We start from the raw sequence: 44,245 nt of genomic DNA on the forward strand, positions 1-44,245 counted from the left end.
GCGCAGCGCCGGCTCGAGCGCGCGCGGCTTGCGCCAGCCCTGGTCGAGCGCCCGCTGCGCCAGAGCCGCGACCGCCTCGCCGCGCTCGCCCGCGTGATGAGCCAGCTTCACCCGGAAAAGCCGCTGGAGCGCGGCTATGCGATCATCCGCGATGCCTCCGGCAAGGCGCTGACCACCCGCGCCGAAGCCGCAGGCGAGGCGCGCCTCGCGCTCCAGTTCCGCGACGGCACGTTGGATGCCGTCCCGGCGGGGAGCGCGCCGCCCACCGCTCCGGCGCCGCGCAAGCGGGCGGCCCCGACGCCGCCTGCGCAAGATGATTTGTTCGGTTAAGCGGGCTCTGCTATCGAGCGTCCCATGCTGATGACCCCGTCCGACAAGGCCGCCAAGCTCTACTACGGCCCCTCCAGCTTCCGCGTCCTGCGCCCCGGCAGCCACGTGCTGTGCGCCGTCACGGGCGAGGCGATCCCCTTGCAGGAATTGCGCTACTGGAGCGCCGAGCGGCAGGAGGCCTATGCCTCGGCCGAGATCGCGACCCGCCGGCTGCTCGGCCAGGTCTGATCTGGCGCAGCTTCCCGGTTGACCGGGACCGGCCGGTGCCCGATGGGCGCGGCCGGATGTGGCGCCTCCTGTTCTTGGCCGTGGTCGTCGTGGGGCTCGCCCCCGGGACCTTCCTGCGCACCCCCATCGGAACCCGCGCCGATGTGGCGGTGGTGACCGTGACCCCGCGTGCCGACCGGACGGGTGTCTCAGGCGATTTGCGCCTGTCGGGTGTGTGGGAGCTGACCTCCCCGCACGGCTGGTTCGGCGGCTTCTCCGCACTGGTGCAGGGCGACGGCGCGGCGTTGATCGCGGGGACCGACCGAGGCTTCCTGCTCGATCTCGACCTCGCCGGCGATGCGCCCCGCGCGGTCCCCGGCAGCTTCCGCTTCGTCGGGATCACAGGGCGCGGCCGGACGGAGTTCGTCGACCTCGAATCCCTCACGCGCGATCCGGCGACCGGCACGCTGTGGGGCGGGTTCGAATACGAGAACCTGATCGTGCGCTGGCGGCAGGACGGCACGCGCACCATCACCGCGCCTCCGGAGATCGCGGACTGGGATCTCAACAGCGGGCCCGAGGCGATGACGCGGCTCGCGGACGGTCGGTTTCTGCTGATCGAGGAAGGCAGCCATGAAGGCGTCCGGCGGGAGCACCAGACATTCCTCTATCCCGGCGATCCGGCCCGGGGCGGCGCGCCGCGCCCCGCGCATTTCGCGGCGCCCGACTGGTACAGCCCGGTCGATGCGACCGGCCTGCCCGATGGCCGGCTGCTGATCCTGCTGCGGCGCGTGCGCTACGCCATTCCGGCGCGCTTCGACACCGCCATCGTGATCGCCGACCCCGCGACGATCCGTCCGGGCGCGGTCTGGCAGGGGAGAATCATCCAGCGGCTCGCTGGCGGGATCTTCGCCGACAACTTCGAGGGCATCGCCTATGTTCCCTCTGCCGCCGATCCGGCCATGGGGGATATCTGGCTGATTTCGGACAACAACTTTTCGGTGTTTCAGCGCAGCCTGCTGGTGCGCTTCGCCTGGCCCGGCGCGCAGGCGGCCCGGACAGACGAAAAAGCGCCCGGAGGCCCGGACGCTTGATCGCGATGCCTGTCCCGAAGGACGGCGCGGCTCAGGCGGCGGCCTGAGCCTTCACCAGCTCGCGCTTCACCTTCAGCGCGGCGGCCGAAAGCTTGTCGTCGCTGGTCTTGAGCAGCCAGTTGTCGAGCCCGCCATTGTGCTCCACCGAGCGCAGGCCGTGGGTCGAGACCCGGAACTTGAAGCTGCGCTCGAGCTTTTCGCTCATCAGCGTGACGTTCTGCAGGTTGGGCAGGAACACACGCTTGGTCTTGTTGTTGGCGTGGCTCACGTTGTGGCCGATCTGGCGGCCCTTGCCGGTCAGTTCGCAGATGCGCGACATGATGTGTCTCTTCTCGATAAAAACGGGCCCCGGGCTCGGGCCCAGGCAAGGAAAGCGGCGCGCATAACGGGGCAGACCCGAATCGTCAAGCGCGTTGCCGGGGCCGGGCGGGATCGCCGCCAACGGTTCGTCGCACGTGCGGCACCGCAGCGGGACCGACTAATCCATGTAATGGCCACAAGCCCGTCCGTTGGGCGCATCTGCGGGCAACCTGGCGGGGGCCACGCCCGCGTGCCAGGCCATAAAGGAGAACAGACCATGAAGCGATTCCTCGTCACCGCCCTTCTCGCCCCCTTGGCAATCGGCCTTGCGGCGTGCGATGTCGACCAGACCAAGGAAGCCGAACTGCCCGAAGTCGAGGTCAAGGGCGGCCAGATGCCCGAATACGACGTCCAGCCGGCGGAGGTGGATGTCACCACCAAGAAGACCACCATCGAGGTTCCCGATGTCAACATCACGCAGCCCGATGCCAAGGGGACCCCGGCCACGGGTAGCGAATAACCTATTGAAAAGGCGTGGGGCGTGACGGCGGCGGGGTTCCGCAGCTTCATGCCCCGCGCATTGGCCCTCGCCCGCGCGGCGGCACAGGCGGGCGAGGTGCCGATCGGCGCGGTGGTGGTGAAGGACAATGCCGTCATCGCCGAGGCCCACAACGCTCCCCGGGACCGCCACGATCCCACCGCCCATGCCGAGATCCTCGCCATTCGCCGCGCGGCGGAAATCCTGAAAGATGAACGCCTTGCCGGCTGCGAGCTGTGGGTCACGCTCGAGCCTTGCGCGATGTGCGCGGGTGCCATCGCCCATGCCCGGATCGCCCGCCTCTATTACGCCGCCGCCGATCCCAAGGGCGGCGCGGTCGAGCACGGGGCGCGGGTCTTCGACCAGCCCCAGTGCCTCCACCGGCCCGAAGTCTACACCGGCATCGGCGAGGCCGAGGCGGCGCAATTGCTGAAGGATTTCTTCCGCGAACGGCGATGACGGGCCGCTAGTCGACCGGCGGCACGCCCGGCGGATAGTAGGACACCTCCACCCGCAATCCATCGGGATCGGGCACGAACAACGCGGTGATCCCGGGCGGGAAGGTCTGGAGCCGGGCTTCGATCCCTTCCCTTTCCAACGCCTCGGCCAGCGCCTCGACCGCTTCCCGGGTCGGGGCGGCAAAGCCGAAATGGTTGAGCCCGGGCGCGTGGCGGCCATAGTCGCCCGTGCCTTCCTTCGCCTTCAGGAACTGGATGTGGAGGCCCCGATGGTTGGCCCAGATCCGGGGCTTCTTCTGCACGAATCCGAGGTGCGGCAGCAGGATTGCGTAGAACCGGGCGGCGGCCTCGGGATCGCGCGAGAGGATGGTGAGGTGATCGAGCGGGTAGGTCATCGGCAGGCTCCCTGGACCTCCATTTCGGTTGCTCGGAAGCTGCGGTTACGCCGATGTTTCACGTGAAACATCGCCGCTGGCAGGGGTTTACGTGGGGTCTGGCGGGGGTCTAGCAAGGGTCTGGCAAGGGTCTGGCAGGGGTCTGGCGCAGACCACGGAGGGGCAAGCGGGGTGCAGGGCGAGTTGACCGGCGGGTGCCTGTGCGGCGCGGTGCGCTACACCTTGCGCGAGGGGATGCGCTTCCGGCCCTATGCCTGCCACTGCACCGATTGCCAGGCCCGCACCGGCAGCGCCTTCAGCGAGCATATGCTGTTCGCGCTGGCCGATCTCGCCATCACCGGCCCGCTCGACACCGGCACCGTCACCCAGCCGAGCGGCGCAGTCTCCACCATCACCGGCTGCGCGGTCTGCAAGGCGCGCATCCATGCCGAGAACGCCGCCCGCCCCGGCTTCGCGAGCCTGAGGTGCGGGACGCTCGACCGCAGCGCCGAGGTGGTCCCGGCCGCGCACCTGTGGGTCCGCAGCAAGCAGCCGTGGATCGTCCCGCCCGAAGGCGTCCCCGCGCTCGCCGAACAACCGGGGAGCCAGGCCGAGTGGATCGCGCTGGTGGGGCCGGAGCGCCGCTGAACCGCCGGCGCCGTCATTCGAAGACCGCAGGCCCGTCCTCCTCCGCGTCCGGCTCGCCCCGCAACCAGCGTGCGGCCTCGGGGGTGAGCAGGCTTGCCATCGCCACCGCGGTCAGCACCGGGCCGGTCAGCGCGCTCCAGTCGAGCATCGCCAGCCGCACTGCGCCCATGCCGAGCACCAGCCACCTCGCGAAAGGCGCGGCGAAGAGGTAGATCCACACCAAGGGGATCAGCGCGATGGTGAACTCCGCCGACAGGGCGACGATCGTCCAGTCGCGGTTCCAGGGCAGCCACGGGGCGTGCGCGGCATAGGCAAGCGCGGCCAGCGGCAGGTCGGAAAGGCCCCGCACCAGCCGCAGCACCGCCGCAGCGAGGAACGCGGCGGCGAAGACACGGATCGCCAGCGGCCGGGCCCCGCGCCGCAGCTTCATAGCGGCGTGAAGTCCAGCCCGATATCGGCGGCGGGCGCGCTTTGCGTCAGGCGGCCGACCGAGATGTAATCGACCCCGCTCGCGGCCTTGGCCGCAATGGTCTCGAGGTTGACCCCGCCGCTCGCCTCGGTCGCCGCGCGCCCCGCGACGATCCGCACCGCTTGCGCGAGGGTGGCGGCGTCCATGTTGTCGAGCAGCAGGTGGTGCGCGCCCGCCGCGAGCGCCGGTTCGATCTGGTCGAGCCGGTCGACCTCGCAGATGATCCGCGTGACCCCCGCCTCGCGCGCGCGGCGCACCGCCTCGAAGACGGAGCCGGCGACCGCGACGTGGTTGTCCTTGATCATCGCCGCATCCCACAGCCCCATGCGGTGGTTCTGCGCCCCGCCCATCCGGGTGGCGTATTTCTCGAGGAAGCGCAGGCCCGGAATGGTCTTGCGCGTGTCGAGCAGCGTGCAGGTCGCGCTGCCTTCCCGCATCGCCTCGACATAGGCGCGGGTCAGCGTGGCGATGCCGGAGAGATGCTGGACGATGTTGAGCGCGCTGCGCTCGGCGGTGAGCAGCGCCCGGGCGCGCCCTTCGAGGCGCATCAGATCGGTGCCGGGGGCGACCTGCGCCCCTTCGGCCACCAGCGTCTCGATCCGGCAAGCGGGATCGAGGTGGCGGAAGAAGGCCTCGGCGAGTGGCAGCCCGGCGACGGTGATCGCGTCGCGGCTGTCCATCACGCCGGAAAAGCGCGCGTCCGCCGGGATCACGCTGTCCGAGGTGACGTCCCGCCCGCCGCCGGGCAGCCCCTCGCCCAGGTCCTCGGCCAGGGTTTCGCGGACGAATTTGCCAAGATCGAGGCCGGGGAGAGTGAACGCCGTCATGGGTCGCCTTGAAGAGAGTGCATCGCCGCCGCACGGGTGGGGGCCGATGCCGCTTGCCATAGCCAGGCCGGGGGCCGAAAGGCAAATCGCCGCGCAGGGGCCCGCGCGGGGCGCAAGGCCGGGCCCTGCCCGCGGGCGGCGTGATCCGCGCCCCATCCTCGCCCCATTCCCCGCCAGCGCCCATCCTGCGCAATACTGACCGAAATCAAGTCCTTGTCGCACAGAGCCGACGTCCGACTGCTTGCCGCGAGGCGGGCTTGTCCTTAAGGTTCACCATGCCGCCATCTCCACAAGGGGATCGAGCCACCCGGACAGGATGATGGAACCACAGGACCCCGGGCGCGAGAGGATGCCGATCAGCTATCGGCAGAAGATGCTGATCGACTTCAGCGCACGCAGCGAAGCGCCCGACATGGCGCTCGCCTATGCGCTGTGCATCGGGCTCGGCGTGTTCGGTGCACACCGCTTCTATCTCGGCGAGCGGCGGACCGGGATCGCGATGCTGGTGCTGGGGCTGACCGTGGCGGGGCTCGCCGTCACCCTGCCCTGGGCGGTCATCGACCTGGTCCTGATCCCGGGCATGATCGGCCGCCGCGTCGAGGAGGCACGCGGGCGGCTGACCGCGGAACTGCGCGCGCGGGTGGAGGCGGGGGAGGAGGTCTGACCGGCCCGCCGATCAGACCTGCCCTGATCCCGGATCAGTGGACGAAGCGCGCCACCACGTCGCGGTAGGAGCGGCTGACCTTCACCTCGGCGCCGCTGTCGAGCACCAGAAAGCATTCGCCGTTGGTGTGCGGCTTCACCTGCCGGACGAGATCGAGGTTGACGATCGTCGAGCGGTGGACGCGCTGGAACTTCCTCGGGTCGAGGCGGCGTTCCAAGTCCTTCATGGTCTCGCGCAGCACCAGCGAATTGTCGCCGGTGGAGATGATCATGTAATCGCCCGCGGCCTCGATATGCTCGATGGTGTCGACCTCGACGCGGAAGATCTGGCCGCGGTCCTTGACGTTGATGAGCTTCTCGAAGCGGTCGGCGCTCTCGGTCGGGCTCGCTGTGGTCTCGGCGAAATCGGCCGCGCGCTCGGGCGCGATCTCGGAAAGCACCTCGAGCAATTGCCCGGCATCCTCGGAGGATTTCTTCTCGGCAAGACGCTGGCGCACCCGCTCGATGGTGTCGGCGAGCTTCTGTTCGTCGACCGGCTTCATGAGGTAGTTGACGGCGTTCGCCTCGAAGGCGCGGATCGCGTGTTCTTCGTAAGCCGTGACGAAGACGAACAGCGGGGGTTCGATCTCCATCACGCCCTTGACGACGCTGAAGCCGTCGAAGCCGGGCATCTGGATGTCGAGGAAGACCAGATCGGGCTTCTCGGTCTTGATCTTGCGAATCGCCTCGCGGCCGTTGGCGCAGGTGTCGATGATCTCGACGTCCTCGTAGGGCTGGAGCCGCAGCTGGAGGCCCTGGATCGCGAGCTTCTCGTCGTCGACAAGGATGGTTCTGATAGTCATGCGGGGGTTCCGATGGTTCTTTGGGGGTTGAGCGGAATGATGTTGTCGCCCCCGCCCGAAGCAGTCCCGACGCCTGCCGAGGCGGATGCGACCCCCTCCTGGGCGCTTGCGGCCCGAGTGAGGGGGATTTCGATCAGTACGGTGAAGCCGCCCCCAGCTTCCGATCGTGTCTCGAAGAGGTGGTTTTCTCCATAGGCCTGCGCAAGGCGATTACGTATGTTAGCAAGTCCCACGCCCGTGGAAACGGGGCGCGCGGACATGGTGCCCACCGTCGCGACCGCGGGCGGGCGCGGGGTGTCGTCGATGCCGGGGCCGGTGTCCTCGACGGTGAGCCGCAGCCGCTCGCCGATCACCCGCGCGGTGATGGCGATGCGCGCGCCTTCTTCCTGCGGGCTGACGGCATACTTGATCGCGTTCTCCACCAGCGGCTGGAGCAGCATCGCGGGGAGCTGCGCGGGCAGCGCGGCATCCTCGATCTCGAAGCAGGTGCGCAGCCGCTCCTCGAAGCGCATCCGCTCGATGTCGAGGTAGAGCTGGAGCGTCTCGACCTCCTGCGCGAGGGTGACCTGGCTGCCGGGCTCGGCGACGAGGGTGTGCCGCAGGAAGCCCGACAGGCGGGTGAGCATCGCGTTGGCGGGCTCGGTCTGCTTCAGCAGCACCAGGGTGCTGATCGAATTCAGCGTGTTGAACAGGAAGTGCGGATTGAGCTGGTAGCGCAGCATGGCGAGCTGCGCGGCGGTCGCCTGCGCCTCGAGCCGCTCAAGCCGGTCGGCCTGTTCCTCCACCGTCAGGAAGAAGTTGATTGCATAATAGAGCGCGCTCCACCCGCCGAGCAGGGTCAGCGGCAGGTAGAGCAGGCCGACGACGCGCTGCGCGAAGGTCGTGTCGCGCGCGCCGGCGTAATAGACCCCCTGCACCCAGGCATCGATCGAGGCGTGGAGCAGCACCGCGACAAACAGCACCACCGCCGTCGCGCCCCAGGTGACGAGCGGGCGCTGGCGGATCAGGAAGCGGTAGATCACCGACAGCACGCAGCTGATCGAAAAGCCGGTGATCTTGTTGATGAGGATCAGCGCGAGGATGCCGAAGGGCTGCCCGTTGGCGAGCGCGGAGACCGCGTGCAGCACGAAGGCCGCGCCCCAGCCCGCCAGCTGGAGGTTCCAGAACGCCCGGTTCTTGCTCGCGAAGAACGGCGCCGCCTGGATCGGGAGCACTGCCATGGCCTTTCGGTCTACCGCATTTCGTCGCAGACGGCACCGCAAAAAGGCGCAGGCGCCGCGCGTCCGCAACGCTCTGGCGCAAGCTTCACCGGTCGCGGCGGGGGGCGAGGCCCCCGGCGGGGTCAATTTCGCGGCGGAACTGCGTGCGCCAGTCGGCCGCGCCGCCGGCGGCGAGCAGCGCGCGGACCTGCGGCACTTCGGCCGCGATCGCCTCTGCGCGCTCGTCCCAGCCATCGTGGCCGCGGCGCAGGCGCAGACCGGCATCGTGGCTCTTCCCCCAGCGGCGCATGAAGGTCACCCCGGCTTCCGGATCGTAGCCCGCATTGCCGAGCAGCCAGGGGATCAGCCGGTCCGCCTCGCGCTCGATCGCGCGCACGTTGCGGTCGCGCCGCCCGTTGCGGTCGAGCCAGGCATCATGGCCGAGCACGTTGTGCGCGAATTCGTGGGCGACCACGGCGGCAAAGACCGGCTCCTCGGGATAGCGGAAGGCGGGAAAGCCGATGCCGAGCACCACCCGCGCCCCGTCGGCGACGGCGGTGCTGCCTTCGCCCATCAGCTCGAAGCGGGTGGCGCAGACCTCCACCGGCTCGGCGCGCGCCGTCCCGCCGTCGGCAAAGCGCACCGCAATGCCGCCGTGCTCGGTCAGCATCGCCTCGACATGGTCGTGGGCGCGCACCAGCCGCGTCCAGTCCATCGGCGCGCGGGCAGGCCACTGGTTGGGATCGAAGCCCTCCAGCCCCACCACCTCGCGGTTGCGGGTGAAGGCGCCGCTCGCCGCCGCCGGGGAGCCGCGCGCGGCGGTCTGCACCGCGAAATCGCCCGCAAGGCCCAGCGCCCTCTTCGCCACCGCAGGCGCGCCGTAGCTCGCCATGTCCTGCAATTGCAGGCCGATCGAAGGCACCACGTTGGGGCAGAAGCGCGCATTGCCCCGGGCGAGTGTCCAGCCCACGTCCTGCAAGCGCTGGTCGGCGTCCTGGTAGCGGCCGATCGCCGCGCGCTCGGCGGCATAGTCGATCCGCGCAGGCGGCGGCGGCGCTCCGGCCGCGCGCGGCCCCGCGCCGAGCGCCAGCCCCAGCGCCATCACCGCTCCCGCAATGCGCATCAGGCGGTCTTGTCCGCCTGCGCGATCGCGGCCTTCAGCCTCTCGTAACCGACCGCCCCGCCGAACGGGGTCTTGCCCGCGATCCACGCCGGGGTGCCGGTGAAGCCCAGCGCGCGGGCGTGATCGAGGTTGCGCGCGATCTCGTTCGAGACCGGCTCGGAGGCCGCATCGGCGCGGGCGCGGTCCATGTCGAGCCCGGCGGCGCGCGCGGCGGTCTCGACGTCCTTGGTCGCGAACATCGCATCGTGGAAGGCGCGATACTTGCCCTGCAGGCCCGCCGCGAGCGCCATGCGCGAGGCGACCTCGGAGCCCTCGAAGATCGGCCATTCGCGGATCACCACCTTCAGGTCCGGGTCCTCGGCGATGAGGCGGTTCACGTCCTTGAGGCTCGCCTCGCAATAGGGGCAGTTGTAATCGGTGAATTCGACCAGCACCTTCGAGCCCTGCGGATTGCCGAGCACCACGCCGGGGAAGGGCTCCATCACCTGCCCGCCCATCTGCGCGAGGCGCTTGGCCGCCTCCTGTTCCTCATAGGCCTGCGCCATCTGCGGCAGGATGTCGGGATTGCCGATCAGGAAGGCGCGGGTGCGCGCCTCGCCGAGGCCCGAATAGGACCATCCCGCCGCACCCAGGAAGCCGAAGGCCAGCGCAAGGACAGCGGTCAGCAGGGTCTGGCGCAGCGGCGAAGGCGGCGGGGTCTCGTTGAAGGGCGGCTGCGAGGACATGGGCGCTTTCGTTGCGGGTGGGCGGCGGGTTCGCCGGGCCTAGCGCTTCTTCTTGATGCGTTCCAGTTCCGCGCGCGCCTCGAGCGCGACATCCTGGGCGCGGATCCAGTCCGCCGAACCGTAAGGCAGCCCCGCCTCGGCCGCCTGGGCGCTACGCAGCGCCTCGGGGTAGCGGCGGTTCATCACCTGCTGTTCGGCGCTGGCAAGCTGCGCGCGCGGCAGGTCGCCGCGCGCCTCGTAGACCACGCCGAGCTGATACCAGGCGAAGGGATTATAGCGGTCCTTCTGCACCGAGGCGCGCAGCACGCTTTCCGCTTCGGCATAGTTCTTCGGATCTTCCGTGGCGATCAGCGCGTGGCCGAGCATCCCGGCGATCAGCGGGTGGGCGAGGGTCAGCTCGGTCGCGCGGCGCAGCGGCACCAGCGCGTCCTGAGGCCGGCCGGATTCGAGCAGCACCTGCCCCTTCAGCTCGAGAAACCACGGATTGTCCGGCTCGCGGGCGAGCAGCGCATCGGTCTCGGCGAGCGCCAGATCGACCCGCGCATCCTTGTGATAGGCATAGGCGCGGGCGTAATGCGCGGGGATCGAGGTGTCGCTCGGCGGGAAGGTGCGCAGCGTGTTCTGGGGCGCGGCGAGATAGCCGTAGAGCTTGGCCCGGGCGCGCACGAAGCGCTCCTGCAGCGCGGGATCGGGCGGGGTGTCCCACGCCGCATCGTCATCGAGCAGCCCGCGCAGCACCTGGATGCGGTCGCCGGTCAGCGGGTGGGTGCGCGAATAGGCAGCCTCGTCGGCCTGGCTGTAGCCGGCGCGGATCTCGTTGCCGCGCAGCTTCTCGAAGAAGGTGACCATGCCCTTGCCGCTGATCCCCGCGCCCGAAAGGTAGCGCGCGCCGGCAAGGTCGGTGGCGGCTTCCTGGTCGCGGTTGAAGGAGAGGAAGCTCCCCATCGCCGCCTGCTGGCCCGCCGCGAGAATGCCCATCCCCGCATCGCCCGCCCCGGCCAGCACCGCGCCCACGCCGAGGATCAGCGAGAGCAGCGAGATGTTGTTGGCGACCTTGGTGCGCTCGTCGAAGCGCACCGCGTGCCCGGCGGTGATGTGGCCGAGTTCGTGGGCGAGCACGCCCTGCACCTCGTTGGCGGTCTCGGCGGTGTTGATCAGCCCGGTGTGGACGTAGATCGCCTGCCCGCCCGCGACGAAGGCGTTGATCGAGCTGTCGTTGATGAGCACGACCTCGACATTGCCGGGGCTGAGCTCGCTCGCCTCGACGAGCGGGGCGAGCATATCCTTGAGGAGCTGTTCGGTCTCGGCATCGCGCAGCAGCGATTGCGCGGCGGCAGGATGGGCTGCGACGATCAGGCTCGCGAACAGCGCGAGGACATAGGCGAGGGAAAAGGTGCGACCGCGCATTGCGCGCGATCCTACCGCGATCAGGGCTGAACGCAATGTGAAGGTGGGCGGGATCAGCCTCACCTCGTCGCCCCGGACTTGATCCGGGGCTTGGCTTTCCTCTCTTCGGGCCGAGCCAAAAGAAGCCGAGCCCCGTGCCGAACACGGGGCCACGAGACGCGTTTACCCGACGATCTTGCGCGCGGCCTTCTCGATCCAGGCGACGTCCTCGGGCAGCTCGGCGAGGATCTCCGCGCAGCCGATCTCGTCGCGGCGCACCAGCACCAGCGCAAACTCCGGCCCGGCGCCGTCGAGATGTTCGAGCGTGATCGCCTCGAGCGCGCGCAGCGCCTGCGCGAGCGCCTCGCGCACCGCGCCCGGCTCCTCGACCGGCTTGCCCTGCGCCTCGCGGCGCAACCGGCGCTCGGCCTTGACGATCGCCTTCACGCCGCCCTCGGTTTCGGCGAGGTAGGTGGCTAGGCTCCCGCGGTTGAGCTTCAGCCGGTGCGCGTGGGTCAGGACCGCAGCATATTCGGTGAGGCGGGTCTTGTCGTAATCCGGGCCGAAGACGAGCTTCACCACCGGGGTCATCGGCGCGCGTTCCTGCACGGCGAGGCCGGCATCGGCGATCAGTTCGGCATAATCCTCCGGCGCCTCGGCAGCGGCGAGCGAGAAGTCGTAGGCACGGCTCACCGCCGCATAGAGCGCGCTGCGGCTGCGGTCCTCGGTGCTGTCGGCGGCGCGGGCGAGCTCGCGCGCCTCGGCGAGGCAATCGTAGAGCCCGGCATCGGCGTCGAGTTCGGGCAGGAGCAGCGGTTCGTCGGCCAGCACCGGCGCCTCGGGTTCAGGTTCGGCTTCAGGTGCTTCCGCTTCGAAGGCGAAGTCGTCCGCCACGAAGACTGGCGCCGCGATGGGCTCCTCGGGGCCAGGTTCCTCCACCTCGGGAGCATAGTCGTATGTGGGGGCGTATGCGGGCGGGAATACGGCCTCCGCCTCGGGCTCGTCGAAGGGCACGGGGGCGAGCGCGGTCAGGTCGATCGCCTTCTTGGCGGGCGCCTCGATATAGTCCGCGAGGCTGGCGAAGCTGTAGTGCGCGCTCTCCTCCTCGCCCTCGTCCTCGTCGTATTCCTCGTCGTCGTCGCCCAGCGCATACTGGCTGAAATCGGGCAGGCCGTCTTCGGCGTCGAGCACCGCGTCGAGCCGATCGAAGGGGTTTTCGCAGGAGGCGGCGATCGCGTCCTCCTCCTCGCTCTCGTGCGCGGGGGAATCCGCCCAGTCGGTGACCGGTTCGGCAAGGCGCGGAGCAGGCTCGTCCGCGACCTCGATCGCGCCGTCGAGCTCCAGCGCCTGATCGATCTCGAGCAGCAGTTCGTCGGCGGTCAATTGGTCGGCCATCTCCTTCCAGTTGATGACCCCGTAGATGTAGTCGATCGCGCTATCGTCGCTCGAGAAAGGCAGCAGGATCCCGCGATAGAGGATCGCGACCCCGGCGTTGTTCACGAATTCCGCCTCGAAGCCGATCGGCGCCTGGTTGGCGAGGATCTGCATATAGTGGTCGGTGATCCGCGACAGGAGCGAACGCGGCGGCACGTCGGCCAGCCGGGTGATCGGCGGGGCGCCGACACATTCGCGCTCCAGCTTCGCACCGAGATAGCGCACCGCGGGGTTCTCGATCCCGTCGGTGAAATCGAGCAGCACCGAATGCGGGCCGAAGTCGGGCAGGTCATCGGGCTGGAGGTCGGCGATGTTGGGGAACATCCGCTCCCCCAGCAGGCTCGCCCAGTGATTGTAGGCGCGCACCTGCATCCGTCGCTCGTCGCGGCCGATGGCGACGGGCGGCAGGTCGCGGTGCTCGTCGGGCTCGGCGCCCTGTGCCCCGGATGCGTCCCAGCCCCGATCCGACTGTGCTTCGGGATCGAAAGCGCCGCGCAGAGTGTCCATGGCTGTGAATCCGCCCCTCGGTGAACCTGTGTCTGAGGGGTTCTGGCGCGGCGTGGTAAAGATCGCGTTAAGCGGGGGAGATGATTTGGCAGGCCACCTGCGGTGGTGCAGACCCCCCGCCCCGCCTCCCCACCCGGCCACCAATAGTACCACTATGTTGTGGTGGCCGGGTGGGGAGGCGGGGCGGGGGGTCTGCATCGCGCGCCAGCGCGACTTAAAGAAAATACCTCATCTTGATCGTGACCCGGGCGGCCGCCTCGCCGATCGCGAACACGGCGTCCGCGAACTTGGGCGGCGCCATCCTCACCGGCGCATCACGCGAGAAGCCGTAGCCTTCCTTGGGCATCATCCCCATCGCCCGGTCGGCCTTGCCGTTGTCGTTCTCGTCATGGAGCAGCGCGATGGCGTAGTTGCCGGGCTTCACCCCGGTGAAGCGGATCTCGAGCTTGCCGCTCGCCGGCACGACGGTGCGGTAAGCCGTCGGGTCCTTGATGCACTTGGGGAAGATGTCCGCACGCGTCGTCATGCAGGCGCGCACCACGCCCTTCGACGAGCGCAGGTCGGTGACGGTGATGACCACCTCGCCCGCCTGCGCCGGGGCGGCTGCGGCAAGGCTCCCCGCCAGTCCCGCGAAGCCGAAGGCGAGCGCCCGCTTGCGCAAGGCCCTCATTCCGCCGGCACCGCTGCCGCCGGGGCGTGCCCCGCCTCGGCGACGATCCGCCGCGACAGGCCCCGGTCCGTGCCGCATAGCCGGTCCCAGACCCGGAAATAGAGCCCGTAATTGCATCGGTATTCCTCGTGATGGCGCTCGTGATGGCTGGCGGTTATCAGCCAGTCGCCCAATCGCGAATGAACGAGCCAGCGGGGAAACATCTCCCAGCCCATGTGGTTGGTCACCCCCATCACCGTGGCGATGGTCAGCACGAGGCCGAGCATGGCGACATGGATCGGCACGATGAACACCAGCACGGGGATCACCACCGCGCCCGTCACCGCCTCGACCGGATGGAAGCTCATCGCGGTCCACGCGGTCGGCGGGCGACTTTCGTGGTGGACGGCATGGGCGATCCGGAACCACTTCGGCCGGTGCATCCAGCGGTGGCTCCAATAGAAGCAGGTGTCCTGCACGAAGAGGTAGATGAGCACCGAAAGCGGGTGCCACCACAGCGGCAGCGCGCTCCAGTCGGCGGTGAGCTCGGTCCAGCCGAACTGCCGCCACCCCCACAGCACGATCCCGGCGGGCGTGCCGTAGATCGCCGCCGACAGCAGCGACCAGCGCACCTCGCGGGCGATCTGCCGGCCCCGCCCCGCGTAGAGCCCCGGGCGCACCCGCCCCGTGACCCAGGCGAACAGCCCGCTGGTCAGCGCATAGCGCAGCGCGACGATCGCGGTGACGGCGAGGCTGACGATCAGCATCGCCAGCGGAACGGGAGTGTCGGCGGGAAGCATTGCTGCAAGGCTATGCCGGATTTTTCCGGGGCTTCACAGGCCCAAATCAGGTCAGCGCGTCAGGGGCCGCGCACAGCGGGTCGAGCAGCGCGGTGTGCCGCCGCATCGCCACGCGGGCGAGGTGTTCGATCTGCGTCTTGCGGCGCGCGGCGGCGAGCGGGTCCAATGCGGCGGGGCGCAGGATCTCGGCATCGTAACCGTCGGCGACGATCACGCCGCAGGTGGCCGGGCGATAGGCCTCGCTTTCCAGCGCCGAACGGTCGAGCCCCGGGGGCAGGCCCCAGTAGAAGCGGTCGCAGAAATCGAGGTAGTCCGGCCACTTCGTGTCGCCGAGCAGATCGGCGCGCGCGACCTTGATCTCGACGATCACGATCAACCCCTTGGGATCGACCCCCATCAGATCGGCGCGGCGGCCGTTCTTCAAGGGCACCTCGGCGAGGCACCAGATATCGTTGCGCGCGAACAGCCGCCCGATCCCGCGCGCGACGTCGGCGGCGGCGAGTGCGGGCGAATCGGACAGGGGCGAGGCGGCACCGGACATGGCGCCGTCGTTGGAACGGATGGGGAACGCAGTCAAGCCCGACAGGGCTCCGCGCGGTCAGGCGGGCTCGCTCTCGAGCACCGCGATCATGCTCGCGCGCGCGGCGTGGAATTCGCGCCACAGCACCAGCGCCGGAGCGGCGGCGTCCTGTCCGCGCCGCTGGAGGGTCGCCAGCGCGGCGATCCCGGTGTCGAGCATCGCGTTGCAATCGCCGATCGTCCGGGCGACCAGCGCGCGCTGCCACGGTTGTGCGCGGGCGATCACCGCGCCCAGCTCGCCGCCGATCTCGGTGCGCTCGGGCGCGAGCCGGGCGAGCAGCGCGACCGTCGCGGCCTTGCCGTGGAGCGCGACCAAGGCCTCGGCCAGCACCTCGGGCGCGACCTCTGCGGCAAGGCCGGCGGGGAGGGCTGCGGCCTCGGGGAGAATCGGCGCGGGCGGGAGCGTGGCCATGGCGCGAAGCCTATGGGGTCATGCTTGCCGATCGGTTAATTCGTGGCCCCGTGGCACCGCCGGGGCGGACGAAAGGGCGCCGGCCTGCGCGCCACAATATGTCTGGCGCGCGCCCCGCCCTCTTGCTAAGCGCCGCCCCGCACGCAAGAATGCGCGAGGCCGCAAGGCCCAGGCACCCGTAGCTCAGCTGGATAGAGCGCTGCCCTCCGAAGGCAGAGGTCACAGGTTCGAATCCTGTCGGGTGCGCCATTTTTTCAATGAGTTAGCACTTCTGCCAACCGGTCCTGTGGCAGTAATGGGTGGGCTACGCCCGTAAATGCCTTTGCTTGCCTCGCTCGGCAGCAGCTTCCCAAGCTGCCGCGAACGGCGGATTGTAAACCGCGATTGACGCTCCCTTGCAACGCGTTGCAAGGATTGCGGCAGGGGAAGCACGTGCCACTGACCTTCAATCTCGTCCTCAAGGAAGCGGGCATTGACCCGCGCGATGTCCGGTTGATGCGACATCAGAACGTCGCAGATACCGGTCTGACGCCTTATGCGATCTGGCGCGACGATAGGGCGGAGTTCGAGCGTTATCAGAGCGCCCAGCGAAGCGACCGGCGAGGTCACTTCGCCAGTCGCTACTGGGCCAGCTTCGTGGTGCCACCTGATCGCAGCACGCTCTTTGTCGGCCTCTATGAGATTTTCGAGCATCGCCCAGCACCGGATGATTGGATTGACCCGCTTCAGCGTATCACGCGTCGGGAAATCGACCTTGATCTCGACCTATACGAATATCGGCGGTTGCCAGAGTTCGAGCATCTAGCCGGTTGCCTGAGGGTCGATTGGGGGCCGGGAACGCGCTCTTGGGCGCAGCGTGCTGACAGGGACACCGGCAACAAGCGTATCGTTGAACTGACGCAGGGCTTCCGTGAGCCTGACTTTCCCGGCTTCAGTCGCTTCATTGGCAACCTTGGAAGTTTGCCCAGCCTTCCTGCGTCATGGATTGCTGTGCTGTCCGCCAGTCGCGGTATCTATCTCCTCACATGCCCACGCACCCGCGAACAGTATGTCGGATCAGCACACGGCGTAGGCGGATTTTGGGGGCGTTGGCAGGCCTATGTAGTCACCGGCCACGGCGGCAATGTCGGCTTGAAGATGAGAGACCCCTCGGATTATCAAGTCAGCATCCTTGAGGTGCTTGGTTCCACGGCGACAACTGACGAGATCATCGCAGCCGAACAGCTTTGGAAGGCCAAGCTTCAGAGCCGGGAAATGGGGCTCAACCGGAACTAGCTCTCGGCCCGTCCCTCTCCCCGGATACGCTCATAGACCTCGCGCGCGAGGTGATCTTGTGCCGCCGTGCGGAACTGTTTGTCGCTCAACACCCGGTTGAAGATTTCGTCGTTGCCTTCCATCCGCTGGATGAACAGGTCGTCGAGGATGCGCCCAAAGAAGGCTGAGAAGTTCGAGAGGTTGTTGGCCTGCGCTGCCTCCACGATTTTCTCATCGTTCTCGGCAGTGGCGCGGACCTGATCGAAGAAGAGCTGGTCGGCCTCGGTGAAGTCCGTTCCGAACTTCTCGTTCAGGTTGTCCACCAACGTGGACAGCGCGACCTCGGTATCCTTTTCGCGCGCCGTGCCGACATCCGTTGGCCACTTCAGCGGGTCCGCCTCACCATCCGAGAGGTCGATTGTGCCTTCGCCGACCTGCTGGAGACGGAAGAACTTCAGCGCAACGTCATCGTCGAGCGTGAACTTCGAGCCTTCGCCGGGGCGCGGCAGCTTCGAGGCTAGGTTGCGCAGGAAGGCATAGAGCTGCTCTAGCCCATCGTCGAAGTAGGGCATGATCTGCGACAGGAACCCGTCTCTATCTCCCGCTGTTTGTCGTGCTTGGCCTCTACACAGGTGCGCGCAAGGAAGCGATCCTGTCGCTTCGCTGGACGCAGGTCGACTTCCGCCGAGGGGTTATCGACTTCAATGACCCTTCACGAGCGAGAACGGTGAAGCGCCGATCGCGCATTCCCATCCCTGACAGATTAATGACGTTCTTGCGCTTGGCGCGAGAGCGAGGCAGCGACATCGGCTTCGTGATCAATCGCGATGGAAGGCGATTGCAGGACGTGAAGCGGAGTTTTGCCCGGGCTTGCCGCATCGCCGGGCTGGACAACGTGACTCCACACACACTCCGCCACACCTGCGGGACATGGATGGCGCAACAGGGCGTGCCGCTATTTGAGATAGGCGGGTGGCTCGGCCATTCGCATGAGCGCACGGTCGAGCTTTACGCTCACCATTGCCCCGACCACCTGATGAGAGCCAAGAGAGCCGCAGATCGGAAAAGTCTATAGCACAGACGCCCTCGGACAGGCTCCGCGAGCAGCCCCGGCCTCGGCTCAAATGGGTCATGCAGAGGATGTCGCTGGGTCTTCGAGTATTCTTCGCATGAGACATTCGACTGGCACGAGCTTCCTGCCCGTTGAGGTAGAAGTTTTCTCTGCTGCTGCTCCCCACATTGATCGTTCACTAGCTTGGGCACCACGTGAAACCTAATCCACGCGGAATGCGAGACTATTCTGGACAAATCCACTCTGCTGTTTGATGTTCTGACGATGCAGCAATCAGCCGACAAGCGTATCATCCCTTCCCCGCTTATTAGTCAGCTCGACAAGCGGGACTGCGCCCTATGGCTCTGTTCGGGGGGAACGGAGCCACTGGACGTGGCAAGCCTCGCAAGTCTGTCCCGCTTGCCGTGGAGCGTGGTCCTTTCAGAAGTGTCAGATCGAACGTTCGTGGAACAGCTCGAACAGGCGGAGCCGGTCGACGATGTCCTCGTAAGGAGGCGCGGGCTGATCCACATCGTAGACAACGACCCAGCTGAATCGGTCTTGCCGCCGCGACACCTCGCTGTCCATCTGCTGAACGGCAGGAACGGCGCGAAAGCCACCGGCCTGGCGGCGATGACCCGCCGCCTGACCATGCTGCAGGATCTGCGCAAGCGATCCATCAAGCAGCTGGTGTTCGTCATCCCGGGCCAATTCGAAATTCCCGAGGATTTCACCGACCTCTGGGCCGACGGATATCGCACTAGCTTGGCGTTCGTGTCAGACGATCCTCATGCAGCAGAGGCGATAGCCCTATGGCGATCGCAGAATAGTGCGCCTCTCGTCGATGAGATCCGACTGGGGGCTGCAGAATTCGCCGATGCCCTTCGCAAGGAGTTCTTGAGGGGCCGTGATGGCTCGGTCGCCTATATTATTCGCAACGAAAAGGGCGAGCTTCGCACCGTCGACGGAAGCGGCATCGATGATCCGGAACGCCCAGTTCTGGGCAGCTATGATCTGATCGGCGTCGATGCGCTGACACCGCTGCTCCCCGCGGACCTGTCCAGTACCGACGTCGATCAGTTCTTCATGGACCCGACTGCTTCGTGGCGGCCGTACGCAGCTGGGATGGTGTGGGAACGCGATGCGGCCGCCTGGGGCAAGGTCCGCGGGAGACTTCGCCTTCTGGACAAGGAGGGTCCGGAAAACAATCGAATCTTCTATGTGAAGTCGCAATCAGGCGCCGGTGCCACCACCTTCCTTCGTGATCTTGCGTGGAGAGCGGCCGCCGAGGGCTATCCCACACTTGTAGCGCGAAAGGGAATGATCCCTCTGAACGGGCTTGAAGTCGCGAATTTTCTTGGGCGCCTGACCTCAACCGATACGCTGCCTTCGGACCACTCGCGCGTCTATGAGACACCGTGCGTCATCGTTTTCGACGAAAGCCACTGGGAGGGGCGATACCTAGAACTGCTGAACTTCGCCCGCGAAGTGGAACGAAGCGGACGTCGCGTCTGCATTTTAGTGGCGACCGGACCGTTCGTAGGCTTGGATATCATGACCGAGCGGCGCTTCGTCGAGCTTGCCTACCTGTCGCACGAGGTCACGTTTCAGCATGCGCTCAAGCTCGGCCAGCACCTCAACCGCTTCCTGTCGCCGCATGGCACCGACCGCAGCGAAGCCGAGTGGCGGGCATTCATCAAAAACACGACCGTCGAGCAAAGCAACGGCTTGGCATCGTTCTGGATCGTTCTCTCATTCTGGCTGGGGCGTCAGATCGATCTTGGGGAAACGATCCAGTCCAAGATCTACGCGCAGTTCAAGAGCTTGGCTAAGGACGAAAGCATAAAGCATGCACTACTGAGGATCGCTGCCTTCAGCACGGTGCGCACACCTCTGCCGGAGAATCTTCTCCCGCCAACGGAAGACTGGCCAATTGCCGACAAGCTGGAAGACCTGCGCCGGGCTTCGGGTGTCTTGAGCTTGACGCGAATTGTAAACGACCTCGACCGTTCTTGGGCGCTTGCCCACGACCTGGTCGGCACCCTCATGCTCCAAGGATTCTTCTTCGATCCGGGCGAAAGGCAGGCCCTGGGCTTCGAGGAGGCAGCCAATCCGCTGCATTTGCGCTTTTTGATACTCAAGAGCGTCGCTTCGCTGCCGGAACTCGCGAAGGCGTCATTGCGACTCTTCGCGGAGGAGTTTGCAGTGTCCATCTTCAAGATCGATCCTGATCACGGGCATGGAACTCTGGTCTTTCTCTGGAAGGAAGTGCTCGAGGCTCTTGACGACATGCCAAGGGAGTTGCGCACGACAAGCCGCACATTCCTGCATCACACGGCCATTTCGAGGCGACGGATCGCTTCAAATGCCACGACCTTCATGATGAGCGCCGAAGAGAGGGCTGCCATTCTGCAAAGAGCAGTCGATGACATTCGTGGCGCCTTGAAGCTCGAGGCTGAATTCGGCGACGAAAGCGACCTGAACCTGTTCAACTCGCTTGCTCAGGCGCTGCACGATCTGGCCGAGGCCGAAGAAGCGGCGGGCAGACCGCAACATCGGGTGCTCCAAACACGAGCAGAGGCTCAGGAGGCGACGCGACAGGCCTACACCCTGAACCCGGACAACTCCTTCGTAGTCGAGACCTATGCACGAACACTCCTGAGCGAAGGCAAGACGAACCCCGATCGCGCGGCAACGCGAGCGCTCGAGGTATTAACTCTCGTCTACAGCATGATGGAAAAGTCTGGCGCGGAGGCGCGGCTCAACGCTCTGGAAAGGCTGGCAGAACGCGCCTTCGAACTTTTGCTGGAAGCCGGGGGATCGACCAGCCCCGATCCGCAGTCTGAAGCTGGTGCAATCGCGCGTGCGCTGTATGAACTCGGAGGGGCGGGCGGAAGCGTTCGCCGACTTGAAGATGTCCCGCGGGAAAACCGCGCTAGAGCGGCGTCATTGCTGTCGATCGAGGCCTTGTTGGGTAATGTCCAGGCAGTCAAGCTTCGTTATATGATCGCCGTCATCGACAATCCCAACGATTTCGACCTCCATATCGGCCTGCTGCAGTCGCTCCAGGAGAGCGGGCCCGCATTCACGCCTCAAATGGAGTTGGAACTTGCACTCCTGCTGTTTCAGAAGGACCGCGCGCATGAAGGCAACCGGCTGTTCTTGCGTTTGCGCAGGATGTGGCGTCAGAGACAGCATTTCGTCGAAGTGCCAGATCGGCTTCACTGGCTCCTCGATCCCCATGGCTCACAACGGCGACAAGTCAGGGCACGGGTTTCGAGCAACGGCGATGGACGTGGCTTCGCGCGCGTTTCGGATTTTCAGGACATCGAGGTGCCTTTCCGGCCGCACGAGTTTTCACAGGAGAAGTTGCGCCCCGGAAGCGTCTTCTCGGCATATGTTTCGTTCAGTCACAACGGCCCCTTCCTCAGGCCGCTCACCTCCGGATGGCGATGACCAGCGTCATCGAAGCCATGGCCGCGCAAATGGGGTGGCAGATTGGACGGGCCACAGTCATCGTCGAGGGCACTTCTGATGTCGCCTACCTGACACATGCGTCCAAGCTTTATACAGAGGCATACGGCCAACCGGTCATCGATAGCGACTTTGGTGTGGCGGCGGCAGGCCACGGCGACGACGGGGGAGTGGACGGCGTAAATCGCATGCTCGTCACCATGCGGCAGAACGCCCGTCTCGATCTGGACGAAGCGGGCCGGACAAGATTTCGGTTCGGGGGTCTGTTCGACAAGGATCACGCGGGCACGACAGCATTCAACCTCGCTTCACGGTTCGACCCTTCCGTTCAGAGATACAGGGACATATTCCTGCTACAGCCCGTCATGCCGGAGGTCGGGGATGGAACCGCAGACCGGATGCTCGAAGCAACAAGGGCCAACTTGCGTTATTCGCAGCTTGACTGGGAGATCGAGGACATCTGCTCAGAAAGCTTTCTTCAGCGTTTCGAACGCAGGTATCCAGACCTCGCGCCCACAAAGCAGACGGTCCACGATCGCACCCATCGAAACTACACCCGGGGTGCGAAAAGAAAGTTGTTGGAGGAATTCCGCGCAAGCGCTTCTCTGAACGATGCTTTGGGGATGGTGAAGCTGATCAAGTGTCTGCGCGGCTACATGGGGGTCCCCTTCAACCACATCCAGACCTAAGTCGATGGGGGCGAGGAGCGCGCGCGGCACTCCACTGCCCTATGGAAAGCGTCGTTTCCTATCGATTTGCAACTGGGTTGCAGTGTGGCAGTTATAGGTCGGTTAAGTGTCCAAATCAGTGGTCCTTCATTCAGCTAAACTGCTGCATTTCCGAGGAACTGAAAGGTAGTCTGGCGGCGTCCGCGCCCTCCGAAGGCAGAGGTCACAGGTTCGAATCCTGTCAGGTGCGCCACCGCGCCGCTGTGGTGCGGCCCCTGTGCCGATCCCCTGTAACATCGTTGCCCCGCGCGCAGGCTCGGGCCTTCCCGCGCCTCGCGAAATGACGCGCGCTGCGGGTAAACTGACGCGCGAAAAACATGCTTAACCAGTTGTTACCTCTTTCTCCGTAAGCCTGCCTGTCAGCCATCCCTTTCAGTCACGCAGGGCTTCGAATTCGATGACGATCATCAACGCCGCCACCGCCCGGCCCGCCGCCGGCCTCGACCGGATCGCGCCGCTCGCGCTGCCCGTCTACACCGCCACGATCTTCCTTTCGGCCTTTCTCCTGTTCGGGGTGCAGCCGATGTTCACCAAGATGGTGATGCCGGTGCTCGGCGGGACGCCGGCGGTGTGGTCGGTGGCGATGGTGTTCTTCCAGTCGGTGCTGCTGGCGGGCTACGGTTATGCCCACGGCCTCACCCGCTGGCTCGACCCGCGCATGGCGGCGATCGTGCACCTGTCGGTGATGGCGCTGGTGCTGGTCGCGGGGCTCCCGATCGCGCTCGCCGCCGGCTGGGGCGCGCCGCCCGAAGAGGGGCAGGCGCTGTGGCTGATCGGCGTGTTCACCGTGTCGGTGGGCCTGCCGTTCTTCGCGGTCTCGGCCAACGGGCCGCTGCTCCAGGCGTGGTTCGCCCGCACCGGCCACCCGCACGCGAGCGATCCCTACTTCCTCTACGGCGCCTCCAACATCGGCTCGCTGCTGGCGCTGCTTGCCTATCCCTTCGTGATCGAGCGGATGTTCACGCTCGAGAACCAGTCGATGCTGTGGAGCAGCGGCTTCGTTGCGCTGATGATCGCGATCGGTGCCTCGGCGCTGTTCCTGCGCCCGGGTGCGCAGGCCGGCATCGCCGAGGGTGCCGAAGCGCCGGCAGAGCCGGCCGCGCCGATCACCATGAAGGACCGTCTCGGCTGGATCGCGATGTCGCTGGTGCCCTCGGCGCTGCTGGTCGCGACCACCGCGCACATGACCGACGAGATCGCCGCCGTGCCGCTCTTCTGGGTGGTGCCGCTGGCGCTTTACCTGATGACCTTCTCGATCGCCTTCCGCCCGGGCGGCGCGGCGCTCGACCGCGTGCTGCTGACGGTGCAGCCGGTGCTGCTGACCGCGATCATGGCGACCCTTTCGGTTGCGCGCGGCCTGCCCTTCCACGTGCTGCTCGGCCTCAATCTCGCCTTCTTCACGGTGAGCGTGATCATCTGCCACCGCGAGCTCTATGCACGGCGCCCCGCGGCCGGCGACCTCACGCAGTTCTACTTCTTCATGTCGCTGGGCGGCGTGATCGGCGGGGCCTTCGCCTCGCTCGCCGCGCCGCTGGTGTTCGAGCGCCTGCTCGAGTTCCCGCTGCTGGCCCTGGCGGTGCTGCTGTGCCGCTCGGACGTGCGCGCCTGGCTGGCGAGTGCCCGGCCTGCGCTGGTCGTCCCGGGCATCGCCGCCGTGCTCGCGCTGTTCCTGCTGGTCGATCGCAGCATCATCGAACAGGACATCCTGCCCGGCGAGGCCTTCGTCGGCATCCTGATCGCAAGCTTCGGCCTCACCGCAATCTCGGTGAACCGCCCGGTGCGCCTGCTGCTTTCCGCGGCGACCGCGATGCTGGTGTCGGTGATCGTCTCCACGCCCTCAAACCTCGTCGACCAGGCCCGCTCGTTCTTCGCGGTCCATTCGGTCTATGCGACCCCGAGCGGCGAGGGTCGCTACCTGAAGCACGGCAACACCCTGCACGGGGCCGAGCGCTGGGCCGACGCGGCGGGCGTGCCGCTCGCCAGCCGCCCGGAGCCGGCGAGCTACTTCCACCTGGGCGGCGCCTACAACCAGGCGATCGACCAGGCGCGCGCGGCGCATGGCGGCAAGCTCGGCAAGGTCGCGGTGATCGGCCTCGGCATGGGCTCGCTCGCCTGCCATTCCAAGCCCGGCGAGACGTGGGACTTCTTCGAGATCGACGCCGAGGTGGTGCGCATCGCCCGCGACACGCGGCTGTTCCGCGCCTTCAGCGAATGCACCCCGGGCGCCAAGGTGGTGGTGGGCGACGGCCGCCTGACGCTGGCGCGCGAGCAGGGCGGTTACGATCTCATCATGCTCGACGCCTTCTCCTCGGCCTCGCCCCCGGTGCATCTGGTGACCAAGGAAGCCGTGGCGATGTACGCCTCCAAGCTGGCGCCGGGCGGCGTGCTGATCTTCAACGTGTCGAACCGCCACATGATGCTCAACTACGTCGTCGCCGCCTCGGCGCGCGAGGCGGGGCTGACCACCTGGCACCGTTCGGACGATCCGAAGCGCACCGGCGACTTCATGACGACGCTGCGCACCCCGGTGGAGGTCGCGATCGTCGCCCGGCGCCCGCAGGATATCGGCACCATCGCCGCCGATCCGCAGTGGTCGCGCACCGCCGTGCCCGCCGATTTCAAGGTGTGGACCGACGACTATTCCAACGTGCTCGATCCGCTGCGCCGCAAGCAGGGCTGGTGATCACGCGCTCCGCCCGGCCCAAGGGGGGCGCCGGCGGAGCACAAGCGGAAGGGCCCGCGCCATCGGGGGGATGGCGCGGGCCCTTTTGCCGTTCAGCGGGTCACGCCGCTGTCTTGCGCGCCGCGATCCAGTCGTCGACCCGCCGCTCGAGGATCGAGAGCGGCTGCGAGCCGCTGGCGATCAGCAGGTCGTGGAAGCCCTTGATGTCGAACTTCGGGCCCAGCGTCTTTTCGGCCCGCTGGCGCAGCTCCATGATCTTGAGCATCCCGATCTTGTAGCCGGTCGCCTGGCCCGGGAGCGTGATGTAGCGCCGCACTTCGGAGCGTGACCGCTCGATCGGCTGGCGGCCGGTGGTGTTCATGTAGGTGACCGCCTCGTCCTCGGTCCAGCCCATCGCGTGGATGCCGGTGTCGACCACCAGCCGCGCGGCGCGGAACAGTTCGGCATCGAGGCGCATGAAATCCGCCGCGATGTCGGGGAAGGCGTTCATCTCCTTGCACAGCGCCTCGGCATAAAGCGCCCAGCCCTCGCCGAAGGCGACGTAGCCGGTGGCGGCGCGGAACTTGGGGCCGCCCTTCTGGCGCACCTGGATATCGCCCTGCATATTGTGGCCGGGCACCGCCTCGTGGCACATCAGCGTGTACATCGCCGCCGGGTCGGGCACGGTGCCGACGAGGTGGACATAGGTGCGCGCCGGACGCGATCCGTCCGGGCTCGGCTGCGAGGCGTGGGCCGCGCCGCCCGCGACCTCCGAGAAGGCCGGTTCGCGCACCACCTCGATGCCGTAGGCGGGCAGCTCCCCGAAATATGGCGCAAGCAGCGTGCGGGTGTGCGCGACGAAGGCATTGGCGGTGTCGAGATATTCCTTGCGCGCCGCATCGTCATACTGCCGGGGCGGGTTCAGCCGCGCGCGCTCGGCATAGAAGGCGTGGCGGTCGGCGAGGCCCGCCTGCCGGGCGAGCGCGTCCTGCTCGGCCTCGATCCGCGCCACTTCGGCGCGGCCCACCGCGTTGATTTCGGCGGCGGTCATGTCGGTGGTGGTGACGAGCTTCAGCTCGTTCTCGTAATAGGCGAGGCCGTTCGGAAGGGTCAGCGCTCCCACCTTGCCGGAAGGCGCGGTGGGCAGGCTGCCTTCCGCCCAGGCGATGATCCGCTGGTAGGCGGGCGCGAGCGCAAGGATCGCCGTGCGCGCCTGCCCAAGCATCGCATCGGCCTCGGCGCGGGAGAGCTTGCCGCCGGTCACCAGCGCCTCGGTCTTGGCCTTGACGTCGGCCCACAGCGCCGCGTCCCGTCCGCCCGCTTCCCCGGTCGCGAAGGGCGCGCCCGAGGTCAGCTGGCGGCTGCCGGCGATGATCGTCTCGACCTGGAAGCGCGGCGGGTTGATCCCGGCCGCCTGGCTCGCCCGGGTGCGCTCGAGCGCGAGGTCGAGCACCGCAGGCATCCCCTTGAGCCGGGCGATGTAGTTCGCAAGATCGGCCTTGTCGGCGACCGAGTGGGTGTTGATGAGGAAATCGGGCAGCTGGCTGTGCGCCGAATAGAGCCGCGAATAGAACGGCGGTCGGTAGAGGCGGTTGCTGTAGGCAAGCTCCGCACGCTGCGCCTCGAGCGCCCAGATGTCGTAATTGACCTGCGCCTCGGGCGAAAGCTTGGCGCGGTCGAACTGCTTGGCCATGCGCGCGGCGCTCGCCTTGCGCCATTCGACATCGGCCTTGGCGGCGGCATCGGAGATGTCGTTCCAGCGGTCCCCGCCCGCCTTGATGCCGAGCCGGGTGGCGAGCTGCGGCTGAGTTTTCACATATTCGGCGAATTCGGCGTCGAGGAAGGCGGTGAGCCGCGCGTCCTCGTTCTGCGCGCTGGCGGCGGCAGGCGAGGCCGGCGTCTGCGAGAGCGCGGCTCCGGCAGGCAGGGTTGCGGCGGCGAGTGCCAGCGCAAGGCTGGTGGTGAGCGTGTGCGGCATGTCAGGTCCCCTCGGGCGCGCAAACGGCGCCTTCCCCCGCTGAGTAGCGGGCGCAGGGGACCCGATGAAGCCCCTTTCGTCGATCCGCCTCGCCCGTTCAGCCGAGCGGCAGGTCGAGCGCCTCTGCAACCGCCGGGTGCGTGATCCTGCCGCCCATGACGTTGAGCCCGGCGGCAAGGTGCGGATCAGCGGCCATCGCGGCCTCGGCGCCCATGTCGGCGAGCTTCATCGCGAAGGGCAGCGTCACGTTGCCGAGCGCGATGGTCGAGGTGCGCGCGACCGCACCCGGCATATTGGCGACGCAGTAGTGGATCACGTCGTCCACCACGAACACCGGGTCCTCGTGGGTGGTCGGGCGCGAGGTCTCGAAGCAGCCGCCCTGGTCGATGGCGATATCGACCAGCACCGCGCCGGGGCGCATCGTGCCGATCATCGCCCGGGTGACGAGCTTGGGCGCGGCGGCGCCCGGCACCAGCACCGCGCCGATCACGAGGTCGGCACAGCGCACCGCATCGGCGATCGCGTGCGAGGAAGCGAAGGCGGTCTTGACCTGCCCGCCGAAGATCGCGTCGAGTTCGGCAAGGCGGCGCGCGGAGATATCGAAGATCGTCACATCGGCGCGCAGGCCGGCGGCCATCTGAGCGGCGTTGAGCCCCGCCACCCCGCCGCCGAGGATCACCACCTTGCCCGGCTCCACCCCCGGCACCCCGCCGAGCAGCACACCGCGCCCGCCCTGATGCTTTTCCAGGTAGTGCGCCCCGCACTGCACGCTCATCCGCCCGGCGACCTCCGACATCGGCTTCAAGAGCGGCAGCGAGCCGTCATTTGCGGTCACGGTCTCGTAGGCGATGCAGGTCGCGCCGCTCTTCATCAGCCCTTCGGCCTGCGGCTTGTCGGCGGCGAGGTGGAGGTAGGTGAACAGCAGATGATGCGGGCGCAGCATGGCGATCTCGGAGGGCTGCGGTTCCTTGACCTTGACGATCATCTCTGTGGCCTCGAACACGGCGGCCGCATCCGGGAGAATCCGCGCGCCGGCAGCCTCGTAGGCGCTGTCCGCGAAGTCGACGCCGCACCCGGCGTTCGTCTGCACCACCACCTCGTGACCGGCGCGGACCAGCTCGCCGACCGCCGCGGGGGTAAGGCCGACGCGGTATTCGTTGTTCTTGATTTCCTTGGGGACGCCGATGCGCATGATGTCTCTCCTGGGGGGTGCTCTCAGGCGGGCCTTTTAGCAGGGGGCGGAAGCACGATCTTCGCAATGATCCGCGCCATGCGCGCGCCTGATGGGAATTTCTTGCGTCTGCCCCGCATCTGACGCATCGGCTTTGCGCATGGATCGCACCGATCGGAAAATCCTCGCCATCCTCGCCGAAGACTCGCGTCTCACCGGCGAGCAGCTCGGCGATCGTATCGGCCTGTCGCCCTCGGCGGCGCATCGCCGGGTCAAGGCGCTGGAGGACAGCGGGGCGATCCTCGGCTACCGCGCGCGGCTGTCGAAGGCGGCGCGCGGCAACCCCTCGACAGTGTTCGTGCAGGTCACCCTCACCGACCAGCGCCAGGCGACGATGCTCGCCTTCGAGGAGGCGCTCGCCCGCACGCCGCAGATTGCCGAAGCCTACCTGATGAGCGGGCCTTCCGACTATCTCGTCAAGGTGCTGGTGCGCGACGACGACAGCTACGAGCGCATCCACCGCGAGATCCTGTCGGCTCTCCCTGGCGTGCAGCGCCTTGTCAGCCAATTCACGATCCGCACCCTTGAAAGCGGCGAATAGAGCAACCATTCAGCGCAGTCATACCACGGACCGACTTGCCGGCATGACGCTCGTCGCAGGAGGATTTGCGTTCGTCGCGTCGCTCCTTGCGTTTGTTCAAGCCTTATCAATGTCACGGCAATAAGGGCGCCCCATAATGAGCAGCTTTGTGAAAGAAACACAGGCTCGCGAGACATACAGGACACGAATGCCGGGTACGATCTACGAATTCGCGCAGATCCCGCGCCTTGCTCCTGCTCAGTCGCGCCCGCGCGCGCGGCGTCCGCGCGCCGTCAACGAGGCGCCGAGCGTCGGGGTGATCTACAATCCTCGCAGCCACCGCAATCTGGGTGCCGATCTCGATTGCGCGGTGCGACCGCAAGTCCACATCGCGCAGCCCTCCGCGCGCGGGCAGCTTCCCGAGGCGCTGGCCGAAATGGCCGCGCGCGGGATCGACCTCCTCGTCATCAACGGCGGCGACGGGACGGTGCGCGACGTGCTGACCTGCGGGCAGGCGGTGTTCGGCAACGACTGGCCGGCGATCGCGGTGCTCCCCAAGGGCAAGACCAACGCGCTGTCGGTCGATCTCGGCGTGCCGGACGACTGGACGCTCCAGGACGCGATCGAGGCGCTCGATCACGGCGGGCGGGTGTGGCGGCGCCCGCTCACCGTCACCGCGCTCGACCCGCGCGAGCAGCGCGCCACCGTCAGCCGCGCGATGGGCTTCGTGCTCGGCGCAGGGGCCTTCACCACCGCGACCCAGGCCGGACAGAGCGCGCACAAGCTCGGCGCGTTCAATTCGATGGTCGTCGCCGTGACCGGCACCTGGGCGCTGCTGCAATCGCTGTTTGCCGGGCGGAGCAATCCGTGGCGGCGCGGCGCGCGGATGCGCATCGGGCTCGGCGCGGCCGACGCGCCGATGGCGCACAGCGGCCACGGCGATCCGGCCATGCGGCAGATCCTGTTCGCCTCCACCCTCGAGCGCTTGCCGGCGGGCATCAACCCCTTCGGCGCGCTCAAGAGCGGGTTGAGGCTGCTCGCCATCGACCAGATCTCGCGCCGCACCACGGCGCTGATCCCGTTGGCCATGATCGGCCGCCTCAAGGGTTCGCTGCGCGAGCGCGGCATCCACCAGGTCGGTGTCAGCCAGTTCAGCCTCGACATAGCGGAGCCCTTCATCCTCGACGGCGAGGCCTTCCCGCCGGGCGAATACCGGATCGAGCAGGGGCCGGAGCTCGTCTTCGTCACCCCATGACCGCGCTCGCCCCGGCGCTGCGGGAGCGGATCGCCTCGCACCTTGCCGCTCCGGTCGATCCGGACGTCGCCACCCTCGCCGCAGCTCTTGGAGAGGCCGCAGGCGCGCGCGCGGTGCTGTTCTACGGGTCGAACCTCAGGACCGGGTCGCTCGACGGCGTGCTCGATTTCTACGTCCTGCTGCCCGGCGCGGGCGAGGCCGCGATCTGGCCGACGGTGAGCTACCACGAACGCGCGCACGCGGGCGCGACGCTGAGGGCCAAGGTCGCCACCATGCGGCTTGCGACTTTCGCCCGCGCGGCGAGCGGGGAGACGGTCGACACCACCATCTGGGCGCGTTTCGTCCAGCCGAGCGCGCTGGTCTGGACGGCGGACGATGCCGCGCGCGGAGATGTGATCGCCGCGCTCGCCGCCGCCGCGGCCACCGCCGCCCGGCTCGCCGCGGCGCTGGGCCCGGCACGCGGAACGGCGGAGGCTTACTGGCGCGCGCTGTTCCGCGCGACCTATGCGGCCGAGTTCCGGGTCGAGACGCAGGGGCGGGAGAACGACATCCTCGGCCACAATGCCGCGCACTTCGCCGGCCTGCTCCCCCTCGCGCTGGAGGCGGCGGGTATCGACCCCGGCGCGGACGGCCCGATGCTGGCGCCGCGCCTCGCCCCCGCCGAACGCACGCGCATTCTCGCCTGGTGGCGCAGCCGCGCGCGGCTGGGCAAGCCGCTCAACCTGCTGCGGCTGCTGAAGGCGAGCACGACCTTCGCGGGCGCGGCGCGCTATGCCGCGTGGAAGATCGAGCGGCACACCGGGATGCCGGTGACGCTGTCACCGCTCGGCGAGCGCTTCCCGATCCTCGCCGCACCGGGCGTGCTGTGGAGGCTCGCCCGCCATCGCCGCGACAAGGCGCGGGGCGGCTGAGCCCGCTTAGCGGTAACGCACCGCGATCGCCATGCGGGTGATGCCAGCGTCCGCACGGAAGCGCGCTTTCTCCACCCCCGGCGGGCGCGGGATCACGCCGAGGAAGCTGCCGATCGGCGGATTGTTCGAGACCCCGGCCCCGTCGACGGAAAGATCGGTGTCGCGGTTGCCGTTGACGTCGTGCTGCACGGTGATCGCATAGTCGCCCGCCGCCGGCAGGGGCACGCACACCGTCGTCGTCCCCTTGCGCGGGCGGGTCTCGACCCGGTGGATGTAGCGCTTGCTCTTCAGCCAGTCGCCGCTGCGCGCATAGTAGGTGCGCACGAACAGAAAGCCGTTATCGGACTTGATGCCCGTCACCTCGAGCCGGATCGCCGGGCCCTGGCCGGCCGCGCACTGGCTCATGTCGTTGCCGATCTTGGAGCCGAGCACCACCGGCGCGGCGCTCGCTGGCGCGGCGAGCAGTCCGGCGAGCGCACCGGCGGACACCGCCAGCGCGGCGCCGCGGCGTAGGCCGGGGGAGGAGGGGGTGCGTTGCATGGGCATCTCTTGAGGTTCGCGGGGAGAAGAAAGGGGGTGGGCCGCGCGGGCGCTGGCAAATGTCGCGCCCCTCTGGCCCTCACCCCCTGAATTGCGCCTTAATTGCCGCAAGATGGCCCGCGCATCGTGGAAAAGGGCGCCGCCCGCCTTGTCCCCCGCGCGATCGGGCACCTATGACCGGGGGCAAGCTTTGCACGAAGGGCCCGTCCGCCAGCGCCATGCCTGCCCCCCTGATCTCGCCATCGATCCTCTCGGCCGATTTCGCCCGGCTCGGGGAAGAGGTGCGCAGCGTCGATGCGGCGGGGGCGGACTGGATCCACATCGACGTGATGGACGGGCATTTCGTGCCCAACATCACGATCGGCCCCGATGTCATCAAGGCGCTGCGCCCGCATTCGGCCAAGCCCTTCGACGTCCACCTGATGATCGCCCCGGTCGATCCCTACCTCGAAGCCTTCGCCGCAGCGGGCGCGGACATCATCACCGTCCACCCCGAGGCGGGCCCGCACATCCACCGCACGCTTCAGGCGATCCGGGCGCTGGGCAAGAAGGCGGGCGTCGTCATCAATCCCGGCACGCCCGTGGAGGTGCTCGACAACCTCATGGACATGGCCGACCTCATCCTCGTGATGAGCGTCAACCCCGGCTTCGGCGGGCAGAGCTTCATCCCCTCGCAGCTCGACAAGATCGCGCGCATCCGCTCGATGATCACGCGTTCGGGCCGCGCGATCCACCTCGAGGTCGACGGCGGCGTGAATGCCGAGACGGCGCGGCTGTGCGTCGAAGCGGGGGCCGACGTGCTGGTGGCCGGCTCGGCGACCTTCAAGGGCGGGCCCGACGCTTACGCCGCGAACATCGCGGCGCTGAAGGGCGCCGGCTGATGGCGACGGTGCTGCGCACCCCCGCCGCCGCCCGCGCCGAGGCTCTGGTCGAGCGGGTCGGCGATGCGCCGCTGCTGACCCTGGGCGAGGGGCGCGAGCCGGGGGTGGAGCGGCCAACGACCCGTGCACTTGCCGAGGAACCGTCCCGCGCGCTCGCGCTATCGGATGTCATTGCGGTCCGCTCCGGTCCGGGTGAGGCGCTGATCCGGCTGGCCTACCGCCTGGGGGTGCCGGGTCACGCGCTCAGCCAACCGTTCCGCCGCCCGCAGGCGCCGCGCCTGCTGGCGACGGTCGAGACCCCCAACCGCGGCGACCGCGCCGGGGGCACGGCCCTGCGTGCCGGGCACTTCCTCATCCAGGCGACGCGCCTGCCGATCGCGAGCTTCGATTTCGGCCCCGCCGCCCGCCACGCGCCCGGCGTCGAGCGCGTGGTGCATGGTTTCGGCTGGCTTGCCGATCTCGCCGCCGCCACGGCGCGGGCGGATGGCGCCGCCATCGCCGAGCGGATCGCCACCCAATGGCTGCGCGCCAACGCCGCTCCGGGGAAGGGCGCGGCGTGGGAGGTGGAGATCGCCGGGCTCAGGCTCCTCGCCTGGCTGGTCCATGCCCCGCTGGTCCTCGGCGGGCAGGACAAGGGCCTGCGCGCCCGGCTGCTCGCCGCGATCGCCGAGACCGCCGGCTGGCTCGACCGCCGCGCGCCCGCGGAGCCCGCCGGATTCGGCCAGGTGGCGGCGTGGGCCGGGATCGTGGCGGCGGGCCTGCTCCTGCCCCAGGGCAAGCCGCGGCGGCTCTATGGCGAGGCGGGACTGGTGAAGGCACTGGGCGACATGGTCGGCGAGGACGGCGGCGTGCTGTCACGCTGCCCCGCCGCGCAACTCGACGCGGTCCGACTGCTCACCGATCTCCTCGCCTGCTACGATGCGATGAAGCTCGCGCCCCCGCCCGCGCTTGGCGTCATGCGCGAGCTGCTGGTGCCGCCGCTGCTGGCCCTGCGCCACGGCGACGGGTCGCTGGGCAGCTGGCAGGGCCAGGGCGCGATCCCCGCCGAGCGCGTCGCCGCCGTGATCGCGGCAAGCGGCGTGCGCACCCGCCCGCTCGCGCAGGTCGGCGGTTGGGGCTATTCGCGCGCCAAGGCGGGCGACACGCTGCTCCAGTTCGACACCGCCCCGCCCCCGCGCAGCAAGCACGCGCGCACCGGCTGCGCCTCAACGCTGGCCTTCGAACTGAGCGATGGGCCGCAGCGGATCGTGGTCAATTGCGGCGGCGCGGCGCTGGCCGGCGGGCAGGTGCCCGCCCGCATCGGCCAGGGCCTGCGCGCCACCGCGGCCTTCTCCACGCTGGTGCTCGACAACGCCAATTCCACCGCCGTGCTGCTCCATGGCCAGCTCGGCAAGGGCGTGGAGACCGTCGAGATCGACCGCCGCATGGTCCCCCGCCGGGGCCGCGAGGCGACCCGGATCGAGGCCGCGCATGATGGCTATGCCGGGCGCTTCGGCCTGACTCATCGCCGCATCCTGACCCTTTCGGGCGACGGGACGGAGCTCGCGGGCGAGGACCTCCTCGTGCCCTCGAGCAAGAACGGCAAGCGCGGTAAGATCGGCTTCGCGATCCGCTTTCACCTCGGCCCCGGGGTGGAGGTGCAGCTCTCCTCCGACCGGCGCGGGGCCAGCCTGCTGCTTCCCGACGGTCGGCTCTGGCAATTCCGCATGGGCGGCGATAGGGCGAGCGCCGGCGAGATCACCCTGTCTGCCGAGGACAGCCTGTGGGTCGATGGCGAAGGCCGCCCGCACGCCACCGAACAGCTGGTGATCGAGGGATTGGCATTGCGCAGCGGGGGGCAATTCTCCTGGCTGCTGAGGAAGACGGGGTAGGTTTCAACCGATGAACGACAACGTGATCCGCCGGGCGCTGCTGTCAGTGTCCGACAAGACCGGCTTGGCCGACCTCGGCGCGGCGCTGGCGGCGCGGGGCGTCGAGCTGGTCAGCACTGGCGGCACGGCCAAGGCCCTGCGCGATGCGGGGCTGACGGTGAGGGACGTCTCCGACCTCACCGGCTTTCCCGAAATGATGGACGGGCGGGTGAAGACCTTGCACCCGAAGGTCCACGGCGGACTGCTGGCGCTGCGCGACAACCCCGAACACGTCGCGGCGATGGACGCGCACCAGATCGGCGCGATCGACGTCGTGGTGGTCAACCTCTACCCCTTCGAGGCGACTGTGGCGAAGGGCGCGAGCCGCGCGGAGGTGATCGAGAATATCGACATCGGCGGGCCCTCGATGGTGCGCTCGGCGGCGAAGAACCACGGCTTCGTGACGATCCTCACCGACCCCGCCGATTACGCGACCCTCCTTGCTGAGATGGACGCGAACGGCGGCGCGACCACGCAGGCCTTCCGCACCCGCATGGCGGGCAAGGCCTATGCCCGCACCGCCGCCTATGACGCCGCGATCGCGAGCTGGTTCGCCTTCTCGCCCGCCGCCTCGGACGAGCCGACGCTGTTCCCCGAGACCCTCCCCCTCGCCTTCCGGCGCGCCGACACGCTGCGCTATGGCGAAAACCCGCACCAGAACGCCGCCATCTACGTGCCGCAGGTGGCGGGCACCGCCGGGGTCCCGCAGGCGGCGCAGCTCCAGGGCAAGGAACTGAGCTACAACAACCTCAACGACGCCGATGCGGCGCTGGAACTCGCCGCCGAATTTGCCGGGCAGGAGCCTGCCGTGGTGATCGTCAAGCACGCCAACCCCTGCGGTGTCGCGCAAGGCGGCTCCTTGCTCGCCGCATGGGAAGCGGCGCTGGCGTGCGACTCGGTCTCGGCGTTCGGCGGGATCGTCGCGGTCAACACCGAGCTCGACGCCGCGACCGCCGAGGCCATTTCCGCGATCTTCACCGAGGTGGTGATCGCGTCGTCTGTCTCGGCCGAAGCGCGCGCAATCTTCGCCAGGAAGAAGAACCTGCGCCTGCTCGAATGCGGCGCCCTGCCGAACCCGCGCCGGGGCGGCCTGGCCTTGAAGACCATCGCCGGAGGCGTGCTGATCCAGTCGCGCGACAACGGCGCGATTGCGGCGGATGACCTCAAGATCGTGACGAAGCGCGCCCCGACAGAGCAGGAGTTGAAGGACTGCCTGTTCGCCTGGACCGTCGCGCGCCACGTCAAGTCGAACGCCATCGTCTATGCCAAGGACGGCGCGACGGCGGGGATCGGCGCGGGCCAGATGAACCGCCGGGATTCCGCGCGCATCGCGGCGATCAAGGCGAAGGAAGCCGCCGAATCCCATGGCTGGCCCGCCCCCCGCACCGTCGGCAGCGCGGTCGCCTCGGACGCATTCTTCCCCTTCGCGGACGGCTTGCTCGCGGCAGCGGAAGCGGGGGCGACGGCGGTGATCCAGCCGGGCGGCTCGATCCGCGACGACGAGGTGATCGCCGCCGCCGATGCAGCGGGCCTGGCAATGGTCTTCACGGGAATGCGGCATTTCCGGCATTGACGGCGCTGTCCCCACGCGCCTCTCGTCCCGGGCGCGGCACGGCCTGCCTTCGCCCCTGGCAGTAGCAGCTTTTTTTCAGCCATTTCGTAACCAGGTTAGGGTAGAGCCCGAAATGGCCTTGTCGCCTCGTTCAGCCCCGCGCAATCCGGCGCCGGGCAAGCAGGCGCACCACACGTGATCGACGAGCTTTCCATGCGCCTCTTCTCGCCCGACCTCTATCGCAGCTTCGGCATCGGCTTCGCCCTCGGGGCGCTGCTGATCGTCGTCGGCGTCAATGCGCACGAGACGGGCGGCGCGGTGGCTTCGCCCGCGCAGGCGGCCGAGCTCATCAAGGCACCGGCCCCGACGGCGGAGTTCGCGATCGCGCCTGTCGAAGGCTGATCCCATGCACAAGATTGCTGCCCTGCTCGCCGCCGGTTCGCTGGCGCTGAGCGCCTGCGCCGGTCCTGCCATCGCCGAGGAACCGGTCAATGCCCCCGCCGCCACCCGCCTCGCCAAGGAACAAAAGGGCCTCAAGACCGCGATCTTCGCGGGCGGCTGCTTCTGGGGCGTCGAGGGCGTGTTCAGCCACGTCAAGGGCGTCACCGGCGCGGTGTCGGGCTACCACGGCGGCACCGCCAAGAGCGCGAGCTACGAGGTCGTCTCGAGCGGCCTTACCGACCATGCCGAGGCGGTGAAGATCACCTATGATCCTTCGGTGGTGCGCTACGATCAGCTGCTGCAGGTGCTCTTCTCGGTGGTCGCCGATCCGACGCTGAAGAACCGCCAGGGCCCGGACGTCGGCACCCAGTATCGCGCCGCGATCATCCCGACCAATGCCGAACAGGCCGCCGTCGCCAAGGCCTACCTTGCGCAGATGGGCAAGTCGGGCGTGTGGTCGAAGCCGATCGTCACGGGGATCGAGAGCTACAAGACCTTCTACCCGGCCGAAGCCTATCACCAGGACTTCATGCTCAAGAACCCGAAGCACGGCTACATCACGCGCTGGGACGCGCCCAAGGTGGCGGCCTTGAAGCGGATGTTCCCGGCGTTGTACCGCGCGAGCTTCCTCAAGGACGCGGGCTGAGCACACGCTGGCGCAAGCGGGCCGGACACACTATATCGGGCTCATGGGCCAGCACGCACACAGCCACCACGAACATTCGGGCGAAGACCTCCTCGTCGAGGCGGCGCGCGCACTCGTCGCCGCCGGTGAGCAGTGGACGAGTATGCGCGAGGCCGTCTTCGCCGAGCTTGCGCGGCACGATCGCCCGGTTTCGGCCTACGACATCGCCGACAACCTGTCGGCCGCGCGCGGCAAGCGGGTGGCGCCCAACTCGGTCTACCGCATCCTCGACGTGTTCGTGGCGAACAACCTCGCAATGCGCGTGGAGAGCGCCAACGCTTTTCTCGCCAACACCCATCCGGGATGCGCACACGACTGCATCTTCCTCGTCTGCGACGAATGCGGCGAGGCCGCCCATGTCGATGACGAGGAGGTGAGCCGCGCGGTCCGCGCCATCGCCTCGGCCCGCCAGTTCAAGGCGGAACGCCCGGTGCTCGAGATCAGGGGGCTGTGCCGGGCCTGCGCCTGAACCGAAGGCCCCCGCAACGCCATCCCTTCATCGACAGGCCCGAATTCCCCGTGTAAGGCCGAGCGTTATGACTCAACCGCCTTACACTCCCCTGCTCGATCAGGTTGACACTCCGGACGACCTGCGCCGCCTCAAGCCCGAACAGCTCCGCCAGCTCGCCGACGAATTGCGTGCCGAGATGATCGACGCGGTCAGCGTCAGCGGGGGCCATCTCGGCTCCGGTCTCGGCGTGGTCGAGCTGACCGTCGCCCTGCACTATGTCTTCAACACGCCCGAGGACAAGCTGGTCTGGGACGTCGGGCACCAGTGCTACCCGCACAAGATCATCACCGGCCGGCGGAATCGCATCCGCACCTTGCGCCAGGGCGGGGGCCTCAGCGGCTTCACCAAGCGGTCCGAGAGCGAATATGACCCCTTCGGCGCGGCGCACTCCTCGACCTCGATCAGCGCGGCGCTGGGCTTTGCCATCGCCAACAAGCTGAAGGGCGCGCCGGGCCGCGGCATCGCGGTGATCGGTGACGGCTCGATGAGCGCCGGCATGGCCTACGAGGCGATGAACAACGCGGCGCAGGCGGGCAACCGGCTGATCGTGATCCTCAACGACAATGACATGTCGATCGCCCCGCCCGTCGGGGGCCTCTCGGCCTATCTTGCGCGGATGGTGTCGTCCTCCGAATATCTCGGCATCCGCAGCCTTGCGAGCCGCGCGGTCAAGAAGATGAGCCGCCGCCTCCACGACACTATCGGGAAGGCCGAGGAATTCACCCGCGGCATGGTGACCGGCGGGACCCTGTTCGAGGAATTGGGCTTCTACTACGTCGGCCCGATCGACGGGCACAATCTCGACCACCTGCTCCCCGTGCTCGAGAACGTGCGCGACACCTCGGAAGGCCCGGTGCTGATCCACGTCGTCACCGAGAAGGGCAAGGGCTACGCCCCGGCCGAAAACTCGGCGGACAAGTACCACGGCGTGCCAAAGTTCAACGTCATCACCGGCGAGAAGGCCAAGAGCAACCCCAGCGCGCCCGCCTACCAGGACGTGTTCGGCAACACGCTGACGAAGCTCGCCGAAACCGACGACCGGATCGTCGCGATCACCGCGGCCATGCCGAGCGGTACCGGGGTCGACAAGTTCGCCAAGGCGCACCCGGCGAGGAGCTTCGACGTGGGCATCGCCGAACAGCACGCGGTGACCTTCGCCGCCGGCCTCGCCGCGCAGGGGATGCGGCCCTTCGCCGCGATCTATTCGACCTTCCTCCAGCGCGCCTATGACCAGGTGGTGCACGACGTGTGCATCCAGAACCTGCCCGTGCGCTTCGCCATCGACCGCGCTGGCCTTGTCGGCGCCGACGGGGCAACCCATGCGGGAAGCTTCGACATCGCTTATCTCGCCACCCTGCCGAACATGGTGGTGATGGCCGCCGCGGACGAAGCGGAGCTGGTCCACATGACCTACACCGCCGCCGAGTACGACGAGGGCCCGATCGCCTTCCGCTACCCGCGCGGCAACGGCACCGGCGTGCCGCTCCCCGAGGTTCCGCAGAAGCTCGCGATCGGCAAGGGCCGGATCATCCGTGAAGGCACCAAGATCGCGATCCTCTCGCTCGGAGCGCGGCTCGAGGAGGCCAAGAAGGCGGCCGACACGCTCGAGGCCAAGGGGCTCTCGACCACCGTCGCGGACCTGCGCTTTGCCAAGCCGCTCGACGAGGAGCTGATCGCCCGCCTGATGCGCACCCACGAGGTGGTCATTACCGTCGAGGAAGGCGCGATCGGCGGGCTCGGCGCGCACGTGCTGACCTTCGCGAGCGACGAGGGCCTGACCGATACCGGCCTCAAGGTGCGCACGCTGCGCCTGCCCGACACCTTCATCGACCACGACGATCCGGTGAAGCAGTACGACGAGGCCGGCCTCAACGCGCCGCACATCGTCGCCGCGGTGCTCAAGGCGCTGAAGCACAACAGCGCCGCGATCGAGACCGAGGAAGTGCGGGCCTAGCGCCCCTCGTCGCCGGCCCCGGGTCCGCGCTTGAGGCCCTCGGGCATCGCGGGCGCTGGCTGGGCGGGCAGAGGAATGCTCCCCGGGATCACATAGGGCTCCGGCGGCGGGTCGCCCCTCAGCGCGGCGATCTCGCGGCGGCGGCGGGCGAGATAGCTGTTGCGGCGCGCCACATAGGGATCGTCCGAGGCCTTGATCGCCGCGAGCTCCTTGTCGTCGCGCAGGCGCGAATCGAGGCTGTTCACGGCGAAGTAGAAGAGCCCGTAGGCGGGCCGGTTGAAGGGACTGCCGATCAGCACCGGCAGCAGCGCCTGGTCGAGCGTCACGCCGATCTGGTCGCGCACCGTCGTCGGCCCGGTGATCGGCACATAGAGGTAAGGGCCCGGCCCGATGCCGTAATAGCCCATCGTGTTGGCAAAACCGTTGCGGCGGTAAGGGATGCCGATACCCGGCTTGGCCGCGACGTCGATCAGCCCGCCGATGCCGATGGTCGAGTTGATGGCAATGCGGCCGAGCACGCCCAAGGCCTTTCCGACCTTGCCCTGCAGCAGGAAGTTGAGAGCGTTGCCCGGCTCGCCGAAATTGCGCACGACGTTGCCGAGCCCGTCGCGGATCGGCTGCGGCAGCACGTCGCGATAGGCGTAGGCGATCGGTTCCACGATAAGCCGGTCGACCACCACGGCGGCGTCGTAGCTGATTTCGTTGAGGCGCTCGACCGGGTCGATGGCCGGGGGGCCGTAGGTGCCCTCGACAACGATCTCCTCGAGCGGCCTGTCGGCATCCGGGGTCTCGTCGGGCTCGGGCGCGTCCTCCTGGCCCGAGGGCGGGGGCGGGGGCGGCAGGTCCTGCACCTCGGCGAGGTTCCAGACGATCGGCATGACCTGCGGCGGCGGCGCGATGACCGGATCGGGAGCCGGAGCGGTGACCGCAAGCACCGCGCCGAGCAGCGGCGATGAGGTCGCAAGCAGGGCCAAGCCAGACATCCCGGTCCTTTCCGTAAAGCCCGCAAGAATGACAGGCCGATCCCATGGCCAGGCGATTCTTGCCCTTTGCCCACCCGCCCTATACGCAAATTGCTCCGAGCCATCAAAGAGGCATCATTCCCGACAATGTCCCTGATCCACATCACCCACGAGGGCCCCGTCACCATCCTCACGCTCGACCGGGCGGAGAGCATGAACCCGCTCGGGGCGCCCGGCGACGGCGATGAATTCGTGCGCGTCGCCAATGCCGTCAATCGCGACATGGATTGCCGGGTGGTGATCCTCACCGGCGCGGGGCGGGCCTTCAGCGCGGGCGGCGACATCAAGGCGATGCGCGACAGGACCGGGACATTCGGCGGCGCAACCCCGGCGATCTCGGACGGCTACCGCGACAATATCCACCAGATGCTGCGCGCGCTTTATGGCCTGCGCGTGCCGGTGATCGCGGCGGTAAACGGCCCGGCGATCGGCTTGGGCTGCGACGTCGCCTGCCTCGCCGACATCCGCATCGCCAGCGAGAGCGCGAAGTTCGGGGTGACCTTCCTCAAGCTCGGCATCATCCCCGGCGACGGTGGCACCTGGATCCTGCCCCGCGTGATCGGCATGAGCCGCGCGGCCGAGCTGTTCTACACCGGCGACGTGATCGACGCCGCGACCGCCGAGGCGTGGGGCCTCGTCAGCCGTGTGGTGGCGCCGGACGCGCTGATGGACGAGGCGCGCGCGCTCGCGGGGCGGATCGCGCAGCTTCCCCCCCACGCGCTCAGGCACACCAAGAACCTGCTGCGGCAGGGCCAGCAGACCAGCTACGACACCGCGCTCGAGCTTGCCGCCAACACCCAGGCGATGATGCACACGACCGCCGACCATGCGGAAGGCGTCGCGGCGCTGATCGAGAAGCGGCCCGCGGTGTTCAGGGGCGAGTGATCAGCCGAGCCACCTGAAGACGCCGGCGGGGATGCCCGCCTGCCAGAGGTGTAGCCCCTGCGCGACGAGCCACAGCACCGTGCCGGCGACGAGCGGCACGGCTCCCACCATCGGAAGCCGGCCGAGCCGCGGCCAGTAGGTGGTGCGGCTCTCCCACTCCGCCCAGGCGTCGCCCATCAGGACCTTCTTCTTGCCGTCCTGAAACCTTGCGCCGACCAGCGCGAGGATGCCGATTGCGACGGCGGTGATCATCGTCCGGGTGCTCCAGAACAGCACCAGGTGCGAGATCGCCCAGAGGCCGATCCCCCACATCATCGGGTGTCGCGTCACCTTGAACACGCCGCGCGGCGCGCTGCGGGCCTGCGCCTCCGCCTGCGGGGTGGGCATCGCCGGGTTGCCGATCAGCGAGCCCGCCAGCAGGATCATCGCCGGCCAAGTGATGAGCGTCGCCGCGATCCAGCCGATCTCGCCCGCGCCCGGCAGGTCGGCGGGCGGCGCGGCGATGAAGGCGAAATAGACCCCCGCGAGCGTGGCAAAGCTCACCGCCGTGTAGGCGAGCGAGAAGCCCTTCTCCCCCAGGGCCTGGACCATCGGCGCGCGCAGCGGGTGGGACATGGCGAAATGCGAGCCGACGAAGGCGGCATTGGCCGCGGCGAGTGTGACGAGTGCCCCGTTCATGGCGCGCAGAGTATCATGACCGAATCCGCGCGCCTAGCCGTGGTCAGGACGGCACGATCCCGGTCGGCACGATGGTCGCCTGCGCGACCGCGACGTGGACGGGCTCCGCACCCTCGCTCTCCGCCCAGACGTCGGCACGCACCACCACCTGCCGCTTGCCCGCCTTGACGACCTGCCCGCGGGCGCGCAGCCGCTCTCCCTTGGCGGGGCGCAGGAAGTCTATGGTGTAGCCGCCCGTCACCACGTCGCCCGCGACCGAGGCTCCCGCCCAGGCGCAGGCATTGTCCGCCATCAGCCCGACGATCGCGCCGTGGGCGTAGCCGTGGTGCTGGGTCATCTCGGGGCGCAGCGTCAGGGTGAGCTCGCTCGTCCCCTCCCACACCGTCACCGGCTCGACGTCGAGCCACGTCGAGAAGCCCGACCGGCCGATCGCGACCTTGCGCATGTAGGCGATCGATTCCTCGGGCGAGGCGAAGCGGTTGGGCAGGACGGCGTTCATCGCGGGCTCCTCACGTCTGCAATGCAGACGTTATGCCGCTTGCCATCGGCCCGCGCAAGTCTGATAATCAGACGGATGAAGACCTACCGCCCCTCCCGCGCGCCCTGCCCCATCGGCCGCGCCGCGCGCCTGCTCGGCGACCGCTGGGTGCTGCTGATCCTGCGCGACGCGCTGCTCGGGGCGGAGCGGTTCGAGGAGTTCGTCGAGCGGCTCGGCATCAACCGCGCGGCGCTGACTTCGCGGCTGGCGATCCTCCAGGAGGCGGGGCTGATGCTCCGCGAACCGCCGGAGGGCAAGCGCGCGCGCTATCTGCTGACGGACAAGGCACGCGCGCTCGCGCCGCTTTACGAGCAGCTCGCCGGCTGGGGCGCGGCGCATCTCTTCGCCGATGGCGAGCGGGCAGGCCAATGGCCGCCGCGCCTCCCTGCCGACCCCGCCTAGGGCCCTATCGCGATCAGCTCGACCTTGAAGACCAGCGTCGCATTGGGCGGGATCGGCCCCCGCCCCACCGGCCCGTAGGCAAGGTCGGCGGGAATCGCGATCTCGATGGTCTCGCCCAAGCCCATGTTCGGGATGGCGATCTGCCAGCCCTTCACCAGCCGGCCAAGCGGGAAGGTGGCGGGCTCGCCGCGCGCGTAGGAGCTGTCGAACACTGTCCCGTCGAGCAGCTTGCCCTCGTAATGGACGGTGACCGTGTCCGATACCGTCGGCTTGCGCTGCGCGCCAAGGTATTTCAGCCAGCGCCAGCGCAGGCCGCCCTCGGCGGTGTACCAGCCGTCCTCGGCCTTGAGCCCCAGCAGGTAGAGCTGCTGCTGCGCGTGCCACGCGGGGCTCTGCGCGTTGGCATCGCCTGCGGGCGCCGCAGGCCCGGGCTGCGCGGCTGCGGGCACCGCAGCGCAGGCCAGCGCTCCGGCAAGCGCGGCCGCGATGGCTGAGACGTGTCGGCGCATCACCAGTCGTAGGCCTTGGGCCGGGCGCTCTCGTCGAGGGTCTTGTAGCGATCGCGCAGGCGGGTCTGGTGGTTGGTGAGGTCCTGGCTCACCCCGCCGATATACACGCGGACCGGCACGGTCCCGAGTTCGAGCGGATCGCCGTCCCAGATCACCACGTCGCCGAAGGCGCCCGCCTTCAACACCCCTGCCTTGCCGCCCAGCCCGGCAATCTCCGCCGGTACCGAGCTGATCGCCGCGAAGGCCTGATCCCAGCCGAGGCCCGCCGCACCCGGAAGCCGGGTGAGAGCGACGAGGTTGCCAGCCTCCTGCGACAGGCGGCGGGCGTTCTGGTTGGCCGAGGCATTGACCGCGACCTTGACCCCGGCGCGCTGGAGGCGGCCGATGTTCGATTGGGTCGCGCCCAGCTGCTCGAAGCTTTCCGGCAGGTCGACGAGACCATTGGCGATCACCGGCACGCCGGCGGCCGCGATGTCCTTGGCGACGAGCCAGCCCTCGGTGGCGCCGACCAGCACCAGGTCGAGCCTCGGGAACTCCTGCCTGAGCGCGAGCACCGCGCGGATGTCGGCCATCCGGTCGGCGGCGACGTAGAGCTTCTGCTGGCCGGTCACGACCGGGATCAGCGCCTCGGCATCGAAGCGGGTGAGATAGACCTCCTCGCCCTTGTCGATGGCGGTGGTCGCCGGAATGCCGGTCTTGCCGACCAGCGCCTGCGCCTCGCGCAAGGCGGCGCGCAGCAGCGCATGGGCTGCAGGGCGCGAGCCCCCGGCGGCAGCCGCGCCGCTTTCGCCGAGCACCACCATCTGGAAGGCGCGCGACTGCACGACCGGGTTGGCATCGCCGTCGAGGTCGATGATCGCGCCCTGCCCGGCAAAGATCGAGCCCGCCGGTTGCAGCGTCGTCGCCGCGCGGGTGATCCCGGCGGTCTTGTGGACGAGAATGTGCTGCGAGGTCGGGTTGATCGCCTTGGACGCGTCGAGCGCGGCGCTGAACGGGCTCTTGCCGGCCGAGGTGTCGTTCGACTGGCTGACCGCCGCGACATCGGCGAGGCCGAGGGTGGTCACGGTGGCGAAGATCCCGGGCGTGACCCAGGCGCCGCGCGCATCGAC

The 44,245-nt window shown here is 68.3% G+C and carries 47 protein-coding genes and 1 tRNA gene; 25 read left to right on the forward strand and 23 right to left on the reverse strand.

What is annotated here, in order from left to right; all coding sequences use genetic code 11:
• The 3 genes from OPU67_RS13460 to OPU67_RS13470 all read left to right on the forward strand — a co-directional run.
• Nucleotides 1-330, forward strand: a 330-nt coding sequence (locus OPU67_RS13460; RefSeq protein WP_324255371.1) for an exodeoxyribonuclease VII large subunit, incomplete at its 5' end; no start/stop codon positions are given.
• Nucleotides 331-354: 24 nt separating this feature from the next.
• A complete protein-coding gene (locus OPU67_RS13465; protein ID WP_267620451.1) occupies nt 355-558 on the forward strand; it encodes a DUF2093 domain-containing protein in 204 nt (67 codons plus the stop codon).
• A gap of 56 nt (nt 559-614) precedes the next feature.
• A complete protein-coding gene (locus tag OPU67_RS13470) occupies nt 615-1,631 on the forward strand; it encodes an esterase-like activity of phytase family protein (protein ID WP_267620454.1) in 1,017 nt (338 codons plus the stop codon).
• A 31-nt stretch (nt 1,632-1,662) separates the two neighbouring features.
• Here OPU67_RS13470 and rpmB read toward each other — a convergent pair whose 3' ends face one another.
• Complete coding sequence (rpmB, locus tag OPU67_RS13475) at nt 1,663-1,950, reverse strand: 50S ribosomal protein L28 (protein WP_267620456.1); 288 nt, start codon at nt 1,948-1,950, stop codon at nt 1,663-1,665.
• 258 nt (nt 1,951-2,208) lie between these two features.
• Between rpmB and OPU67_RS13480 the strand changes: the two genes are divergently transcribed.
• Nucleotides 2,209-2,451: a hypothetical protein gene (locus tag OPU67_RS13480; RefSeq protein WP_267620458.1), complete on the forward strand. Its 243-nt coding sequence runs from the start codon at nt 2,209-2,211 to the stop codon at nt 2,449-2,451.
• Between the two features lie 48 nt (nt 2,452-2,499).
• Nucleotides 2,500-2,928: a tRNA adenosine(34) deaminase TadA gene (gene tadA, locus OPU67_RS13485; protein WP_267620565.1), complete on the forward strand. Its 429-nt coding sequence runs from the start codon at nt 2,500-2,502 to the stop codon at nt 2,926-2,928.
• A gap of 7 nt (nt 2,929-2,935) precedes the next feature.
• On the opposite strand, the gene OPU67_RS13490 is transcribed toward tadA, so the two are convergent.
• Complete coding sequence (locus OPU67_RS13490; RefSeq protein ID WP_267620462.1) at nt 2,936-3,322, reverse strand: VOC family protein; 387 nt, start codon at nt 3,320-3,322, stop codon at nt 2,936-2,938.
• A 171-nt stretch (nt 3,323-3,493) separates the two neighbouring features.
• Between OPU67_RS13490 and OPU67_RS13495 the strand changes: the two genes are divergently transcribed.
• Complete coding sequence (locus tag OPU67_RS13495; protein WP_267620464.1) at nt 3,494-3,949, forward strand: GFA family protein; 456 nt, start codon at nt 3,494-3,496, stop codon at nt 3,947-3,949.
• Between the two features lie 13 nt (nt 3,950-3,962).
• On the opposite strand, the gene OPU67_RS13500 is transcribed toward OPU67_RS13495, so the two are convergent.
• On the reverse strand, nt 3,963-4,379 hold the full coding sequence (locus tag OPU67_RS13500) for a hypothetical protein (RefSeq protein ID WP_267620467.1): 417 nt from the start codon (nt 4,377-4,379) through the stop codon (nt 3,963-3,965).
• On the reverse strand, nt 4,376-5,245 hold the full coding sequence (gene nadC, locus OPU67_RS13505; RefSeq protein WP_267620470.1) for a carboxylating nicotinate-nucleotide diphosphorylase: 870 nt from the start codon (nt 5,243-5,245) through the stop codon (nt 4,376-4,378). The genes OPU67_RS13500 and nadC overlap by 4 nt, the downstream gene beginning before the upstream one ends.
• A 349-nt stretch (nt 5,246-5,594) precedes the next feature.
• On the opposite strand from nadC, the gene OPU67_RS13510 reads away from it, so the two are divergent.
• Complete coding sequence (locus OPU67_RS13510) at nt 5,595-5,909, forward strand: TM2 domain-containing protein (protein ID WP_267620472.1); 315 nt, start codon at nt 5,595-5,597, stop codon at nt 5,907-5,909.
• Between the two features lie 34 nt (nt 5,910-5,943).
• Here OPU67_RS13510 and OPU67_RS13515 read toward each other — a convergent pair whose 3' ends face one another.
• The 10 genes from OPU67_RS13515 to OPU67_RS13560 all read right to left on the reverse strand — a co-directional run bounded on the left by OPU67_RS13515 (nt 5,944) and on the right by OPU67_RS13560 (nt 15,564).
• The gene (locus tag OPU67_RS13515) at nt 5,944-6,750 is read right to left on the reverse strand and encodes a LytR/AlgR family response regulator transcription factor (protein ID WP_267620475.1); all 807 of its coding nucleotides are present in this window, start codon (nt 6,748-6,750) and stop codon (nt 5,944-5,946) included.
• The gene (locus OPU67_RS13520; protein ID WP_267620478.1) at nt 6,747-7,970 is read right to left on the reverse strand and encodes a sensor histidine kinase; all 1,224 of its coding nucleotides are present in this window, start codon (nt 7,968-7,970) and stop codon (nt 6,747-6,749) included. The genes OPU67_RS13515 and OPU67_RS13520 overlap by 4 nt, the downstream gene beginning before the upstream one ends.
• Before the next feature lie 85 nt (nt 7,971-8,055).
• The gene (locus OPU67_RS13525) at nt 8,056-9,072 is read right to left on the reverse strand and encodes a hypothetical protein (RefSeq protein ID WP_267620480.1); all 1,017 of its coding nucleotides are present in this window, start codon (nt 9,070-9,072) and stop codon (nt 8,056-8,058) included.
• Nucleotides 9,072-9,797 (reverse strand): DsbA family protein, encoded by a 726-nt coding sequence (locus OPU67_RS13530; protein WP_267620483.1) that lies wholly within the window; start codon nt 9,795-9,797, stop codon nt 9,072-9,074. Before OPU67_RS13530 ends, OPU67_RS13525 begins: the two co-directional genes overlap by 1 nt.
• A 39-nt stretch (nt 9,798-9,836) precedes the next feature.
• Nucleotides 9,837-11,204 carry a M48 family metalloprotease gene (locus OPU67_RS13535; protein WP_267620486.1) on the reverse strand — a complete coding sequence of 456 codons (1,368 nt, stop codon included), beginning with the start codon at nt 11,202-11,204 and terminating at the stop codon, nt 9,837-9,839.
• Between the two features lie 162 nt (nt 11,205-11,366).
• A complete protein-coding gene (locus OPU67_RS13540; protein WP_267620489.1) occupies nt 11,367-13,124 on the reverse strand; it encodes a hypothetical protein in 1,758 nt (585 codons plus the stop codon).
• Nucleotides 13,125-13,338: 214 nt separating this feature from the next.
• Entirely contained in the window at nt 13,339-13,785 is a 447-nt protein-coding gene (locus OPU67_RS13545) for a DUF2141 domain-containing protein (RefSeq protein ID WP_267620491.1), read from the reverse strand.
• 5 nt (nt 13,786-13,790) lie between these two features.
• A complete protein-coding gene (locus OPU67_RS13550; RefSeq protein ID WP_267620493.1) occupies nt 13,791-14,573 on the reverse strand; it encodes a sterol desaturase family protein in 783 nt (260 codons plus the stop codon).
• A gap of 46 nt (nt 14,574-14,619) precedes the next feature.
• Nucleotides 14,620-15,114 carry an MmcB family DNA repair protein gene (locus tag OPU67_RS13555; protein WP_267620496.1) on the reverse strand — a complete coding sequence of 165 codons (495 nt, stop codon included), beginning with the start codon at nt 15,112-15,114 and terminating at the stop codon, nt 14,620-14,622.
• Nucleotides 15,115-15,171: 57 nt separating this feature from the next.
• Nucleotides 15,172-15,564 carry a hypothetical protein gene (locus tag OPU67_RS13560; protein WP_267620499.1) on the reverse strand — a complete coding sequence of 131 codons (393 nt, stop codon included), beginning with the start codon at nt 15,562-15,564 and terminating at the stop codon, nt 15,172-15,174.
• Between the two features lie 172 nt (nt 15,565-15,736).
• Between OPU67_RS13560 and OPU67_RS13565 the strand changes: the two genes are divergently transcribed.
• Nucleotides 15,737-15,813: transfer RNA gene (locus OPU67_RS13565), tRNA-Arg, on the forward strand.
• Nucleotides 15,814-15,996: 183 nt separating this feature from the next.
• On the forward strand, nt 15,997-16,839 hold the full coding sequence (locus tag OPU67_RS13570) for a GIY-YIG nuclease family protein (RefSeq protein WP_267620501.1): 843 nt from the start codon (nt 15,997-15,999) through the stop codon (nt 16,837-16,839).
• Here the strand turns inward: OPU67_RS13570 and OPU67_RS13575 are convergent.
• Nucleotides 16,836-17,390 (reverse strand): hypothetical protein, encoded by a 555-nt coding sequence (locus OPU67_RS13575; protein WP_267620504.1) that lies wholly within the window; start codon nt 17,388-17,390, stop codon nt 16,836-16,838. The two genes, OPU67_RS13570 and OPU67_RS13575, sit on opposite strands and share 4 nt — an antisense overlap.
• A gap of 41 nt (nt 17,391-17,431) precedes the next feature.
• Between OPU67_RS13575 and OPU67_RS13580 the strand changes: the two genes are divergently transcribed.
• The 4 genes from OPU67_RS13580 (at nt 17,432) to OPU67_RS13595 (ending at nt 24,754) form a co-directional block, all read left to right on the forward strand.
• Nucleotides 17,432-17,893, forward strand: a complete 462-nt coding sequence (locus OPU67_RS13580) for a site-specific integrase (RefSeq protein ID WP_267620506.1) — start codon at nt 17,432-17,434, stop codon at nt 17,891-17,893.
• Between the two features lie 261 nt (nt 17,894-18,154).
• The gene (locus tag OPU67_RS13585; RefSeq protein WP_420709017.1) at nt 18,155-21,325 is read left to right on the forward strand and encodes a hypothetical protein; all 3,171 of its coding nucleotides are present in this window, start codon (nt 18,155-18,157) and stop codon (nt 21,323-21,325) included.
• Complete coding sequence (locus OPU67_RS13590; RefSeq protein WP_267620512.1) at nt 21,322-22,032, forward strand: hypothetical protein; 711 nt, start codon at nt 21,322-21,324, stop codon at nt 22,030-22,032. Before OPU67_RS13585 ends, OPU67_RS13590 begins: the two co-directional genes overlap by 4 nt.
• A 436-nt stretch (nt 22,033-22,468) precedes the next feature.
• Nucleotides 22,469-24,754 carry a spermidine synthase gene (locus OPU67_RS13595; protein ID WP_267620514.1) on the forward strand — a complete coding sequence of 762 codons (2,286 nt, stop codon included), beginning with the start codon at nt 22,469-22,471 and terminating at the stop codon, nt 24,752-24,754.
• A 100-nt stretch (nt 24,755-24,854) separates the two neighbouring features.
• Here OPU67_RS13595 and OPU67_RS13600 read toward each other — a convergent pair whose 3' ends face one another.
• Both OPU67_RS13600 and ald read right to left on the reverse strand, forming a co-directional pair.
• The gene (locus tag OPU67_RS13600; RefSeq protein WP_267620518.1) at nt 24,855-26,711 is read right to left on the reverse strand and encodes a DUF885 domain-containing protein; all 1,857 of its coding nucleotides are present in this window, start codon (nt 26,709-26,711) and stop codon (nt 24,855-24,857) included.
• 97 nt (nt 26,712-26,808) lie between these two features.
• Entirely contained in the window at nt 26,809-27,903 is a 1,095-nt protein-coding gene (ald, locus tag OPU67_RS13605) for an alanine dehydrogenase (RefSeq protein ID WP_267620520.1), read from the reverse strand.
• Between the two features lie 139 nt (nt 27,904-28,042).
• On the opposite strand from ald, the gene OPU67_RS13610 reads away from it, so the two are divergent.
• The 3 genes from OPU67_RS13610 to OPU67_RS13620 all read left to right on the forward strand — a co-directional run bounded on the left by OPU67_RS13610 (nt 28,043) and on the right by OPU67_RS13620 (nt 30,628).
• On the forward strand, nt 28,043-28,483 hold the full coding sequence (locus tag OPU67_RS13610; protein WP_267620522.1) for an Lrp/AsnC family transcriptional regulator: 441 nt from the start codon (nt 28,043-28,045) through the stop codon (nt 28,481-28,483).
• Nucleotides 28,484-28,670: 187 nt separating this feature from the next.
• Nucleotides 28,671-29,717 (forward strand): diacylglycerol/lipid kinase family protein, encoded by a 1,047-nt coding sequence (locus tag OPU67_RS13615; RefSeq protein ID WP_267620525.1) that lies wholly within the window; start codon nt 28,671-28,673, stop codon nt 29,715-29,717.
• Nucleotides 29,714-30,628 carry a hypothetical protein gene (locus tag OPU67_RS13620; RefSeq protein ID WP_267620528.1) on the forward strand — a complete coding sequence of 305 codons (915 nt, stop codon included), beginning with the start codon at nt 29,714-29,716 and terminating at the stop codon, nt 30,626-30,628. The genes OPU67_RS13615 and OPU67_RS13620 overlap by 4 nt, the downstream gene beginning before the upstream one ends.
• 6 nt (nt 30,629-30,634) lie before the next feature.
• Here the strand turns inward: OPU67_RS13620 and OPU67_RS13625 are convergent, their stop codons facing one another.
• Complete coding sequence (locus OPU67_RS13625; RefSeq protein ID WP_267620531.1) at nt 30,635-31,168, reverse strand: DUF2141 domain-containing protein; 534 nt, start codon at nt 31,166-31,168, stop codon at nt 30,635-30,637.
• Nucleotides 31,169-31,386: 218 nt separating this feature from the next.
• On the opposite strand from OPU67_RS13625, the gene rpe reads away from it, so the two are divergent.
• From rpe to dxs, 7 genes are all read left to right on the forward strand, one after another.
• Nucleotides 31,387-32,049 (forward strand): ribulose-phosphate 3-epimerase, encoded by a 663-nt coding sequence (rpe, locus tag OPU67_RS13630; RefSeq protein ID WP_267620533.1) that lies wholly within the window; start codon nt 31,387-31,389, stop codon nt 32,047-32,049.
• Nucleotides 32,049-33,920, forward strand: coding sequence for a heparinase II/III family protein (locus tag OPU67_RS13635; protein WP_267620535.1), 1,872 nt, complete (start codon nt 32,049-32,051; stop codon nt 33,918-33,920). Before rpe ends, OPU67_RS13635 begins: the two co-directional genes overlap by 1 nt.
• 10 nt (nt 33,921-33,930) lie before the next feature.
• Complete coding sequence (gene purH, locus OPU67_RS13640) at nt 33,931-35,532, forward strand: bifunctional phosphoribosylaminoimidazolecarboxamide formyltransferase/IMP cyclohydrolase (RefSeq protein WP_267620537.1); 1,602 nt, start codon at nt 33,931-33,933, stop codon at nt 35,530-35,532.
• Nucleotides 35,533-35,706: 174 nt separating this feature from the next.
• Nucleotides 35,707-35,913 (forward strand): hypothetical protein, encoded by a 207-nt coding sequence (locus OPU67_RS13645; protein ID WP_267620539.1) that lies wholly within the window; start codon nt 35,707-35,709, stop codon nt 35,911-35,913.
• Nucleotides 35,914-35,917: 4 nt separating this feature from the next.
• A complete protein-coding gene (gene msrA / locus OPU67_RS13650; RefSeq protein WP_267620542.1) occupies nt 35,918-36,598 on the forward strand; it encodes a peptide-methionine (S)-S-oxide reductase MsrA in 681 nt (226 codons plus the stop codon).
• A gap of 43 nt (nt 36,599-36,641) precedes the next feature.
• Entirely contained in the window at nt 36,642-37,106 is a 465-nt protein-coding gene (locus tag OPU67_RS13655; protein ID WP_267620544.1) for a Fur family transcriptional regulator, read from the forward strand.
• A 67-nt stretch (nt 37,107-37,173) separates the two neighbouring features.
• Nucleotides 37,174-39,102: a 1-deoxy-D-xylulose-5-phosphate synthase gene (gene dxs / locus OPU67_RS13660; protein WP_267620547.1), complete on the forward strand. Its 1,929-nt coding sequence runs from the start codon at nt 37,174-37,176 to the stop codon at nt 39,100-39,102.
• On the opposite strand, the gene OPU67_RS13665 is transcribed toward dxs, so the two are convergent.
• The gene (locus tag OPU67_RS13665) at nt 39,099-40,076 is read right to left on the reverse strand and encodes a VacJ family lipoprotein (RefSeq protein WP_267620550.1); all 978 of its coding nucleotides are present in this window, start codon (nt 40,074-40,076) and stop codon (nt 39,099-39,101) included. The genes dxs and OPU67_RS13665 overlap by 4 nt on opposite strands.
• 135 nt (nt 40,077-40,211) lie before the next feature.
• Between OPU67_RS13665 and OPU67_RS13670 the strand changes: the two genes are divergently transcribed.
• Complete coding sequence (locus tag OPU67_RS13670; RefSeq protein WP_267620552.1) at nt 40,212-41,009, forward strand: crotonase/enoyl-CoA hydratase family protein; 798 nt, start codon at nt 40,212-40,214, stop codon at nt 41,007-41,009.
• On the opposite strand, the gene OPU67_RS13675 is transcribed toward OPU67_RS13670, so the two are convergent.
• Entirely contained in the window at nt 41,010-41,687 is a 678-nt protein-coding gene (locus OPU67_RS13675) for an NnrU family protein (RefSeq protein WP_267620553.1), read from the reverse strand.
• A 43-nt stretch (nt 41,688-41,730) separates the two neighbouring features.
• Entirely contained in the window at nt 41,731-42,186 is a 456-nt protein-coding gene (locus OPU67_RS13680; RefSeq protein WP_267620555.1) for a PaaI family thioesterase, read from the reverse strand.
• Between the two features lie 75 nt (nt 42,187-42,261).
• Between OPU67_RS13680 and OPU67_RS13685 the strand changes: the two genes are divergently transcribed.
• A complete protein-coding gene (locus OPU67_RS13685) occupies nt 42,262-42,627 on the forward strand; it encodes a winged helix-turn-helix transcriptional regulator (protein WP_267620557.1) in 366 nt (121 codons plus the stop codon).
• On the opposite strand, the gene OPU67_RS13690 is transcribed toward OPU67_RS13685, so the two are convergent.
• Together OPU67_RS13690 and OPU67_RS13695 are read right to left on the reverse strand one after the other, a co-directional pair.
• Nucleotides 42,624-43,136, reverse strand: a complete 513-nt coding sequence (locus OPU67_RS13690; protein WP_267620560.1) for an FKBP-type peptidyl-prolyl cis-trans isomerase — start codon at nt 43,134-43,136, stop codon at nt 42,624-42,626. The two genes, OPU67_RS13685 and OPU67_RS13690, sit on opposite strands and share 4 nt — an antisense overlap.
• On the reverse strand, nt 43,136-44,245 hold a 1,110-nt coding region (locus tag OPU67_RS13695), incomplete at its 5' end, for an amidohydrolase family protein (RefSeq protein ID WP_267620563.1). The genes OPU67_RS13690 and OPU67_RS13695, both read right to left, overlap by 1 nt.

It is taken from the genome of Erythrobacter sp. WG (genome assembly GCF_026586795.1).
Classification (GTDB): Bacteria; Pseudomonadota; Alphaproteobacteria; order Sphingomonadales; family Sphingomonadaceae; genus Erythrobacter.

Excerpts from the sequence above, each read along its gene's own strand:
- OPU67_RS13670 (WP_267620552.1), top strand. The coding sequence starts at position 40,212 with ATGTCCCTGATCCACATCACCCACGAGGGCCCCGTCACCATCCTCACG.
- purH (WP_267620537.1), top strand. The coding sequence starts at position 33,931 with ATGAACGACAACGTGATCCGCCGGGCGCTGCTGTCAGTGTCCGACAAG.
- rpmB (WP_267620456.1), bottom strand. The coding sequence starts at position 1,950 with ATGTCGCGCATCTGCGAACTGACCGGCAAGGGCCGCCAGATCGGCCAC.
- OPU67_RS13515 (WP_267620475.1), bottom strand. The coding sequence starts at position 6,750 with ATGACTATCAGAACCATCCTTGTCGACGACGAGAAGCTCGCGATCCAG.
- ald (WP_267620520.1), bottom strand. The coding sequence starts at position 27,903 with ATGCGCATCGGCGTCCCCAAGGAAATCAAGAACAACGAATACCGCGTC.
- OPU67_RS13510 (WP_267620472.1), top strand. The coding sequence starts at position 5,595 with ATGCCGATCAGCTATCGGCAGAAGATGCTGATCGACTTCAGCGCACGC.
- OPU67_RS13575 (WP_267620504.1), bottom strand. The coding sequence starts at position 17,390 with ATGCCCTACTTCGACGATGGGCTAGAGCAGCTCTATGCCTTCCTGCGC.
- OPU67_RS13555 (WP_267620496.1), bottom strand. The coding sequence starts at position 15,114 with ATGTCCGGTGCCGCCTCGCCCCTGTCCGATTCGCCCGCACTCGCCGCC.
- msrA (WP_267620542.1), top strand. The coding sequence starts at position 35,918 with ATGCACAAGATTGCTGCCCTGCTCGCCGCCGGTTCGCTGGCGCTGAGC.
- dxs (WP_267620547.1), top strand. The coding sequence starts at position 37,174 with ATGACTCAACCGCCTTACACTCCCCTGCTCGATCAGGTTGACACTCCG.
- OPU67_RS13550 (WP_267620493.1), bottom strand. The coding sequence starts at position 14,573 with ATGCTTCCCGCCGACACTCCCGTTCCGCTGGCGATGCTGATCGTCAGC.
- OPU67_RS13690 (WP_267620560.1), bottom strand. The coding sequence starts at position 43,136 with ATGCGCCGACACGTCTCAGCCATCGCGGCCGCGCTTGCCGGAGCGCTG.
- OPU67_RS13465 (WP_267620451.1), top strand. The coding sequence starts at position 355 with ATGCTGATGACCCCGTCCGACAAGGCCGCCAAGCTCTACTACGGCCCC.
- OPU67_RS13675 (WP_267620553.1), bottom strand. The coding sequence starts at position 41,687 with ATGAACGGGGCACTCGTCACACTCGCCGCGGCCAATGCCGCCTTCGTC.
- OPU67_RS13600 (WP_267620518.1), bottom strand. The coding sequence starts at position 26,711 with ATGCCGCACACGCTCACCACCAGCCTTGCGCTGGCACTCGCCGCCGCA.
- OPU67_RS13685 (WP_267620557.1), top strand. The coding sequence starts at position 42,262 with ATGAAGACCTACCGCCCCTCCCGCGCGCCCTGCCCCATCGGCCGCGCC.
- OPU67_RS13520 (WP_267620478.1), bottom strand. The coding sequence starts at position 7,970 with ATGGCAGTGCTCCCGATCCAGGCGGCGCCGTTCTTCGCGAGCAAGAAC.
- tadA (WP_267620565.1), top strand. The coding sequence starts at position 2,500 with ATGCCCCGCGCATTGGCCCTCGCCCGCGCGGCGGCACAGGCGGGCGAG.
- OPU67_RS13560 (WP_267620499.1), bottom strand. The coding sequence starts at position 15,564 with ATGGCCACGCTCCCGCCCGCGCCGATTCTCCCCGAGGCCGCAGCCCTC.
- nadC (WP_267620470.1), bottom strand. The coding sequence starts at position 5,245 with ATGACGGCGTTCACTCTCCCCGGCCTCGATCTTGGCAAATTCGTCCGC.
- OPU67_RS13615 (WP_267620525.1), top strand. The coding sequence starts at position 28,671 with ATGCCGGGTACGATCTACGAATTCGCGCAGATCCCGCGCCTTGCTCCT.
- OPU67_RS13530 (WP_267620483.1), bottom strand. The coding sequence starts at position 9,797 with ATGTCCTCGCAGCCGCCCTTCAACGAGACCCCGCCGCCTTCGCCGCTG.
- OPU67_RS13585 (WP_420709017.1), top strand. The coding sequence starts at position 18,155 with ATGCAGCAATCAGCCGACAAGCGTATCATCCCTTCCCCGCTTATTAGT.
- OPU67_RS13625 (WP_267620531.1), bottom strand. The coding sequence starts at position 31,168 with ATGCAACGCACCCCCTCCTCCCCCGGCCTACGCCGCGGCGCCGCGCTG.
- OPU67_RS13540 (WP_267620489.1), bottom strand. The coding sequence starts at position 13,124 with ATGGACACTCTGCGCGGCGCTTTCGATCCCGAAGCACAGTCGGATCGG.
- OPU67_RS13595 (WP_267620514.1), top strand. The coding sequence starts at position 22,469 with ATGACGATCATCAACGCCGCCACCGCCCGGCCCGCCGCCGGCCTCGAC.
- OPU67_RS13500 (WP_267620467.1), bottom strand. The coding sequence starts at position 4,379 with ATGAAGCTGCGGCGCGGGGCCCGGCCGCTGGCGATCCGTGTCTTCGCC.
- OPU67_RS13610 (WP_267620522.1), top strand. The coding sequence starts at position 28,043 with ATGGATCGCACCGATCGGAAAATCCTCGCCATCCTCGCCGAAGACTCG.
- OPU67_RS13490 (WP_267620462.1), bottom strand. The coding sequence starts at position 3,322 with ATGACCTACCCGCTCGATCACCTCACCATCCTCTCGCGCGATCCCGAG.
- OPU67_RS13635 (WP_267620535.1), top strand. The coding sequence starts at position 32,049 with ATGGCGACGGTGCTGCGCACCCCCGCCGCCGCCCGCGCCGAGGCTCTG.
- OPU67_RS13590 (WP_267620512.1), top strand. The coding sequence starts at position 21,322 with ATGACCAGCGTCATCGAAGCCATGGCCGCGCAAATGGGGTGGCAGATT.
- OPU67_RS13480 (WP_267620458.1), top strand. The coding sequence starts at position 2,209 with ATGAAGCGATTCCTCGTCACCGCCCTTCTCGCCCCCTTGGCAATCGGC.
- rpe (WP_267620533.1), top strand. The coding sequence starts at position 31,387 with ATGCCTGCCCCCCTGATCTCGCCATCGATCCTCTCGGCCGATTTCGCC.
- OPU67_RS13655 (WP_267620544.1), top strand. The coding sequence starts at position 36,642 with ATGGGCCAGCACGCACACAGCCACCACGAACATTCGGGCGAAGACCTC.
- OPU67_RS13525 (WP_267620480.1), bottom strand. The coding sequence starts at position 9,072 with ATGCGCATTGCGGGAGCGGTGATGGCGCTGGGGCTGGCGCTCGGCGCG.
- OPU67_RS13620 (WP_267620528.1), top strand. The coding sequence starts at position 29,714 with ATGACCGCGCTCGCCCCGGCGCTGCGGGAGCGGATCGCCTCGCACCTT.
- OPU67_RS13535 (WP_267620486.1), bottom strand. The coding sequence starts at position 11,204 with ATGCGCGGTCGCACCTTTTCCCTCGCCTATGTCCTCGCGCTGTTCGCG.
- OPU67_RS13470 (WP_267620454.1), top strand. The coding sequence starts at position 615 with ATGTGGCGCCTCCTGTTCTTGGCCGTGGTCGTCGTGGGGCTCGCCCCC.
- OPU67_RS13680 (WP_267620555.1), bottom strand. The coding sequence starts at position 42,186 with ATGAACGCCGTCCTGCCCAACCGCTTCGCCTCGCCCGAGGAATCGATC.